At 69.7% G+C, this 55451-nt stretch carries 56 protein-coding genes, 1 tRNA gene and 4 pseudogenes (1 of these 61 running past the window's edge); 21 read left to right on the top strand and 40 right to left on the bottom strand.

Features of this window, described 5'->3' with window-relative positions:
- Positions 1 to 2531: the 3' portion of a transcriptional regulator gene (locus AB0383_RS08900; RefSeq protein WP_366186171.1), read on the top strand. It extends 256 nt beyond the left edge of the window; 2531 of the gene's 2787 nt are visible here — the last part of the coding sequence; the start codon falls outside the window, past its left edge; its stop codon occupies positions 2529 to 2531.
- A gap of 4 nt (positions 2532 to 2535) precedes the next feature.
- On the opposite strand, the gene AB0383_RS08895 is transcribed toward AB0383_RS08900, so the two are convergent.
- Positions 2536 to 3123, bottom strand: coding sequence for an ABATE domain-containing protein (locus AB0383_RS08895; RefSeq protein ID WP_364183714.1), 588 nt, complete (start codon positions 3121 to 3123; stop codon positions 2536 to 2538).
- A 120-nt stretch (positions 3124 to 3243) separates the two neighbouring features.
- On the opposite strand from AB0383_RS08895, the gene AB0383_RS08890 reads away from it, so the two are divergent.
- Positions 3244 to 3792: a carboxymuconolactone decarboxylase family protein gene (locus AB0383_RS08890; RefSeq protein WP_366186169.1), complete on the top strand. Its 549-nt coding sequence runs from the start codon at positions 3244 to 3246 to the stop codon at positions 3790 to 3792.
- Positions 3793 to 3848: 56 nt separating this feature from the next.
- On the opposite strand, the pseudogene AB0383_RS08885 reads toward AB0383_RS08890, so the two are convergent.
- A pseudogene (locus AB0383_RS08885) lies at positions 3849 to 4109 on the bottom strand (cupin domain-containing protein); the annotation flags it as partial.
- Between the two features lie 665 nt (positions 4110 to 4774).
- On the opposite strand from AB0383_RS08885, the gene AB0383_RS08880 reads away from it, so the two are divergent.
- Entirely contained in the window at positions 4775 to 5260 is a 486-nt protein-coding gene (locus AB0383_RS08880; RefSeq protein ID WP_366186167.1) for a helix-turn-helix domain-containing protein, read from the top strand.
- Between the two features lie 120 nt (positions 5261 to 5380).
- Here AB0383_RS08880 and AB0383_RS08875 read toward each other — a convergent pair whose 3' ends face one another.
- Both AB0383_RS08875 and AB0383_RS08870 read right to left on the bottom strand, forming a co-directional pair.
- Complete coding sequence (locus AB0383_RS08875; RefSeq protein ID WP_364183705.1) at positions 5381 to 5572, bottom strand: hypothetical protein; 192 nt, start codon at positions 5570 to 5572, stop codon at positions 5381 to 5383.
- Positions 5569 to 5775 carry a hypothetical protein gene (locus tag AB0383_RS08870; protein ID WP_354870400.1) on the bottom strand — a complete coding sequence of 69 codons (207 nt, stop codon included), beginning with the start codon at positions 5773 to 5775 and terminating at the stop codon, positions 5569 to 5571. Before AB0383_RS08870 ends, AB0383_RS08875 begins: the two co-directional genes overlap by 4 nt.
- A gap of 387 nt (positions 5776 to 6162) precedes the next feature.
- Between AB0383_RS08870 and AB0383_RS08865 the strand changes: the two genes are divergently transcribed.
- Positions 6163 to 7668, top strand: a complete 1506-nt coding sequence (locus tag AB0383_RS08865; RefSeq protein WP_366186164.1) for a DUF4118 domain-containing protein — start codon at positions 6163 to 6165, stop codon at positions 7666 to 7668.
- Positions 7669 to 8044: 376 nt separating this feature from the next.
- Positions 8045 to 8407 carry a response regulator transcription factor gene (locus tag AB0383_RS08860; protein ID WP_364183697.1) on the top strand — a complete coding sequence of 121 codons (363 nt, stop codon included), beginning with the start codon at positions 8045 to 8047 and terminating at the stop codon, positions 8405 to 8407.
- Here AB0383_RS08860 and AB0383_RS08855 read toward each other — a convergent pair.
- The 13 genes from AB0383_RS08855 to AB0383_RS08795 form a co-directional block, all read right to left on the bottom strand.
- Entirely contained in the window at positions 8404 to 9057 is a 654-nt protein-coding gene (locus AB0383_RS08855) for a response regulator transcription factor (protein ID WP_364183694.1), read from the bottom strand. The genes AB0383_RS08860 and AB0383_RS08855 overlap by 4 nt on opposite strands.
- A gap of 120 nt (positions 9058 to 9177) precedes the next feature.
- Positions 9178 to 9759: an LUD domain-containing protein gene (locus AB0383_RS08850; protein WP_366186161.1), complete on the bottom strand. Its 582-nt coding sequence runs from the start codon at positions 9757 to 9759 to the stop codon at positions 9178 to 9180.
- Positions 9756 to 11207 carry a lactate utilization protein B gene (locus AB0383_RS08845; protein WP_366186527.1) on the bottom strand — a complete coding sequence of 484 codons (1452 nt, stop codon included), beginning with the start codon at positions 11205 to 11207 and terminating at the stop codon, positions 9756 to 9758. Before AB0383_RS08845 ends, AB0383_RS08850 begins: the two co-directional genes overlap by 4 nt.
- Before the next feature lie 17 nt (positions 11208 to 11224).
- Complete coding sequence (locus AB0383_RS08840) at positions 11225 to 11950, bottom strand: (Fe-S)-binding protein (protein ID WP_364183689.1); 726 nt, start codon at positions 11948 to 11950, stop codon at positions 11225 to 11227.
- Positions 11947 to 13407, bottom strand: a complete 1461-nt coding sequence (locus AB0383_RS08835; RefSeq protein WP_366186525.1) for a rhamnulokinase family protein — start codon at positions 13405 to 13407, stop codon at positions 11947 to 11949. Before AB0383_RS08835 ends, AB0383_RS08840 begins: the two co-directional genes overlap by 4 nt.
- Positions 13408 to 13421: 14 nt before the next feature.
- Complete coding sequence (locus AB0383_RS08830; RefSeq protein ID WP_366186159.1) at positions 13422 to 14873, bottom strand: L-fucose/L-arabinose isomerase family protein; 1452 nt, start codon at positions 14871 to 14873, stop codon at positions 13422 to 13424.
- Positions 14874 to 14884: 11 nt separating this feature from the next.
- On the bottom strand, positions 14885 to 16915 hold the full coding sequence (locus tag AB0383_RS08825) for a bifunctional aldolase/short-chain dehydrogenase (RefSeq protein ID WP_366186157.1): 2031 nt from the start codon (positions 16913 to 16915) through the stop codon (positions 14885 to 14887).
- 2 nt (positions 16916 to 16917) lie between these two features.
- Entirely contained in the window at positions 16918 to 18093 is a 1176-nt protein-coding gene (gene rhaI / locus AB0383_RS08820) for an L-rhamnose isomerase (RefSeq protein ID WP_364183680.1), read from the bottom strand.
- A gap of 12 nt (positions 18094 to 18105) precedes the next feature.
- Positions 18106 to 18444, bottom strand: coding sequence for an L-rhamnose mutarotase (locus AB0383_RS08815; RefSeq protein ID WP_366186154.1), 339 nt, complete (start codon positions 18442 to 18444; stop codon positions 18106 to 18108).
- A 72-nt stretch (positions 18445 to 18516) separates the two neighbouring features.
- On the bottom strand, positions 18517 to 19590 hold the full coding sequence (gene rhaS, locus AB0383_RS08810; protein ID WP_364183675.1) for a rhamnose ABC transporter substrate-binding protein: 1074 nt from the start codon (positions 19588 to 19590) through the stop codon (positions 18517 to 18519).
- A gap of 18 nt (positions 19591 to 19608) precedes the next feature.
- Positions 19609 to 20661, bottom strand: a complete 1053-nt coding sequence (locus AB0383_RS08805; RefSeq protein WP_364183673.1) for an ABC transporter permease — start codon at positions 20659 to 20661, stop codon at positions 19609 to 19611.
- A complete protein-coding gene (locus tag AB0383_RS08800; RefSeq protein WP_366186152.1) occupies positions 20654 to 21697 on the bottom strand; it encodes an ABC transporter permease in 1044 nt (347 codons plus the stop codon). The genes AB0383_RS08805 and AB0383_RS08800 overlap by 8 nt, the downstream gene beginning before the upstream one ends.
- 55 nt (positions 21698 to 21752) lie before the next feature.
- Positions 21753 to 23270, bottom strand: a complete 1518-nt coding sequence (locus AB0383_RS08795; RefSeq protein WP_364183669.1) for a sugar ABC transporter ATP-binding protein — start codon at positions 23268 to 23270, stop codon at positions 21753 to 21755.
- 222 nt (positions 23271 to 23492) lie between these two features.
- On the opposite strand from AB0383_RS08795, the gene AB0383_RS08790 reads away from it, so the two are divergent.
- A complete protein-coding gene (locus AB0383_RS08790; protein WP_364183943.1) occupies positions 23493 to 24494 on the top strand; it encodes a LacI family DNA-binding transcriptional regulator in 1002 nt (333 codons plus the stop codon).
- Positions 24495 to 24545: 51 nt separating this feature from the next.
- On the opposite strand, the gene AB0383_RS08785 is transcribed toward AB0383_RS08790, so the two are convergent.
- A complete protein-coding gene (locus AB0383_RS08785; RefSeq protein WP_364183666.1) occupies positions 24546 to 25283 on the bottom strand; it encodes an SDR family oxidoreductase in 738 nt (245 codons plus the stop codon).
- Between the two features lie 116 nt (positions 25284 to 25399).
- On the opposite strand from AB0383_RS08785, the gene AB0383_RS08780 reads away from it, so the two are divergent.
- Together AB0383_RS08780 and AB0383_RS08775 are read left to right on the top strand one after the other, a co-directional pair.
- On the top strand, positions 25400 to 26236 hold the full coding sequence (locus AB0383_RS08780) for a transporter substrate-binding domain-containing protein (RefSeq protein WP_364183663.1): 837 nt from the start codon (positions 25400 to 25402) through the stop codon (positions 26234 to 26236).
- Between the two features lie 8 nt (positions 26237 to 26244).
- Positions 26245 to 27099: a transporter substrate-binding domain-containing protein gene (locus tag AB0383_RS08775; protein WP_364183660.1), complete on the top strand. Its 855-nt coding sequence runs from the start codon at positions 26245 to 26247 to the stop codon at positions 27097 to 27099.
- Positions 27100 to 27144: 45 nt separating this feature from the next.
- Here the strand turns inward: AB0383_RS08775 and nadE are convergent, their stop codons facing one another.
- A complete protein-coding gene (gene nadE / locus AB0383_RS08770) occupies positions 27145 to 27987 on the bottom strand; it encodes an ammonia-dependent NAD(+) synthetase (RefSeq protein ID WP_364183657.1) in 843 nt (280 codons plus the stop codon).
- Positions 27988 to 28077: 90 nt separating this feature from the next.
- On the opposite strand from nadE, the gene AB0383_RS08765 reads away from it, so the two are divergent.
- Positions 28078 to 28455, top strand: a complete 378-nt coding sequence (locus AB0383_RS08765) for a hypothetical protein (RefSeq protein WP_366186148.1) — start codon at positions 28078 to 28080, stop codon at positions 28453 to 28455.
- Positions 28456 to 28490: 35 nt separating this feature from the next.
- Here AB0383_RS08765 and AB0383_RS08760 read toward each other — a convergent pair whose 3' ends face one another.
- Both AB0383_RS08760 and AB0383_RS08755 read right to left on the bottom strand, forming a co-directional pair.
- Complete coding sequence (locus AB0383_RS08760; RefSeq protein WP_366186146.1) at positions 28491 to 29051, bottom strand: TetR family transcriptional regulator; 561 nt, start codon at positions 29049 to 29051, stop codon at positions 28491 to 28493.
- A gap of 61 nt (positions 29052 to 29112) precedes the next feature.
- Complete coding sequence (locus AB0383_RS08755; RefSeq protein ID WP_366186144.1) at positions 29113 to 29994, bottom strand: patatin-like phospholipase family protein; 882 nt, start codon at positions 29992 to 29994, stop codon at positions 29113 to 29115.
- A gap of 341 nt (positions 29995 to 30335) precedes the next feature.
- Between AB0383_RS08755 and AB0383_RS08750 the strand changes: the two genes are divergently transcribed.
- The 3 genes from AB0383_RS08750 (at position 30336) to AB0383_RS08740 (ending at position 31813) form a co-directional block, all read left to right on the top strand.
- Positions 30336 to 30764, top strand: a complete 429-nt coding sequence (locus tag AB0383_RS08750) for a GFA family protein (RefSeq protein WP_366186142.1) — start codon at positions 30336 to 30338, stop codon at positions 30762 to 30764.
- Between the two features lie 50 nt (positions 30765 to 30814).
- Positions 30815 to 31375: a carboxymuconolactone decarboxylase family protein gene (locus AB0383_RS08745; protein WP_366186140.1), complete on the top strand. Its 561-nt coding sequence runs from the start codon at positions 30815 to 30817 to the stop codon at positions 31373 to 31375.
- Between the two features lie 303 nt (positions 31376 to 31678).
- Positions 31679 to 31813, top strand: a complete 135-nt coding sequence (locus tag AB0383_RS08740; protein WP_255637990.1) for a hypothetical protein — start codon at positions 31679 to 31681, stop codon at positions 31811 to 31813.
- 10 nt (positions 31814 to 31823) lie between these two features.
- On the opposite strand, the gene AB0383_RS08735 is transcribed toward AB0383_RS08740, so the two are convergent.
- The 3 genes from AB0383_RS08735 to AB0383_RS08725 form a co-directional block, all read right to left on the bottom strand.
- Positions 31824 to 32084 (bottom strand): hypothetical protein, encoded by a 261-nt coding sequence (locus AB0383_RS08735; RefSeq protein WP_366186138.1) that lies wholly within the window; start codon positions 32082 to 32084, stop codon positions 31824 to 31826.
- A 21-nt stretch (positions 32085 to 32105) separates the two neighbouring features.
- A complete protein-coding gene (locus AB0383_RS08730) occupies positions 32106 to 34061 on the bottom strand; it encodes a KUP/HAK/KT family potassium transporter (protein WP_366186136.1) in 1956 nt (651 codons plus the stop codon).
- A gap of 213 nt (positions 34062 to 34274) precedes the next feature.
- Positions 34275 to 34922: a hypothetical protein gene (locus tag AB0383_RS08725; RefSeq protein ID WP_366186134.1), complete on the bottom strand. Its 648-nt coding sequence runs from the start codon at positions 34920 to 34922 to the stop codon at positions 34275 to 34277.
- A 410-nt stretch (positions 34923 to 35332) separates the two neighbouring features.
- Between AB0383_RS08725 and AB0383_RS08720 the strand changes: the two genes are divergently transcribed.
- The 3 genes from AB0383_RS08720 to AB0383_RS08710 are packed head-to-tail and all read left to right on the top strand — an operon-like array spanning position 35333 to position 36631.
- A complete protein-coding gene (locus AB0383_RS08720; protein WP_364183634.1) occupies positions 35333 to 35752 on the top strand; it encodes a RidA family protein in 420 nt (139 codons plus the stop codon).
- Positions 35753 to 35780: 28 nt separating this feature from the next.
- On the top strand, positions 35781 to 35996 hold the full coding sequence (locus AB0383_RS08715) for a hypothetical protein (RefSeq protein WP_366186132.1): 216 nt from the start codon (positions 35781 to 35783) through the stop codon (positions 35994 to 35996).
- Positions 35981 to 36631, top strand: a complete 651-nt coding sequence (locus AB0383_RS08710) for a TIGR03619 family F420-dependent LLM class oxidoreductase (RefSeq protein WP_366186523.1) — start codon at positions 35981 to 35983, stop codon at positions 36629 to 36631. Before AB0383_RS08715 ends, AB0383_RS08710 begins: the two co-directional genes overlap by 16 nt.
- Positions 36632 to 36692: 61 nt before the next feature.
- Here AB0383_RS08710 and AB0383_RS08705 read toward each other — a convergent pair whose 3' ends face one another.
- On the bottom strand, positions 36693 to 37145 hold the full coding sequence (locus AB0383_RS08705; protein WP_364183631.1) for a MarR family transcriptional regulator: 453 nt from the start codon (positions 37143 to 37145) through the stop codon (positions 36693 to 36695).
- Between the two features lie 86 nt (positions 37146 to 37231).
- Positions 37232 to 37480, bottom strand: coding sequence for a hypothetical protein (locus AB0383_RS08700; RefSeq protein ID WP_366186130.1), 249 nt, complete (start codon positions 37478 to 37480; stop codon positions 37232 to 37234).
- A 163-nt stretch (positions 37481 to 37643) separates the two neighbouring features.
- On the opposite strand from AB0383_RS08700, the gene AB0383_RS08695 reads away from it, so the two are divergent.
- A complete protein-coding gene (locus tag AB0383_RS08695) occupies positions 37644 to 38891 on the top strand; it encodes a hypothetical protein (protein ID WP_366186128.1) in 1248 nt (415 codons plus the stop codon).
- A gap of 71 nt (positions 38892 to 38962) precedes the next feature.
- On the opposite strand, the gene AB0383_RS08690 is transcribed toward AB0383_RS08695, so the two are convergent.
- A complete protein-coding gene (locus AB0383_RS08690; protein WP_366186126.1) occupies positions 38963 to 39148 on the bottom strand; it encodes a hypothetical protein in 186 nt (61 codons plus the stop codon).
- A gap of 639 nt (positions 39149 to 39787) precedes the next feature.
- A complete protein-coding gene (locus tag AB0383_RS08685; protein WP_366186124.1) occupies positions 39788 to 40027 on the bottom strand; it encodes a hypothetical protein in 240 nt (79 codons plus the stop codon).
- Positions 40028 to 40898: 871 nt separating this feature from the next.
- On the opposite strand from AB0383_RS08685, the gene AB0383_RS08680 reads away from it, so the two are divergent.
- Positions 40899 to 40982, top strand: a tRNA-Leu gene (locus AB0383_RS08680).
- On the opposite strand, the gene AB0383_RS08675 is transcribed toward AB0383_RS08680, so the two are convergent.
- The 7 genes and pseudogenes from AB0383_RS08675 to AB0383_RS08645 all read right to left on the bottom strand — a co-directional run bounded on the left by AB0383_RS08675 (position 40964) and on the right by AB0383_RS08645 (position 46502).
- The gene (locus AB0383_RS08675; protein WP_366186122.1) at positions 40964 to 42715 is read right to left on the bottom strand and encodes a recombinase family protein; all 1752 of its coding nucleotides are present in this window, start codon (positions 42713 to 42715) and stop codon (positions 40964 to 40966) included. The genes AB0383_RS08680 and AB0383_RS08675 overlap by 19 nt on opposite strands.
- Entirely contained in the window at positions 42705 to 42869 is a 165-nt protein-coding gene (locus tag AB0383_RS08670; protein ID WP_366186120.1) for a hypothetical protein, read from the bottom strand. The genes AB0383_RS08675 and AB0383_RS08670 overlap by 11 nt, the downstream gene beginning before the upstream one ends.
- Positions 42866 to 44989 (bottom strand): cell division protein FtsK, encoded by a 2124-nt coding sequence (locus AB0383_RS08665; RefSeq protein WP_366186118.1) that lies wholly within the window; start codon positions 44987 to 44989, stop codon positions 42866 to 42868. The genes AB0383_RS08670 and AB0383_RS08665 overlap by 4 nt, the downstream gene beginning before the upstream one ends.
- Positions 44982 to 45677 (bottom strand): annotated as a pseudogene (locus tag AB0383_RS08660) (hypothetical protein). Before AB0383_RS08660 ends, AB0383_RS08665 begins: the two are co-directional and overlap by 8 nt.
- Positions 45674 to 46003 (bottom strand): hypothetical protein, encoded by a 330-nt coding sequence (locus AB0383_RS08655; protein WP_366186117.1) that lies wholly within the window; start codon positions 46001 to 46003, stop codon positions 45674 to 45676. The pseudogene AB0383_RS08660 and the gene AB0383_RS08655 overlap by 4 nt, the downstream one beginning before the upstream one ends.
- Positions 46000 to 46326, bottom strand: a complete 327-nt coding sequence (locus tag AB0383_RS08650; protein WP_366186115.1) for a WhiB family transcriptional regulator — start codon at positions 46324 to 46326, stop codon at positions 46000 to 46002. Before AB0383_RS08650 ends, AB0383_RS08655 begins: the two co-directional genes overlap by 4 nt.
- A complete protein-coding gene (locus AB0383_RS08645) occupies positions 46308 to 46502 on the bottom strand; it encodes a helix-turn-helix domain-containing protein (protein WP_366186113.1) in 195 nt (64 codons plus the stop codon). Before AB0383_RS08645 ends, AB0383_RS08650 begins: the two co-directional genes overlap by 19 nt.
- 155 nt (positions 46503 to 46657) lie before the next feature.
- Between AB0383_RS08645 and AB0383_RS08640 the strand changes: the two genes are divergently transcribed.
- Together AB0383_RS08640 and AB0383_RS08635 are read left to right on the top strand one after the other, a co-directional pair.
- Positions 46658 to 47038: a helix-turn-helix transcriptional regulator gene (locus tag AB0383_RS08640; RefSeq protein ID WP_204089414.1), complete on the top strand. Its 381-nt coding sequence runs from the start codon at positions 46658 to 46660 to the stop codon at positions 47036 to 47038.
- A 111-nt stretch (positions 47039 to 47149) separates the two neighbouring features.
- Positions 47150 to 48046: a helix-turn-helix domain-containing protein gene (locus AB0383_RS08635; RefSeq protein ID WP_366186110.1), complete on the top strand. Its 897-nt coding sequence runs from the start codon at positions 47150 to 47152 to the stop codon at positions 48044 to 48046.
- Here the strand turns inward: AB0383_RS08635 and AB0383_RS08630 are convergent.
- Positions 47941 to 48951: a helix-turn-helix domain-containing protein gene (locus AB0383_RS08630; RefSeq protein ID WP_366186108.1), complete on the bottom strand. Its 1011-nt coding sequence runs from the start codon at positions 48949 to 48951 to the stop codon at positions 47941 to 47943. The genes AB0383_RS08635 and AB0383_RS08630 overlap by 106 nt on opposite strands.
- Positions 48952 to 49112: 161 nt before the next feature.
- On the opposite strand from AB0383_RS08630, the gene AB0383_RS08625 reads away from it, so the two are divergent.
- Entirely contained in the window at positions 49113 to 49559 is a 447-nt protein-coding gene (locus tag AB0383_RS08625; RefSeq protein WP_360595219.1) for a hypothetical protein, read from the top strand.
- Positions 49560 to 50467: 908 nt separating this feature from the next.
- Here the strand turns inward: AB0383_RS08625 and AB0383_RS08620 are convergent.
- Positions 50468 to 51232, bottom strand: a complete 765-nt coding sequence (locus AB0383_RS08620; RefSeq protein ID WP_366186106.1) for an ESX secretion-associated protein EspG — start codon at positions 51230 to 51232, stop codon at positions 50468 to 50470.
- Positions 51233 to 51241: 9 nt separating this feature from the next.
- The gene (locus AB0383_RS08615; RefSeq protein WP_366186104.1) at positions 51242 to 52399 is read right to left on the bottom strand and encodes a hypothetical protein; all 1158 of its coding nucleotides are present in this window, start codon (positions 52397 to 52399) and stop codon (positions 51242 to 51244) included.
- On the opposite strand from AB0383_RS08615, the pseudogene AB0383_RS08610 reads away from it, so the two are divergent.
- Positions 52383 to 52682, top strand: a pseudogene (locus AB0383_RS08610) (transposase); the annotation flags it as partial. The gene AB0383_RS08615 and the pseudogene AB0383_RS08610 sit on opposite strands and share 17 nt — an antisense overlap.
- Before the next feature lie 512 nt (positions 52683 to 53194).
- Here AB0383_RS08610 and AB0383_RS08605 read toward each other — a convergent pair.
- Both AB0383_RS08605 and AB0383_RS08600 read right to left on the bottom strand, forming a co-directional pair.
- Positions 53195 to 53686, bottom strand: a pseudogene (locus tag AB0383_RS08605) (transposase family protein); the annotation flags it as partial.
- Positions 53687 to 53785: 99 nt separating this feature from the next.
- Positions 53786 to 55183, bottom strand: a complete 1398-nt coding sequence (locus AB0383_RS08600) for a M1 family metallopeptidase (RefSeq protein WP_366186102.1) — start codon at positions 55181 to 55183, stop codon at positions 53786 to 53788.
- Between the last annotated feature and the right edge of the window lie 268 nt (positions 55184 to 55451).

The raw sequence follows: 55451 nt of genomic DNA, 5'->3' as shown, positions 1-55451 counted from the left end.
CCGTGCTGCGCCAGGCGCGCCAGGCACTCGAAGCACACGAAACCCCGCCCCAGCAGGCGGCCGGGCAGCCCGACCCGCGCGACAAGGCCGCCCACGCGCTGCTGGGTTCCGCACTGTGGCTGGGTGTCCTGGTGCCGGTCGTCGTCTGGCAGCTGCTCCAGACCCCGCTGAGCCCGACCGCGCACTTCTGGGTGTCGGCCGCCGTCGTGGTCGCGGGATTCGCCCTGCTCCGGCCGGCGTACCTCGCCGTCGCGCGGGCGGGTCGGCGGCTGACCGGCGAACCGGCCCTCGGCGGTGCGGGCTGGCCGTTCCTGACCGGCTTCGCCACGACGTACCTGCTGCTGATCCTGCGGCTGTGGCCGTCTTCGCGCGAGAGCATGGGCCCGTTCTGGGCAGTGATCGTCTGGGTTGCCCTCGGCCTCGTCACCGCGTTCCTGCTGTTCATGGTGATGGCGATCGCGTTCTTGAAGCTCAAGGACGAGCCGCCGGGCCGGCGCGTCCCGAGTCCGGTCGTCTGGCGGGAACTGCTCGTCACGGTGGCGGCGGCCGCGATCCTCAGCCCGGTGTTCACCGCGGCGAGCGGGGACTGGGCTGCGTGGCTGGTGGCCGACCTGCTGTGTTCGCTGATCGCGGTCTTCGGCGGTCCGCTCCTGCTCAGCTCCGTGCCCGCGCGGCTCTCGCGGGATCCCGCCCGGTTCGGCAGTCCCGCGTGGACCCGCCGCCACGACCAGCTGGAGCTGGCCCGCGAAACGGCGAGCCAGGAGTGGACGAAAGCCGCTGTGGCGCAGGTCGAGCAGAGCGTGCGGCTGCACCTCGCCGCGGTACTCGACCCGCCGTTCAGCACCGAGCTGCCCGAGCTCGATCGCGGTGCGCTCGGCCAGATGCGCCCCGGTGAGCAGGTCTTCCTGGACACCGACGCGGCCAGGCGGCTGCGGTCCTTGCTCTCGGGCATCCGCGGCGGCGCGGTCGGGATGGCGGGCCCGCGCGGCGTGGGCAAGTCGACGCTGCTGGAGGCGTACCAGGCGGGCCGGTTCCTGGACCCGAACCGCGTGCACATCGCCTTGCTGGAAAGCGTCCCGGTGCGCTACGACGCGCGCGAGTTCGTGCTGCACCTCTACGCGCGGGTGTGCGAAGCGGTGATCAAGTTCTGTGAGTCCGAGGGCGCCGAGGCGGCGGATCGGCCGAGCCGGTGGGCGGCGGTGTGGCCCGTGCTGCGTCGGGCGTGGCCGTTCGCCGCTGTGGTGGTCGCGTGGGTCATGGTCGGTGTCCTCGGGTCGCTGACGTTGCGCAGTCCGCAGGCCGATCTACGAACCTGGCTCACGGCCAACTGGTGGACGCTCGTGACGCTGCTGGGCGTGGCCGGTGTCGCGACTCTGGCGCGGCGCCGCCGCCGCGTCTCGCCACCGGAGCCGGCGGAGGTGCACGAGCAACCCCGGCTCGAACCCGGTGACGTGCGGGGGCTGAAGGCGGTCGCGGAGGGCAACCTCGGCCGGATCCGTTATCAGCAGAAGCACACGTCGGGCTGGTCGGGCAAAGTCGGCCTGCCGGTCGGTGCCGAAGCCGGCGTGAGCGGCTCTCGGGAGACCACCCGGCAGCCGCTGACGTATCCGCAGATCGTGCACCAGTTCAGCGCTTTCCTCGGCCTGACCGTCGACTGCGTCCGCGGGTTGCCGCAGATGGCCACGCCGTCCGTGGTCGTCATCCTCGACGAGCTGGACAAGATCGTCTCGGCGGAGGCGGCTCAGGATTTCGTCAACGAGATCAAGGCGGTGCTGACGTTCGACGTTCCCGGGTTCCTGCTACTGGTCTCGGTGTCGGAGGACGCGCTGGCGTCGTTCGAACGGCGCGGCCTGCCGGTGCGCGACGCCTTCGACAGCACGTTCGACAGCATCTTCCGGCTCGAATACCTGCGGCTCGACGACGCGCGGCAGCTGCTGAACCGGCGGGTGCTGGGGCTGCCCGAACCGTTCGTGTGCCTGGCGCACTGCCTCTCCGGTGGGCTGCCGCGCGAGCTGATCCGCGTGACGCGGCAGGTGCTCGGCTCGGCCGGGCAGCTGGCCGACGTGGCGCGCCGGCTCGTCGGGGAGGAACTGCGGGACAAGCGGGCGGCCCTGCGCACGGTCGTGGGCCGCGACACCTTCGACGACATCGCCGTGAGCGAGCTGGTCCGGCACGTCGACGCCCATGCCGTGGCTGAGGGCGCTTCGCTGCTGACGGCCGCGGCTCAGCCGCCGGTCACCGCTGCGGTGACGACCGAAACCGTCGCACTGCACCGGCTTCAGCTCGAAACGCTCGGGCACCTGTACTACCTCGGCACCGTCCTCGAAGTGTTCGGCCCGGCGTTCGGCCCGGCGGATCTCGAACGCGGACGCGGCGAGGGAGACTCGTCGTTCGACACCCTCACATCGGTCCGGCAGCTCTTCCCGGTCAACGCCCGACTGGCGTGGCTGACCATCAGCGCGTTCCGCCGGGCGTGGGACCTGCCGGTCGTCAACCCGCCGGACGCCGCTCGGAGTGACAACGGCGCGTAGCCCGTCAGCTCTTGGCGTGGTGACGCTGGTAATGCCGCTGAACGCGCGCCCTGTTTCCACACCCGGCCGAGCACCACTCACGCCGGGAGTGGTCCTTCACGAAAAACAGCAGGCAGTTGGGCGCCAGACAGGCGCGCAGCTTCTGCCGCTGGTCGCTGCCGAGCAGGTCGATGCCTTGGTGCGCCAGGAATGCCACAGCGCGTTCGGCCGGGGTGCCGCCCGAACGCAGCACGCGCGCGGGCTCGCCGTCCTCGGGCCAGACGAGCTCGGCGCGGGTCTGGGCCAGGTCGTTGAGCGTGGCCAGCGCCTCGGCCCGGGCCACCTCGACCGCGACCGGGCGAGGGTCGTCCGTGGCTTCGGCGGCGAGCGCGCGCAGGGCGTCGCGCAAGCGTCGAAGCCGGTCGGCGACGGGCGCTGAGTCGCCGTCGAGCGCCACGCCGGCCTCGGTCTCGAGACGAGGGGCGACCGCCGCCAGCCAACCGGCGACGTCGGCCTCGTCCGTCAGCGCGTCGGTCACGCCGTCGCGGCCCGCGTTCACGGTGTTCATCAGCTCCACCGGGAGTGGTTCGCCGAGCAGGGCAGCGGTCGTCATGGCACCCACACTACCACTCCCTAATGGAAGTCTGAGTCACAACCATTTGACAGCGCCAGCCGGCTCATGCCACCTTGGCCTAACGGTTACACAAGTTTCAAACATTAGAGAGGTTCCGAGATGTCGACGCTGCCCCAGATCGAGCTCGAACACGCCACCGGCCAGGCCGCGGTCCTGCTCACCGAGACGAAGAAGAACATGGGCGCGATTCCGAACATGGCGAAGACCATGGCGAGCAGCCCCGCGCTCCTGAAGGGCTATCTCGGCCTGTCCGGCGCGCTCGCCGGCGGCGTGCTGCCCGCCGCGGTCCGCGAACGCCTCGCGCTCGCCACCGCCGAATACAACCAGTGCACCTACTGCCTGTCGGCGCACACGATGCTCGGCAAGAAGGTCGCCAAGCTCGACGCCGACGAGATCGAGCGCGCCCGCCACGCCGACTCGGCCGACGAGCACGTCGCCGCCCTGCTCACCCTGTCCGACGCCATCGCCCGCGGCCGCGGCACGATCGACGAGACCGTCCTCAAGACCGTGCGCGAAGCCGGCGTCACCAACGCCGAGATCGGCGAGGTCATCGCCAACCTGGCGCTCAACATCCTCACGAACTACTTCAACATCGTCGCCGACACCGACAACGAGTTCCCCGTCGTGCAGCCCCACCAGCACGACTGAGTTCGCGAGCGGGGTTCGAGCCGAACCAGGCTCGAACTCCGCTCAGCGCACAGATTTCAGTCGGCCACCGGACCGCCACCGGGGAACCCGCCCTGCGACAGCACAGTGATCACCTCCGCCGCGACATCTCCGCGGTTCGCGAAGCGGTGCCGCCGGCCCGTGCGCAGATAGACGCTGTCGCCGGGTTCGAGGTCCACTTCGGACTCCCCGCCGTCGAGCGTGAGCTGCACCGCGCCGCGCACGACGTGGACCCATTCTTTACCGTCGTGCACGGCTCCAGCAGGGCGATGCCCGACAGCAGCGTGCGACTCGTATCGGGAGAAGCCAGGTAGACGCTCATGCCGTCGGCCGGCCTGTAGACGCGCCGGCGCTCGGCGGCGGAAGCGTCGTGACGTCGCCGGTCAGCCGGCTATCGCAGCCCTTCGCCGGGGAGGTCCTCGACGGCCAGCCGCAGCCAGTCGCGGTCAAGGAGAAAGTGCAGGTCCGGCCCGCGCCCGACGACGCGGGTCGCGGCGGGCAGGTCCGGTCCGTCCGCCTGGACCAGGCTCGCCCCGGCGCGTCGCGGCCACGTGCTCGATGCCGTCGCCCAGGGTCTTTCCGATCACCGGCCTTCCGTCGGCGTCGTGGACGATCGCGTTGCGGGCCGCGACCGCCTGGGGCGCCAACGGATCGGGAAACGTGGCCCAGCCCGGCTGGGTGGTCGTCGGCCGCTGCCCAGAGAGCCACGGCCTCGCCGGAGGGACCGAAGTCGCGCGCGCACACCGCGTTGAGCTCCGGGTCGTATTTCTCGATGCGCGCGATCGCCGACTCCGTCAGCTCGACCGCGCTCACCTTGCCCGCGCGCAGAGCAGCGGACAGTTCGCCGGCCGCCGCGTAAGTCCAGTCCGCCTGCATCGGTGATCCCCCTGCTGGGTTCGAATCGTCGAAGTCAGACTCTACGCAGCTGACTTCGGCGATCGCAACTCAGGGGTAGACTCACCGCATGGCGATGACTCTGGAGGGCGCGGTCACCGACCGGCGCGGATGGCTGACCGAGAACTGCTCGATCACCAAGGCGATCGACGTCGTGGGCGCCCGCGCGACCGTGCTCGTGCTGCGTGAGGCCTTCTACGGCACGACGCGCTTCGACGAGTTCGTCGACCGCACGGACCTCTCCCCCAGCGTCGCGGCCGCCCGGCTAAAGCAGCTCGTGGAGCTCGGCGCGCTCGAGAAGCAGCCCTACCGCGAGCCTGGCTCACGTCCGCGCGACGAATACGTGCTCACCCCGATGGGCCGCGATCTCTTCCCGGTCGTGCTCGCGCTGATGCAGTGGGCCGACAAGCACCTGCAGCCCGACGGCGGTCCGGCCCGGATCGTCGAGCGCGGCTCCGGAAAACCCGTCAGCGTCGCGCCCCACACCGACTCCGGTGAGCCGCTCGACCTCGAAGCCCTCGCCGTCGTGCCTAACGAGACCTGGGTGCGGCCGTGATGTCCGCCCGTGCGGGAACCCGCATCGCCACTCGCGAATTGGGAACCCGGCCGACGTCGCGGGGCGGGGGACACACGACCTCGGCCGGGTAGCTGCGGGGACGGCGGTCCGTCCCGGTTTTCACTGTCCGCCAGGGATTGCCTGGCAATCGGCGCGCTGTGGCGCACCTTCACCCGAGCCGCGCTCGGCCCGGTCGAGCAGCCAGCCGGTCGGCAGTCCGAGCCGCGCCGCCTGGCCGCGCAGGTCGAAGTCGTCCCAGCCCAGCAGCCGATCACTCGACCACCAGTTCGGCCGTCCCACGTATTCGGTCACGCCGCACTCATTCCTCGCGAGACGACCGGCGCCGAGACGTCTTCGTCGGTCTGCGGGTTCGGCAGCCGGCACAGCGGCCCGCCGCCGGGGTGCGAGACGACGCGGCTGTCGGCGAGGAACCACAGGCGCTCGGCCGGGCGGCCGCACACGGAGCACGGGCAGCCGAACAGCTGCAAACCCCAGCGGGAGAACTGCTCAGGCATGGATCGTCCTCTCCGCGTTCGTGAGGCGCCGAGCGACGAGCACGGTCGTGGGGCAGCTGCGCGGCAGCCGGCCCGACCGCGTCCGCTGCCGAGGTCCGGCCGTGACGCGGCGGGCGGCGACCGCGCGTCCCCGGTCGGGCAAGCCGTGCTGACGCATCACGCTTCCACCTTCCGATCCGGAGCAGATCTCGGGGGCGGGCGACATCTTCACGTCCCGGTGCCGGCTACCGCCATGGCTTTCGAGTCCTCACAGGATTGCCGGGACCGGCTCCAGTCCGCATTCCTGCCACCTGGAGTCCCCCGCCCCCGCTACCCGGACTTTCGCCCGCGGGCCGGGGGCTGGCTGTGCGCGCGGGCGGCGCCTATCCTCAGGATGGGTGTTGCGGCGTGTCCAACGAAACGATGGTGCAGCGCCGCCGAACCGGAGAGCTCATGCGGCGGCGCTCCAGCGGCGCGCTCGCCGCAGTGGTCGCCGTCGCCGCCGTCACGGGTATCGCGCTGCTGCTCGAACCGCACGTGGACTCGGTGTCCCTGCTGATGCTGTACCTGGTCGTGGTGCTGCCGGTCGCCGTGATCTGGGGAACCGCCCTGGCGGTGGGCACCTCGTTGCTGAGCGTCGTCGTCTACGCGACCTTGTTCGCCCCGCCGCCCTCCGGCCTGCAGCTCATCGACGCCCAGAACGCGGTCGCGCTGGGCGTTTTCCTCATCACCGCGGTCGTAGTGGGGACCCTCGCGTCACGACTACAGCGCACGGCCCTGATCTCCGAACGCCTGACCGACGAGCAGTCGGCCCTGCGCCGCGTCGCGACGCTCGTCGCCCAATCGGTCTCGCCGCCGGAGGTCTTCGAAGCCGTGACGCGTGAGGTCGGCCTGCTCTGCGACGCCGACCTGGCCCGCATGGAACGGTACGAAGTGGACGGCACCGTCACCGGCGTCGCCGCCTGGACCCGGGTGCCCGTGCACCTGGCTGTCGGGACGAAGATCGAGCTCGACGGGCTCAGTGTCGCGCGCGAAGTGCGCGTCACGGGCGCACCGGTACGACTCGCGAGCTTCGCCGGCGAGACGGGCGCGATCGCGCGCGAGGCCCGCAGCCTGGGCATCCGCTCGTCCGTCGGCTGCCCGATCGTGGCGTCCGGCCGGCTGTGGGGCGTGATCGCCGCGTCGACGAAGAGCGCCGAACGCTTCCCGGACAACACCGAGGCGCAGATCGCCAGCTTCACCGAGCTCGTCGCCACCGCGATCGAAAACGCCGAGGCCCGCGCCGAGCTCCAGGCCTCCCGAGCGCGCATCGTCGCCACCGCCGACCGGACCCGCCGGCGCATCGAGCGCGACCTGCACGACGGCGCCCAGCAGCAGCTCGTCTCGCTCTCCCTGCAGGTGCGCGCGGTCCAGGCGCTGATCCCCGACGAGTCCCTCGAGGCGCGCGGGGAGCTCGACCGCATCGCCGACGGGCTGTCCGACGCGCTGGACGAGCTGCGCGAGATGGCTCGCGGCATCCACCCCGCGCTGCTGGCCGAGCTCGGCCTCGTGCCCGCGCTCAAGGCCCTCGCGCGCCGCTCGCCGCAGACCATCAACCTCGACGTCCGCGCCGACGGCCGGCTCCCCGAGCCGATCGAGGTCGGCGCGTACTACGTCGTCGCCGAGGCGCTCACGAACGCGGCCAAGCACGCGCAGGCCACCGCCATCACCGTCGTCGTGGAGACCGGCGCCGACGTGCTGCGCATCGTCGTGCACGACGATGGCGCGGGCGGCGCCGACTTCGCCCGCGGCACCGGGCTGGCCGGGCTGAAGGACCGCGTGGAAGCGCTGGGCGGGCGGATCTTCCTCCACAGCCCACCCGCCGACGGCACGACGCTGCGCGCCGAGTTCCCGCTGGTCAGGCAGGCAAGCTGAGCGGCCGTACCGGCCAGCCGGTAGGTGAGCTACCCCGCTGGCCGGGCCCGGGGATTCCCGCTCGCCGTGACGACGGCGAGCCCCTCGAGGCACCACACTGGGTGACCAGACGGAGGCAACAAGGGTTCCTCGGGAAGAAGTCCGGTCATGACAGTCCACCACCACGCAAACAACAGGTACTGCACCCGGTGCGGGCGCTGGCACAGCCACTGCGACGCCTGCGGCTGGTTCTGGTACGGCGCCTGCACTTTCGCGGAGTCGCTGCGGCGCATCCGGTTGCATCAGCTCGACGAGGTGTACGCGGACGGGGTGACCGGTCGTGGCCGTACCGGTTAGCGGGAATGCGCGTACTGCGCGGTTCTGGGAGGGTGAATACGTGCGGTGCCTGATCGTCGACGACAGTCCGGGTTTCCTGGCCGCGGCTCGTCGGCTGCTGGAGCGTGAGGGAGTCACGGTCGCGGGGGTGGCCCGGGGCGGAGCGGAAGCGTTGCGGTCCGTCGACGAGCTACGCCCCGACGTCGTGCTGGTCGACATCGACCTGGGCGGCGAGAGCGGTCTCGACCTGGTCGGGCGCCTGGCGCGCACGGATGCCGGCGGCTCGTCGCGCATCATCGTGATCTCGACCCACGAGGAAGAGGACTACCGCGACGTGATCGCCGAGGGTCCCGCGGTCGGGTTCCTGCCCAAGGCCATCCTGTCGGCGCGAGCCATCCACGGCCTGCTCGGCACGACCGGCTAACGGTTGTCGAGGTAGGCCAGCACCGCCAGCACGCGGCGGTGGTCGTCCGTGGTCTCCGGCAGGTCCAGCTTGGCCAGCACGCTGCGTACGTGCTTCTCCACGGTCCCTTCCGTGACCCAGAGCCGGCGCGCGATCCCGGCGTTGGAGCGGCCCTCGGCCATCAGGCCCAGCACCTCGCGTTCACGGGCGCTCAGCGCGGCCAGCGGGTCGTTGCGGTGGCGGGCCTCGACGAGCTCCCGCACCAGCGCCGGCTCGACGACCGAGCCGCCCTTGGCGATTCGCCGGAGCGTGTCGAGGAACTCCCCCACGTCGGCGACCCGGCTCTTGAGCAGGTACCCGATGCCGCGGCCGCCGGCCAGCAGCTCCATCGCGTGGTCGACGTCGGCGTGGGCCGAGAGCACCAGGATGCCGATCTCGGGCAGCTCCTCACGGATGGTCCGCGCGGCCTCGAGCCCCTCGACGGTGTGGGTCGGGGGCATGCGGACGTCGACCAGGACCAGATCGGGCCGGTGCTCCCGCACGAGGTCGAGCAGCGCGGCCGCGTCGCCCGCCTGACCGGCCACGGCGAACCCCGAGCGGTCGAGCAGGCTGGCCAGGCCCTCGCGCAGCAGCACGTCGTCCTCGGCCAGGACCACTCGTGGCACCGTCATCGCCACCACCGCTTTCGCCGCGGTGCTGCCCGGATGCCGCGGAAGTCAAGTGGACAAATCGTCCCATAGCGCTTCAGCCGTCACCAACTCGCGCGGCGTGTCACCAACTCGCGCGGCGTGTCACGAACCGACGAGCACCACGTGCAGGGTCCGCGGCCCGTGCACGCCTTCGACGCGGTTCAGCTCGATGTCGCTCGTGGCGCTGGGCCCGCTGATCCACGTCTGCGGCCGGTCCGGGTCCAGCAGCGCGACCGCCTCGGGCACGCCCGGCACGATCTGGTCCTCACGGACGACGCACACGTGCACATCGGGAACCAGGCTGAGCGCGCGGCGGCCCTGGCCCGCGCCGTGGTCGAGCACGAGCGTGCCGGTGCGCGCGATCCCGACGGCCGCGGTGGTGACCACTGCGTCGCAGGAGTCGAGGTCGTCGGCGTCGGCCGCTCCGCCGAGGCCGACCGGGAAGCCGTCGGGAACCAGGATGTTTTCAGCCGCACCCAGCGCGGCGCGGACGGTGTCGGCCAGGTCGGCCGGCGTGCACCGGCTGAGGGTGGCGCGGTAGTCGACCACGCGTTCGGCGAAGAGGGAAAGCACGTCCGCGGGCGGTGGTGCGCCGCGGTAACCCCTCGGCACGGGCGCCTCGGCGTGGTCGGCGTCCCGCAGCGCGCCGCGGACGGCCGCGAGGATCTCGTCGCGCGCGCTCATCGGCGGCCCGTCCGGCGCCACCACGCGCGGAAGGACTCCGCCGGCGGCGCGGGCAGGTCGCGGGCGCCGGTCCACAGCGAGGCGGGCCAGGGCAGCCGCCGCAACGCCCGTCGGCCACCGGGCAGAACCGCGCGGCCGAAGCGGTTCAACGCCTTGCCCGCCGCACCCATCCCGCGTTCGGCGAGGGTGAGCCGCCGCGCGTCGGACAGGACCCAGGACGCGGATTTCATCGCCACCGCTTCGGGTTTCGGCGCCCCGCCGCGGTGCGCGTCCACGACCTGGGAGCGCAGGTGGACCAGCACTTCGGGGATGTCGATGCGGACCGGGCACGCTTCGAAGCAGGCGCCGCACAGGCTGGAGGCATACGGCAGCGAGTCGGTCTGCTCGTCGACGCCGACGCCCTTGAGCAGCGGGTTGAGGATCGCGCCGATCGGGCCGGGGTACACCGAGCCGTAGGCGTGGCCGCCGGTGCGTTCGTAGACCGGGCACACGTTCAGGCACGCCGAGCAGCGGATGCACCGCAACGCCTGCCGCCCCACCTCGTCGGCCAGCGCACGGGTGCGGCCGTTGTCCAGCAGCACCACGTGCATCTCCTGCGGCCCGTCTCCGGGTGTGATCCCCGACCACGTGGAGGTATAGGGGTTCATCCGCTCCCCCGTGCTGGACCGCGGCAGCAGCTGCAGGAACACGTCCAGATCGGACCAGGTCGGCACCACCTTCTCGATGCCCACCACGGAAACCAGCACCTCGGGCAGCGTCAGGCACATGCGGCCGTTGCCCTCGGACTCGACCACGACCAGCGTCCCGCTGTCGGCGACCGCGAAGTTCGCACCCGACACCGCCATCTTGGCGCGCAGGAACTTCTCGCGCAGGTGCAGCCGCGCGGCGGCCGCGAGCTCGGCCGGTTCGTCGGTCAGGTCCTCGGGCGCGGGACGGCCGGCGGCGGCCATCCGGCGGCGGAAGATCTCGCGGATCTCCGCACGGTTGCGGTGGATCGCCGGCACGAGGATGTGGCTGGGCAGGTCGTCGCCGAGCTGCACGATCAGCTCGGCGAGGTCGGTCTCCCACGCGGTGATGCCCTGGGCGGCGAGCGCCTCGTTGAGGCCGATCTCCTGCGTGGCCATCGACTTGACCTTCACGACCTCGCCGACGCCGTGGCCGTGGGCGATCCGCGCGACGATGTCGCACGCTTCGGCCGCGTCCCGGGCCCAGTGCACGGTCGCGCCGCGGGACTGCAACGCCGCTTCCAGCGTCAGCAGGTGCTCATCGAGGTGCCGCAGCGTGTTGTCCTTGATCGCGGCGCCCGCGAGGCGCAGCTCCTCCCATTCGTCCACCTCCCCGACGACGGCCGCGCGTTTGGCGCGGATCGTGCCGGTGGCGTGGGCGAGGTTGCGGCGCAGCTGGCTGTCGGCCAGCGCCTCGCGCGCGGCCGTCGGAAACGCGGGCATCCCGACGAACGTGGCGCTCACGCGTCCTCCTCGGTCGAGGCCAGTACGTCGGCGAGATGCAGCACGCGGACGCCGGAGCGCTCGCGCGAGAGCAGGCCGCCGATGTGCAGCAGGCAAGAGTTGTCGCCCGCGACGAGCACCTCCGCGCCGGTGTCGCGGACGTGGCGGGCCTTGTCCGCGCCCATGGCGGTGGACGTCTCGGCGTTTTTCACCGCGAACGTCCCGCCGAACCCGCAGCACTCTTCAGCGGCAGGGAGCTCCACCAGGTCGAGCCCGCGCACGTTGCGCAGCAGCTGCAAGGGTTTGTCGCCGACGCCGAGCATGCGCAGCGAGTGGCACGTCGGGTGATAGGTCACGCGGTGCGGGAAGTAGGCGTCGACGTCGGTCACGCCGAGCACGTCGACCAGGAACTCGCTGAGCTCGTAGACCTTCGGCCCGGTCTCCGCCAGCCGCGGATCACCCGCACGCCGGGCGACCAACCCATGCTGGTGGCGTGCCGAACCTGCACAGGATCCGGACGGGGTGACGACGTAGTCGTACCCGGCGAACGCGTCGGTGAAGGCGCGCACCACGGGCACAGCCTCGTCGAGGTAGCCGGTGTTGACCATGGGCTGGCCGCAGCAGGTCTGCGCCTCCGGGAAGTCCGCGTCGACGCCGAGGCGCCGCAGCAGCCGGAACACCGCCTTGCCGGTGTCGGGGAACATCGTGTCGTTGATGCACGTCACGAGCACGGCGACCTTCACGCCACCACCCCCGCCCCGCTCAGCCGCGCCTCGGCGGCAGTCCAGTTCCCGCCGCCCGGCTGGTATCGCCGCAGCGGCTGGGTTTCGCGGATCAGCCTACGCATGGCGGCGAGGTCCGGCAGGCCGGCGCCGAGGGCCCGCGCCTGCACGAGGACGTTGCCCAGCGCCGCCGCCTCCACCGGCCCGGCCAGCACCGGCACGCCGCACGCGTCGGCTGTCAGGCGGCACAGCAGCTCGTTGCGAGCACCGCCGCCGACGAGGTGCACCACGTCGACCCTCCGGCCCGTGACCTGGGCGGCCTGCCGGACCGCACGCCGGTACGCGAGCGCCAGACTGTCCACAATGCACCGCACCAGCTCGCCCCGGCTTTCCGGCGGCCGCTGCCCGGTTCTGCGGCAGGCAGCGGCGATGCGCGCGGGCATGTCGCCGGGCGGGAGGAACTCGGGGGCGTCGATGTCCACGACGGCCGCCAGCGCGGGTGCGGCGGCCGCCTCCGCGAGCACCGTCGCCAGGTCCGCGGGCTCGCCGTGCGCGGCCCAGGTCCGCAGGGTTTCGGTCAGCACCCACAGACCCATCACGTTGCGCAGGAAGCGGATCTTGCCGTCGACGCCGGTCTCATTGGTGAAGTTCGCCGCCAGCGCCGAGGCGCCGAGCTGCGGTTCGTCGAGCTCCAGCCCGACCAGCGACCACGTGCCGGAGGAGATGTAGGCGAAGTTCGTGCCGGGCTCGGCAGGCACCGCCACGACCGCCGACGCCGTGTCGTGCGAACCGACGGCGACCACTGGCAGCTCCGGTTTCCCGAGCTCTTCGGCCAGCTCCGACAGCAGCGTCCCGATCCGCTCCCCCGGCTCGCGCAGCGGAGGCAGCAGCCGCGCCGGAATGCCGGCCCGCTCGGCGAGGTCGTCCGCCCAGGTCCGCTCGCGCACGTCGTAGAGCTGCGTGGTCGACGCGTTGGTGCGCTCCGCGCCGACGCTCCCGGTCAGCCAGTAGCCGAGCAGGTCCGGGATCAGCAGCACCCTTTCGGCCGCCGCGAGCCGGTCACCTTCGGACACCAGCTGGTAGAGCGTGTTGAACGGCAGCTCCTGCAGCCCGGTGACGGCGAACAGCTCCGGCGCGGGGATCGTCCGGTGCACGAACTCCGCCACGCCGTCGGTGCGGGAGTCGCGGTAGTGCACGGGGTTGCCGAGCAGCCGGCCGTCGGCGTCGAGCAGCCCGTAGTCGACGGCCCACGCGTCGATGCCGACACCCGCCACGTCGCCGGCGTCGCCGAGCCCGGCCAGCACCTCGCGGTACAGCCCGAGCACGTCCCAGTGCAGCGTGGAGCCCGTGGCGCTCGCGACCCGGACGCCGCCGTTCGGAAAGCGGCGCACCTCTTCCAGTTCGAGCCGCCCGGGCCCGACCGTCCCGGCCATCACCCGGCCGCTGGTGGCACCGAGGTCGACGGCGGCCACGCGCATCACCCGGACACCCATCAGCCGGACACCACGGTCAGCTCGAGTCCCAGCAGGTCCGCCACCGCCTTCAGCTCGGCGACGCGGTGACCGGTCCCCAGGGCCCAGTGGTGGTTCACCCCGGTGGCCGACCACGCGTCGGTCCACTCACCGGGGTCGCAGCCGAAGTCCACCCGCGAGGTCGTGTTCCCGATCTGCAGCAGCGGCCCAGGCACGACCTCGCCTTCCGACGCGACGAGCACGAACGTGCCGTCGCGCAGCTGGCCGAGGCCGCACAGCGTCACCGGGCCGTGCTGCACGTCGAACTCGACGGACACGCCCCAGCCTCGCTTGCCGTGGTAGACGCCGAGTCCGCGCAGCAGCGGCTTGCGCGCGCTGATCGCCAGGTGCGCCGGGCCGTCGTGGCCCATCTCCACCACGTTGTCACGGAAGTTCAGCGCCTGCAGCTCGGTGAACGAACCGCCGGCACCGAGCCGGTCCAGCAGCAGCATCGCCAGTGACGCCCGCAGCTCGTACTCGCCGACCGTGGGCACTCCGCGGGCCGTGAGCAGCGACGCGCCAAGGATGAACCCGGCCCCGACGCGCTCGTGGGTCTCGCCGTCGAGCCCTCGGTGGTAGTACGCGAGCGAGTCCAGCCCGAAGTCCCCGACCAGGCGGTCCAGCGCCACCGAAACCTTGGCTCCCCAGGCGAAATCCTCGTCGACGACCGAATCGTCCACAGTGAACACTTCGCGTGCGAGCGCCATCCGGGCCGCCGTCTCGGCGTCGGTGACCTGCTCCACGCGCACGCGCAGGTCGTCGACCTCCAGGATCTCGACGTGCCCGCCGAGCTGAGCCGACACCAGCGTCGGATCGGTGGCCACGTCCATCATCCCCGGGTACAGGTGCCCGAGCAGGCCGTGGCGGCCGTGCCGGAACGCCGCGCGCACGCCGGCCGCCTTGATCCACCGCGCGATCTTCACCCAGGCCCGCTCGTCCTCCAGGTACCCGGACACCGAGCGGAACTCGACGCCGACGCGGCGGAACGCGTTCGCCATCTCCGGCAGCGGGCAGGCCCCGCAGTAGGCCAGCCACGCGCCCGTGTCGAAGGACGCGTGGTCCATCGCCTGGGTGGGCTGCAAGTTCAGCAGCAGCACCGGCGAGCCCGAGCGCTGCGCGATCGGCACCAGCATGCTCGACGTCAGGTACGTGGTCAGGAAGCCGATGATCAGGTCGCAGTCGGCCACCCGCAGCTTCTCCGCGGCGGCCGCGCCTTCGGCCGCGTCGGAGATGAACCCGGCGTCGACCACTTCGCAGTCCAGTCCCGACAGCCGCTCGGCGACCCGGCGCGCCGAGTCCTGCAGCTGCGGCAGCAAGTCGGGGAACTGCGGCCAGTACGCGCCGAGCCCGCCGGCGACGAGGCCGACGCGGGTGCGGCGCGGGGTGATGCGGTCCAGGCCCGGGGGTCCGGGCCGCGCGAGCGTGTCGGTCATGGAGTTCGTTCCTAACGCAGGAAGGCCGCGGCCACCCCGGCGTCGACCGGGATGTGCAGGCCGGTGGTGTGGGTGAGGTCGCCGCCGGTCAGCGCGAACACCGCGGCGGCGACGTGCGCGGGCAGCACCTCGCGCTTGAGGATCGTGCGCTGGGCGTAGAACTCGCCCAGCTTCTCCTCTGGCACGCCGTAGACGGCCGCGCGCTGCGCACCCCAGCCGCCGGCGAAGATGCCGGAGCCGCGCACCACGCCGTCGGGGTTGATGCCGTTCACGCGGATGCCGTGCTCGCCGAGTTCGGCCGCGAGCAGCCGCACCTGGTGGGCCTGGTCGGCTTTCGCCGCGCCGTAGGCGACGTTGTTGGGGCCGGCGAACACCGCGTTCTTCGAGGAGATGTACACGACATCGCCGCCCATCCCCTGGGGGATCATCGCCTTGGCCGCGGCCTGGGAGACCAGGAACGAGCCCTTGGCCATCACGTCGTGCTGCAGGTCCCAGTCTCGTTCGGTGGTCTCCAGCAGCGGCTTCGAGATGGACAGCCCGGCGTTGTTCACGACCAGGTCGAGCCCGCCGAACGCCAGCACGGTCGCGTCGACCGCCGCCGCCACGCCCGCCGCGTCGGTCACGTTCGCCGTCACGGCGATGGCCTTGTCCGCACCGCCGATGCCGGTCGCGACCTCTTCGGCCGCCTCGGTGTTCAGATCGGCGACGGCCACGCAGGCGCCCTCGGCCGCGAGCCGTTCGGCAATCGCCCGCCCGATGCCCGAGCCGGCACCCGTGACCAGCGCGATCCGGCCGGCCAGTGGCTTCGGCTTCGGCAGGCGCTTGAGCTTGGCCTCCTCCAGCGCCCAGTACTCGATGCGGAACTTCTCGCTCTCCGCGATCGGCGCGTACGTCGACACGGCTTCCGCGCCGCGCATCACGTTGATCGCGTTGACGTAGAACTCCCCCGCCACGCGCGCGGTCTGCTTGTCCTTGCCGAAAGAGAACATGCCGACGCCGGGCACCAGCACGATGGCCGGGTCGGCACCGCGCATGGCCGGCGAATCGGGCGTCGCATAACGCTCGTAGTAGGCGCGGTAGGACTCGCGGTACTCGGCGTGCAGCTCCTTCAGCCGCGCGACGACGTCTTCCAGCGGCGCGGTCGCGGGCAGGTCGACCACCAGCGGCCGGACCTTGGTGCGCAGGAAGTGGTCCGGGCACGACGTGCCCAGCGCGGCGAGCCGCCCGAGCTTCTCCCGTGAGAGGAACTCCAGCACCACGTCGGCATCGGTGTAATGGCCGACCTGCCGCTGATCCGTGGACGCGAGCCCACGGATCAGCGGCGCCAGCGCCGCGGCCCGCGCGCGGCGCTCGTCCTCCGGCAACCCCTCGAAACCGGGGACGACCACGCCGAACGGCTCGGCTTTGCCGCGTTCGGCGAGAAACCTCTCCGCAGTGCGGATGATCTCCAGTGAATTACGCCGGCACTCCTCGGAAGTCGCGCCCCACGCGGTGATCCCGTGCCCGCCGAGGATCACGCCGATCGCCTGCGGGTTGGCCTCCTTCACCGCCGCGATGTCCAGGCCGAGCTGGAACCCGGGCCGGCGCCAGTCCACCCACGCGACGCGGTCGCCGAAACACTCCTTCGTCAACGCGGCCCCGTCGGCCGCCGTGGCCAGGGCGATGCCCGAGTCCGGGTGCAGGTGGTCCACGTGCGCCGCCTCGACGAGACCGTGCATCGCGGTGTCGATCGACGGCGCGGCCCCGCCGCGCCCGTGCAGGCAGTAGTCGAACGCGGCGACCATCTCGTCCTCGCGCTCGACACCGGGGTAGACGTCGACGAGCGCCCGCAGCCGGTCCAGCCGCAGCACGGCGAGTCCGGCTTCGGTCAAGGTGCCCAGGTCACCGCCGGAACCCTTGACCCACAACAGGTCGACGGGCTTGGCGGTGACCGGGTCGAGCACCTCGCCCTTCGCGGAGGTGTTGCCGCCGGCGTAGTTCGTGTTCCGCGGATCGGCGCCCAGCGCGTTGCTGCGGGCGATGAGCTCCTCGGGCACGGTCATGCTCATGCTCCCCATCCGGCCTGCTGCCCGTCGGCGCGCTCGGCCTCGATCTTCTGCTGGTAGCCGCTGCGGTGGTAGGCGGCGACCGGATCCGGGGCCAGCCCCGCGTCCTCGCGCAGCTCGGCCAGAATCGGCCGCACGTCGGTGTTGTAGGCGTCCATCAGCACAGCGTTGGCGCCGAGCACATCGCCCGACTGCTGGGCCGCGCGCAGGGCGTCGCGGTCGACCAGCAGCGCTTTGGCCGTGGCCTCCTGCACGTTCATCACCGAGCGGATGATCGCCGGGATCTTCGCCTCGATGTTGTGACACTGGTCGAGCATGAAGTTGATGCCGTAAGCCGGATCCAGCGCGTCACCGCGCACGATCTCGTACAGGATCCGGAACAATTGGAACGGGTCCGCGGCGCCGGCCATCAGGTCGTCGTCGGCGTAGAAGCGCGAGTTGAAGTCGAACGCACCGAGCTTCCCGGCCCGTAGCAGGAACGCGACAATGAACTCGATGTTCGTGCCCGGCGCGTGGTGGCCGGTGTCGATGCACACCGTCGCCTTTTCACCCAGCTCGATGCAGTGCGCGTACGAGGTGCCCCAGTCCGGCACGTCCGTGGCGTAGAAGGCGGGCTCGAAGAACTTGTACTCCAGCAGCATCCGCTGGTTCTCGCCCAGGCGGTCATACGCCTCGCGCAACGCGGCGGCCAGGCGGTCCTGACGGTCGCGCAGGTCGTCCTGGCCCGGGTAGTTGAGGCCGTCGGAGAACCACAGCTTCAGGTCGCGCGAGCCCGTGGCGTCCATGATGGAGATCGCCTCGAGCAGGTGGTCGGTCGCCTTGCGCCGGATGCCCGGGTCGGGGTTGGTGACCGAGCCGAGCTTGTAGTCGTTGTCCTGGAACACGTTGGTGTTGATCGCACCGATCCCCACACCCAGGTCCTCGGCATAGGCACGCAATGCCTTGAAATCCTCGACACGGTCCCACGGGATGTGCAACGCGACACTCGGCGCGACCCCGGTGAAGCGGTGCACGGTGGCCGCGTCGGCGATCTTCTCCTCGGGCGTGCGGGGAACCCCGGCCTGGGTGAAGACCTTGAACCGGGTGCCGGAGTTGGCGAACGCCCACGAGGGGGTCTCGATCCGCTGCGCCCGCAGAGCGGATTTCACGGCTGTCCGGTCGGGCAAGTCGATCACGTCTTTTCCTTCTCACGCGCTCGCGCGCTCGTCGTCCAGATGAAAAACCTCGGTGAGCAGGGCGAACCCCTCGTCGGGCCCGCGGCCGTCGAGGCCGGTGAAGAACTGCGCCATCTCGGCCTGCCACCGGGCGTTGACCTCGGTCTCGGCCATCGCGGCCTGCGCCGCGGCGAGGTCGTCGGCCTCGACGTAACCGATCAGCAGGCCGTCCTCACGCAGGAAAAGCGAGTAGTTGCGCCAGCCGGTGTCGCGCAGGGCCGCCTGCATCTCCGGCCACACGGCGCGGTGGCGCTCGGCGTACTCGGCCATCCGCTCGGACCGGACCTGGAGCTGGAAGCAGTATCGCGCCACGGTCTCCGTCCTCAGTGGACTCGATGGGTCCAGCGGTCCGGCCGGGCCGAGCAGGCCCGGCCGGAGCTCCGCTCAGAAGTTGAACTTGTCGATGTTGTCGGCGTTGAACACGGTCGGCGGGCCGAGCACGATCTCGCCGTCGGCGCCGATCGTGTACTCACCGAGCTTGCCGGCCTTGAACTTCTGGCCCTGCGCGCCGGTGATCTGCCCGGAGCTCAGCGCCACACCCGCGTAGGCGGCGAGGTAGCCGATGTCGGCCGGGTTCCACAGCGCGAACTCCTTGACCGTGCCGTCCTTGACGAACGCGCGCATCTGGTTCGGCGTGCCCAGCCCCGTGATCGCGACCTTGCCCTTGTAGCTCGACGAGCTCACGTAGCGCGCCGCGGCCGCGATGCCAACGGTGGTCGGCGACACGATCACCTTGAGGTTCGGGAACGACTGCAGCAGGCCCTGGGCCTCCTGGAACGACTTCTGGTCGTCGTCGTTGCCGTAGGCGATCTTGTCGAGCTTCAGCTTCGAGTACTCGGGCTTCTTGAGCTCGTTCTGCAGCACGGCGATCCACGCGTTCTGGTTGGTCGCGTTGGGCGTCGCCGAGAGGATCGCGATCTCACCGTCGCCACCGGCCAGCTCGTTCGCCATCTTCGCGAGCTGCTCGCCGATGCCCTGGGTGCTGGCCTGGTTGATGAACACGTCGCGGCAGCTCTTCGCCGCGTCGGAGTCGAACGCGACGACCTTGATGCCGGCGCTGCGGGCCTGGTTGAGCGACGGGCACACCGCGTTCGGGTCGTTGGCGGCGATGCCGATCACGTCCTGCTGCTGCTGGATCAGCGTATTGATGTAGCTGACCTGCGAGGACGCGCTGGCGTCGTTCGGCCCGACGAGCTTGTAGGTGCCCTTGAGCTCGTCCAGCGCTGTCTTGCCGCCGCCGACCTCGATGTCGCTGTAGGGGTTGTTGAGCTGCTTGGGCAGGAACGCCATCTTCACGCCCTGCTTGCTCGCCGCGTTCGGGTCCGCGGACGCGGTGGACGCGGCCGGGCCGGACGCCGTGCTGTCGTTCTTCGTGGTGCCACCGCACGCGGTGAGGCTCAGGACCAGGCCTGCCGCACTCACCACCGACACGACGCCGGTCAGGATTCGTCGGGACATCTTCGTCACCTTTCTGGGTTACTGCTCGGCGCCGGCGAGAGCTCCGGCTTTCGGGGACGGGGATCGTCGCCTGCGCCGCTGCAGCGCGGCGCGGGAGGAGGAGAGGATGTTGGGCAGCAGCACCGAGATGATCAGCAGCACGCCGGTCACGATGTTGAGCGCCTCGTTCGACACGTCCTGCAGCCGCAACGCGTTCTGCAGCGCCGAAAGCAGCACCACACCACCGAGTACGCCCGGCAGCGTGCCCTTGCCGCCGAAGATCGAGACGCCACCCAGCAGCACGGCCGCCACCACGGCGAGTTCGAGACCGAACCCGTTGTCGGCTCGGGCACTGGAGTAGCGCAGCGTCCACAGCACCCCGGCCAGCCCGGCGACCGCGCCGCTCACGACGTAGAGCCAGAACTTCGTGCGCCCGGTGCGGATGCCGGCGAACCGGGCCGCGGTGTCGCTGGCTCCGGCCGCGAACACGCCGCGCCCGATCGGGGTGGCGTGCAGCACCACGCCGAACACGATCGCCAGCACGATGAGCGGGATGAGGACGTTGGGGATCGAGCTGCCGCCGAGCGTCCCGGTCACCCACGCGGTGTAGGACTGCGGGAAGTCGGCCACCGCGCTGTCACCGAGCACCACGAACGCGAGGCCGCGGTAGAGCGCCATGGTGCCGATGGTGACGGCCAGCGAAGGCAGCTTCAGGACCGTGATGAAGAAGCCGTTCACCGCGCCGAGGATCGCGCCCAGCACGATGCACAGCGGGATGATCGTCTCGATCGTCAGCCCGGAGTTCCACAGCGAACCCATGACCGCGGACGTGAGCCCGAGTGTGCTCGCCACCGACAGGTCGATCTCGCCGGTGACGATGATGAACGTCATCGGCAGCGCCATCAGCGCGATCGGCAGGAGGTCCAGCAGCAGGAACGTGTAGTTGCGGCCGGTGCCGAAGTTGTCGATGGTGCCCGACGCGACGAGCAGCACCACGATCGCGATCGCGATGACGGCGACGTCCCAGCTCGCGAGCCGGGCCAGCCAGGCGGGCCGCCGGGCTGTGTCCGTCGTGGTGGTGAGGTCAGACATGGGAGTCCCTCTTCTTCAGTGCCTTGGCGACGCGCACGGCGACCAGCCGGTCGGCGCCGATGGCCAGCAGGATCAGGGCGCCGACGATCGCCTGCTGCCAGAACTGGTCGATGTCCAGCACGGCCAGCGCGCTGCCGATCACCGTCAGCAGCAGCGCGCCGAGGCTCGCGCCCCACACCGAACCGCTGCCGCCGAACACGGCGACCCCGCCGACGACCGCGGCGGCCACGACGTTGAGTTCGTACCCGGTGCCGGCCGCGGCGTCGACCGTGCCGAAGCGGGCCGCGAACAGCACGCCCGCGAGGCCGGCCAGCGCTCCGCTGACGAGGAACGCGATGGTGGTGTTGCGCCCGACCTTGATGCCGGCCAGCTGCGCGGCCTGGGGGCTCGAGCCCATGGCGTACAGCTCACGGCCGCCGCGGTAGTTGCGCAGCACCACGCCGGCGATCACCATCACGAGCACTGCGATCAGCACCAGCCACGGCACCCCGAGCACCGACGCGTCACCGAAGTCGAGGAACGAGCGCGGGAGCTTGTCGGCATTGATCTGCTGCCCGCCGGCCCAGAAGTAGACCGCGCCGCGGAACGCGTACAAGGTGCCGAGGGTGACGACCAGCGCCGGGACGCGCCCGAACCGGACGACCGCGCCGTTGATCAGGCCGCACGCGGCCCCGACGACCAGGCCGGCGAGCAAGGCCACGATCACCGGCAGGCCGGGGTTGTCGCGCAGCATCGTGCCGACGGCGAAGGCCGACAGCCCGAGCACCGAGCCCACGGACAGGTCGATGTTGCGCGTGATCATCACCACGGCCTGCCCGACGGCCAGCACCGCGAGGATCGCCGTGCCGAGCAGGATGTCGCGGATGCTCTGGCCCGAAAGGAACCGGGAGTTCTGCGTCGCGGTGAACACCACGAGCACGATCAGCGCCAGCACGATGCCCGACTCGCGGGCCTTGAACACGGTTCCGAACACCGATCGCCGCTCCCCCGGGCTCGCCTGGCGGGGTGGCGGGGCCGCCACCTTGGTCGCGTTCACGCGGCCTCCTTTTCGGACGTTCGGGTCGTGGTCGCCGAGGCGGTCCTGCGAGTCCTCATGCCACCGCCCCCTGTCCCATCGCCGCGAACATCACCGAGTTCTCGTCGGCCTCGGCGCGCGGGATCTCCGCGACGATCCGGCCTTCGCGCATCACCAGCACGCGGTCGGCCATGCCGAGCACCTCGGGCAGCTCCGAGGACACCATCACCACCGCGACGCCTTCGGCCGCCAGAGAGGACATCAGCCGGTGCACCTCGGCCTTGGTGCCGACGTCGATGCCGCGCGTCGGCTCGTCCACGATCAGCACGCGCGGCGCCATCGCGAGCCACTTGGCCAGCACCACTTTCTGCTGGTTGCCGCCCGAGAGCGTGCCGACCGCGTCGCCGAGGCGGCCGTATTTGGTGCGCAGGCGTTCGGTCCAGCGCAACGCTTCCCGGCGTTCGCCCGGGCCGAGGAGCAGACCGAGCTTCGACAGCGCTCTCGCCCGTGGCAGCGTGACGTTGCGCTCGATCGAGAGGTCCATCACCAGTCCTTGCTGCCGCCGGTCCTCCGGCACCAGTGCCATGCCCGCCGCCATCGACGCGCGCGGCGAGTGGGGCTTGAGCTTCTTCCCGTTGAGCCGCACGACTCCGGCGTCGCGTTCGTCCACTCCGAACACCGCCTGGACCACTTCGGACCGACCGGCTCCGACGAGCCCGGCGAACGCGACGATCTCGCCCGCCCGCACGGAGAACGACACGTCGCGGAACACGCCTTCGCGCGTCAGGCCGTCCACTTCGAGCACCACGGCGCCGGGTTCCACGTCCTGCTTGGGGAACAGCGCGTCGAGGTCGCGTCCGACCATGCGGCGCACCATCTCGTCCACGGTCACGTCTGCCACCTCATCGGTGGAGACGTGGCGGCCGTCGCGCATGATCGTCACCCGCTGGCACAGGTCGACGATCTCCTCGAAGCGGTGCGAGATGAACATGATCGCCGCGCCCTCGTCGCGCAGCGCCCGGGCGACGGAGAACAGGCGCTCGACCTCGACCAGGCTCAGCGCGGCGGTGGGCTCGTCCATGATGAGCACGCGCGCGTCGGCGCTGAGCGCCTTGGCGATCTCCACGATCTGCTGGTCGGCGATCGACAGGCCGCGCGCCGGGCGGTTCGGGTCGATGCGCACGCCGAGGCGGGCGAAGAGCCGTTCGGCCTCGGCGCGGATCGCCGCGCGGTCGATCATCCCCAGCCGGCCCCGCGGGTGGCGGCCCATCACGATGTTCTCGGCGACTGTGAGGTCGGGGAACAACGTCGGTTCCTGGTAGATCACCGCGATGCCCGCGGCCTTCGCGTCAGCGGGTGAGGAGAACTCGGCTTCCCGGCCGTCCAGCAGCAGCTCGCCCTGGTCGGGGCGGTGCACGCCGGCCAGCATCTTGACGATCGTGGACTTGCCCGCGCCGTTCTCGCCGACCAGCGCGTGGGCCTCGCCGGCGTAGAGGGGAAAGGAAACGCCCGCGACCGCCGCGACAGCGCCGAACGACTTCGTGACCCCGCGGACCTCGAGCAGTGGCACTCGGTCGCGCTCCTGCCGCGTCATCGCGACCTCCGGATTGAAAGGTTTCACAAACCTGGCGCGGTGACGCTACTATGCGTCCGAACGGGAAGTCAACGAAAAACGCTGCCAGGCACATCTCGAGGTAGTCGCGGTTTTTCAGGCAGCAACCCGTGATTGTCACGTTTCAACACGGCGGTTCGAACACAGGGGGTGGCGGTGGAAGATTCGAACGGGGTCGCGGCCCCCGCACCGCGCGCGGCGGGGATCAAGGACGTGGCCGCCGCCGCGGGCGTCTCGCTCGGCACGGTGTCCAACGTGCTCAACCGGCCCGAGCGCGTGAGCCCGAAGACGCGGACCAAGGTGGAGGCCGCGATGGCCGCGCTGGGCTTCGTCCGCAACGAGTCGGCGCGCCAGCTGCGCGCCGGCCACAGCAGCGTGCTCGCCTACGTGATGCTCGACGGGCGCAACCCGTTCTTCACCGACGTCGCCGCCGGCATGGAGGACGCGGCGGCCGCGGACGACCTGTCACTGTTCGTGTGCAACAGCGCCAACCTCGCCGAACGCGAGGCCGCCTACCTCCGCCGCCTCGAACAGCAACGCGTGCAGGGCGTCCTCATCACCCCGGTCGACCCAGACTCCCCCGCGCTGGCCGAACTCGCGCGCCGCGGCACGCCGGTCGTCATCGTCGACCGCAAACGTCCCGGCACCGACCACTGCTCCGTCGCCGTCGACGACGTCCGCGGCGGCGAGCTCGCCGCCCGCCACCTGCTCGACCAGGGCCACACCCGCATCGCCTTCGTCGGCGGACCGCTCACCCTCGGCCAGGTCCGCGACCGTCGCGAGGGCGCCCTGCGGGCCCTGCTCGCGGCCGGCCTGGGCCCCGACCACCTGGTCGACCTCGCCACCCCCCAGCTCACCGTCGAGGGCGGCAGCAACGCGGGCCAGCGCCTGGCCGGCCTGCCCTCGGCCACCCGCCCGACCGCCGCGTTCTGCGCCAACGACCTGCTCGCCCTGGGGCTCCTGCGCAGCTGCGCCGCCCTGGGCATCTCCGTCCCGGCCGACCTCGCCATCGTCGGCTACGACGACATCGACTTCGCCGCGGCCGCCACCGTGCCCCTCACTTCCGTCCGCCAGCCCCGCCACCGCCTCGGCCGCACGGCCGCGGAGCTGCTCATCCAGGAGACGTCGGACCCGGAGCACGAGCACCAGCAGGTGACGTACATTCCGGAGCTGGTGGTGCGGGCGTCGACTTTGCGGACGAAGTAGGTCCGCTGTGGACGGTCTTGGCTGTCCATCCACAGTGGACGTGCTTCGAAATCATTCAGGCGCGCGGGTGAGCTCCGGCTGTTCCACCCCGTGCGGAATATCGAACGACTCCTCCCCCGTGCGCAGCAGCCGCAAGATCACACCGGCCACGTAGTCCGGACTCTGCACCACCATCCCGGGGATCGGCGACGCGCCGAGCGTGAACCGGCCGTCCGCGAACTCCGTCGCGGTGATCGACGGCAGCAGGAGCGACACCGCGATCCCGTCGGCCGCGAGTTCCTGCGTGAGCACCGCGCTGAGCATGTTCACGGCCGATTTGCTCGCCGCGTAGGCGCCCACACCGACCGCGACGCGGCGGGTGGTGCCGGAACTGATGTTGACGATGCGGCCGAAACCCTGGCGCCGCATGGCGGGCAGGACGGCCTGCGTCACGGCGAGCAGGGCGACCAGGTTGAGCTGCAGCGTCGCGCCGAAAGCCGCGGGGTCGACCTCGTCGAGAGGCCCGTGAAGGCCGGCACCGGCGTTGTTGACCAAGCCGTCGACGCGGCCGTGGCGTTCCAGGGTGGTCGCGACGAGAGCGGCCACCTGCGCGGGGGCGGTCACGTCGGTGGGGACGGCGAGAGCGCCGCCGAGTTCGTCGCTGAGCGTGGCCAGGCGCTCGGCGCGGCGGGCCGCGAGCACGGGGTGGGCGCCGGCCGCGTGGAGGCGCCGGGCGGTCGACGCGCCGATTCCCGAGGAGGCGCCCGTGACGATGACCGTTTTGCCGGCCAGGTCGATGAGGTCTGTCATGCCACGACGTCTACCAGACGCGAGCGCGAGCCCGGCAGTTGACAACCTGGTCTTATGAGCCTAAGAAATACCAGACCACCGAGCCCGCGCCCGCGAGCCGGTGCCTGGAGGGAGCTATGACAGCTCTGCGGATCCGGCGGATCCTGATCGCGACCACCGCGCTCGTCTCGCTCGCCGCGTGCGGGTCGGGCGGCCAACCCGACGGCTACGGACTGGCCGAACCCGGCACTATCACCGCGGGCGTCACGGCGGGCGACGCGCCGTTCGTCTCCCCCGACGCGACGGGCAAGCCGGTGGGCCTGCTGGTCGACCTCAACGACGTGATCGCCCAGCGGATGGGTCTCAAGATCACCTACCGGATGACCACCGTCAGCGCCGGGTTGCCGCTGGTCACGGCCGGGCAGCTCGACATGCTCGCGATCGGCATGCTGCCGACCGCGGAGCGCAAGAAGAGCGTCGACTTCACCAAGCCCTTCTACCTGGCCTCTGACGACGTCGTGGTCCGCACCGACTCGGCCGCCAAGGCAGCCGGCGACCTCGTGGGCAAACGCGTCGGCGCCGGGCTGGGCAGCGCGCAGGCCGAGTTCGTCACCGCGAAGATCCCCGGCGCCACCCTCATCTCGCAGCCCACCAACAGCGCGGGCGTGACCCAGCTCCTCAACGGCAACCTCGACGCGATGGTGCTGGCCTCCACCGAGGTCCCGACCGTGCTCGAGGAGAACCCCGGCCGGGTCAAGATCGCCTATTCCGCGCCGCACGAGCAAGCGTCGGCGATGCCGGTCAACCGCAAGCTCACCGCCTTCGAGAAGGCCTACGGCGACCAGCTCAAGACCACGATGGACGACGGCACTTTCCTTCGCCTGTACGACAAGTACTTTCCGGGCGAGCCCTACCCGTCGCAGATGTTCACCTATTGGCCCCAGCTCCGAGACCAGATCCAGAAGGGCAGATGAAGCCAGAAATGCGCCGACGATTCCGGACCGCTTTCGCCGCACTCGCGGCAGCCGGGCTGCTGACCGTTTCCGCCTGCGGCGGCAGCGACTCCGCGAGCACAGACCCCTACGGCCTCGCGGTACCCGGCACCATCACCGCCGGTGTGCCGCAAGGCGACGCGCCGTTCGTGTCACCCGACGCGAGCGGCAAGCCGGCCGGGATGCTGATCGACCTCAACGACGTCATCGCGAAGCGCATGGGCCTCAAGATCACCTACAAGCTCTCCACCGTCGGCGCGGGTCTGCCGCTGGTCACCGCCGGCCAGTACGACATGATGATCGCCGACCTCACGATGTCCGAGGAACGCAAGCGCAACGTCGCCTTCACCACGCCGTTCTACGTCGACGCCAACGACGTGCTGGTCCGCTCCGATTCGCCGGTCAAGACCGTCGCGGACCTGAACGGCAAGCGCGTGGGCGTCGGCATCGGCAGCGCACAGGCCGACTTCGCCGCGAAGACGTTGCCCCAGGCCAGCGTCGTGAGCGTCCAGACGAACGCCACCGGCATCGACCAGCTCCTCAACGGCAACCTCGACGGCTTCGTCGTCAGCTCCGTGCAGGCCATTACGGTCTTCGCCCAGCACCCGGGGCGACTGAAGGTCGGCGTCTCGGTGCAAAACCCGCTGCCCGAGGCGATGGCCGTCCGAAAAGGACTCGACAAGTTCCTCGCCGACTACAACAAGCAGCTCGCCGCCGTGGTCGACGACGGCACGTTCCTCAAGCTGTACCACCAGTACTTCCCCGGGCAGGAGTACCCGAGCTCGCTGTTCCAGTACTGGCCCTCGCTGCAGGCGCAGGTCCAGAAGGACCCGGCGGCCAAGTGACGACCGCGGCCGGGTTCGCCGACCCGGCCGCCGTCGTCAGGCGAGTCAGCTCCGCCACCAGTCCTCGAGCGGGCTGATCGGCACGGTCCGCTTGTGGCGCGTCTTGAGGAAGATCGACTCCACCTTCTCCGCGACCTGCGGGGTCACGTCGAGGCCTTCGAGGTAGTCGTCGAGCTCGGAGTACTTGAGGCCCAGGGCCACCTCGTCGGGCAGGGCCGGCCGGTCGTCCTCGAGGTCGGCGGTCGGCACCTTCTGCCAAACGCTCGGCGGCGCGCCCAGCTCCTGCAGCAGTGCGGCGCCCTGGCGCTTGGTCAGCCCGGTCAGGGGTGTGATGTCGACACCGCCGTCGCCGTACTTGGTGAAGAACCCGGTGACGGCCTCTGCCGCGTGGTCGGTGCCCACGACCAGCAGGTTCAACTGCCCGGCGATCGAGTACTGGATCACCATGCGCTCGCGGGCCTTGATGTTGCCGCGCACGAAGTCGCGCAGGCCGGACGCCTCGCCCAGCAGCTCGCTCATCCCGAGCGCGGACTCCGCCGCGACGGCGTCCGCGCTGGGCTTCACGTTCACCGTGACCGAATGGTCCGGCTTGATGAACTCCAGCGCGATCTGCGCGTCTTTCTCGTCGGCCTGCACGCCGTAGGGCAGCCGCACCGCGACGAACGTGGCGTCGTGCCCCTCCGCGCGCAGCTCCTCGCCGGCGAGCTGGCACAGCCGGCCGGTCAGCGAGCTGTCCTGGCCGCCGCTGATGCCGAGCACGAAGCCCTTGGCCGGCGTCGAGCGCAGGTAGTCCTTGAGGAAGTCGACCCGCTGGCGGATCTCGGCTTTCGGCGTGATGACCGGCTTGACGCCCAGCTCGGCGAGAATCTGCTGCCGTAGGTTCTCCATTCGCCGTACCTTACTGGCGCCAGCTGCCCGTCCGAGCACCGCGCCGCTAGCCTCGAGATGGCCTCCTCCACCCGAAAGGGGACCCGCCCCGTGGCCATCCTCTCGCTCGGCCTGCACCCCGGTGCCCTCGACTACAGCCGCCACCCCGGCCTCGACGAGGCCACCCTCACCGCCCGCATCACCGCCGGCGAGACCGCCGTGCGCGACGCGGGCTTCGACCTCGTGCCCTGCCACGTCCCCGCCGACCCCGACGCGGCGGAGCAGCAGGTCCGCGACTGCCTGGCCGCGAACCCGGTCACCGCGGCGATGATCGGCGCGGGCGTCCGCATGGCCGCCGAGCACACCCTGCTGTTCGAACGTCTCGTCAACGTCGTGGTCGAGCTGGTCCCGGGCATCAGGTTCTGCTTCAACACCTCCCCGGAATCCACCCTCGACGCACTGCGCCGGGTGACGAGCCCGAGTTCCTGAGCGCTGCCCTTTCAGGACCCGGCGCGGCTCAGGTCTCACTCGGTGCCGAGGATCTCCTGCAACAGGGTCAGCACCTCGTCGGTGCCGGCGTCCGCCAGGTGCTCCAACGTTCCCGCGTGCCGGCCGAGGATCACGCCGATCAACGCGGCCGACAGGACTTCGGCGCGCAGCTCCGGGTTCGCCACGCCCTCGCACACGAACCGCTCGCGCAGCGGGGTCAGGACGCGGTGGTCCAGCTCGGCCAGCGCGGCTTCCTGGGCCTCGGGGTTGTCGTACGGGCGGATCGCGGCCTGCAGGATCGGGCCGGGCCCGCGCGTGCCGGTGCGCTCGATCAGCCCCCTCAGCCGGACCGGCTCCAGGACGTCGGGAAGCCGCTCGCCCGGTTCGCTCTCGGCGCGCAGCACGGCGATGAACAGCTGCGCCTTGCCGCCGAAGTAGCGCGCGATCATCGTCGGGTCGACACCGGCGCGTTCGCCGATGTCCCGGGCCGTCGTCTGGTCGTAGCCGCGTTCGGCGAACAGCTCGCCGGCCGCGGCCAGCAGCCGGTCGCGGCTGGCCGCGGCGTCGCGCCGACGTGGAGACGAAGAGTCGGGCATTCCGAGATCCTTGTGCCGTGAGGTGATCGTTCCGGTGGACCTTACTGGAACCGGGAGCTGGTCAGATCGCCTCTTTCCACCACTTCAGCAGGTCCTCGGCCAGATCGTCCGCCTGCCGGGCGCCGGCCTCGGCCCCGACGTCGACGAACCGCGGGTCGAGCAGGTCGTGGGGCTTCTCGTAGAACGGGTCCGCCGTGATCACCCGCACGCGGTATCCGCGCTCGATGAGGAAAGCCTCTTCCCGCGCGAGATTCGCGGACCGCATCGGCGCCACTACAAGCACCCGGCCCGGATCCACGGCACCGCCGTCGTGCCACTGTGTATCGACGGCCAGGTCGGCGTTGGTGCCCGAGCGCACTCCCCCGTCGATCCAGGTCGAGCCGGCCACGCTCACCGGCGGCGCGACGCCCGGCGCCGCCGACGAACAGGCCACCGCGACCCCGACGGAGATCCCGTCCGCCGGCGACCACCCGCGGGCGAGGCCGGTGTCCGTGCTCACCGCGGTGATCCGGAGCCGGCGCGGCCACTCCCCGGCCGGCAACGCCCAAGACCACAGCTCGTCGGCCTGAGCCTCCGAAATCGGTGGCACCGCGGCGATCGCGGCCTGACCGATCCGCCGCGCCCGCTCGGATCCGTCCGAGGTGTCCTGGGCCAGGCTCTGGAAAAGCGTCCGGTCGCCGCGCCCGGCGGCAGCGTTCCCGGCGTGCCAGGCCGCGCGCTCCCGCATCTTCGCCGGCACCCTCGTCAGCCCGGCCGGCTCCATCGTGAGCCACGCACCGACGATCGACCCGGCCGACGTGCCCACCACCACCCCGGACTCGGACAGCGGCAGGCCCGCGGCCTCCAGCCGGTGCACCAGGGCCGACGTCCAGGCGGCGCCGACGGGACCACCGCCGCCGAGGACGAGCGCCGTCAGCGGGAGGATCTCCCGAGGTCGGGGCATGGCACGTTCTCCTTCGCTGTGGCCGAAACCGGCGCACGAAACACTCGACTCACGGGTTTCCGTGTACCGTGGCTCGCCAGTCTACACATGATGTCTACAGTCAATGTCTACGAGCGATGACTTGCGGCGTGCACGGCTTCCCTGCGGGCCCGGGAGTACGTTCGACCATCCCTCCAGGTCGCCGCGCGAGCCTGTCTCCGGCGGTGGTACGCACACCATCCGCTGTTCAGCCGGGGCAGGTTCGGACGTTCTTCCGTTGCAATACTTGAGACACAGCCACCCGGGACTGTCCACATGCGACTCCTGCCTCGGCTGCCCAACCGGAAGAAGGAGATCGCGCCATGACCGTCCCAGTCGTCACCGCTTCACGAACAGGCCACTGCCTCTGCGGCGCCATCAGCTACCGGTTCGACGCCCGGCCCGACGGTGTCGTCCTGTGTCACTGTGACGACTGCCAGCGCCACACGGGCTCGGCGTTCTCGGAGAACGTCCTGGTGGCGCGGGACGCGGTGCAGATCGAGGGCACACCCAAGGTCCACCACACCACCGGGACCGAGAACGGCCACCTGCGCGACCGTCTGTTCTGCGGCGAGTGCGGCACCCCGATCTTCACGATCCTCCACGAACGCCCCGAAACCCTCATCGTCAAGGGCGGCACCCTCGACGACCGCACGGGCCTCGCGCCCTTCGCCGACGTGTGGTGGCGCCGGGCGCAGGACTGGCTCGCGCCGCACCCCACCCGCGCGCGCTTCGACGGCGACGCGCGGTAGTTCGCGCCGAGAAGGCCCACGACGGACGTGATTTCACTAGGATTCCCCGCATGAGCCGGATTCCCCGCATCTCCCCCGCCGCGCTGACCGACGAACAGCGGGGCCTCTACGAGTCCATCACGGCCGGGCCGCGGGCACGGAATCCGTTCGGCATCGTGCACCCCGACGGGACGCTCGCGGGGCCGTTCAACGCCATGCTGCTCACCCCGCCGGTCGGCGACGCGCTGCAGCGGCTCGGCGCGGCGCTGCGCCACGGCGGAGAACTGTCCGACCGGGCCCGGGAACTGGCCATTCTGATGGTCGCCGCTTCGCGCGAGAGCGGCTACGAGCAGTTCGCCCACGAGCACGTCGGCCGGCAGCTCGAGTTGACCGACGACGAGATCACCGCCCTGCGCGAGGGCCGGGAGCCGGAACTCGCCGATCCCGAGGAGCAGGCGATCGTCGCGACCACCCGTCGGCTGGTCGACAACGGCAAGCTCACCGACGAGGACTACGCCGACGCCGTCTCGAAGCTCGGCGCGGCCAAGCTGTTCGAGCTGTCCACTGTGGTCGGCTACTACCAGCTCATCGCGATGCAGCTGCACGTCTTCGGCGTCGACCGGCCACAGTGAAAAGCGGGCGACCCCGGCCGGGGTCGCCCGCTCGTAGCGAAACACAGTGCGCTAGGCCACGGGAACCTTCCGCGACATCGGGGCCGCGTCGTTGCCGAGCTCGTACCACGAGGGCAGCCACGCGCACAGCTCGAGGTCGTTTCCGAAGCTCGGAGTCACGACCCGCGCCCAGCTCGCCCGCCTCGATCTGCCGTCGCGCGAATCGGACTGACGGCGGCAAAACGCCGTCAACGAGCGCTTCACGGGCGTCAAGGTTCCGTCGGCCCCGAGGACACGACCGGCCCGCAGCCGCACGCTGGAGCCATGACCGACCTGACGTTCACCCTGGTCGCGATCGGCGGGTTCGTGCTGGTGGCGCTGCTGCTCCGCCTCGCCGGCGCGTGGCTCGACTCCCACGACGACGACCCCTTCGCGCGCCACATCCCGCCCCCGCAGTGAACCTGCCGGGCTAGTCGCTTTCCAGCTCCGCCAGCACTTCCGCGGCCGTGGTGTTGCCGCCCAGAGCCAGGCGCCGCAGCTCGTCGTGGTCCTCGCGTTCCGTTGCCAGCTCGACGAGCAGGTCCGCGGCATCGGAACTGCCCTCGGCCGCCCACTGGCGCAGCTCGGCCGCGTCGCCGCGTTCGGCGGCCAGCTCGATCAGCTGGTCGACGGCGTCGGAGTCTCCTCGCGCGGCCGCTGTGCGCAAGGCTTCCAGATCGGGGTCGGTCATCGTCGGCACCTTCCTGACGCGTTACACGTCGATGTGCGAACCCATGATCACGGTCCGTTCGCGGGGCAGCGCGAAGTACTCGGCCGCGTCTGCGGTGATGTAAGAGGTGGCGATGAACAGGCGCTTGCGCCACGCCGCCATGGTGGGTTCGTCGCCGCGGCGCAGCTCGATCTTCGACAGGAAGTAGGACGCGTCGTCGACCTGCAGCCGGCCTTCGGCGTCGGCCGGGTCGACGAGCGCGAGCGTGCGCGGCACGTCGGGGGTTTCCATGTAGCCGAAGCGGGCCGTGACGTGGGTGATGCCGTCGTCGGCGTAGCCGAGGTCGTCGACGGAGATCCGTTCGGTGTCCGGGATCCGCGGCACGGGCTCGGTTTCGAGCGACATGATCACCACGTGCTCGTGACGCACGTGGTTGTGTTCCACGTTGGCGCGCATGGCCAGCGGCGCGCTGTCGTTGCCGCGGTTGAGGAACACAGCCGTGCCGGGCACCGTCTGCGTCGGCGACTCGCCGTTGCGCAGCTTGTCGACGAACTCGCGCAGCGACCCCTCGTGCCGATTGCGTTCGGCCGTCACGATCTGGCGGCCGCGTTGCCAAGTGGTCATGACCGTGAACGCGGTGAGGCCGATGAGCAGCGGCAGCCACGCGCCGTGGACGAGCTTGGTGAGGTTGGCCGCGACGAACAGCAGGTCCACCACCAGCAGCACTCCCCCGCCGACCCAGAGCAGCCACGGCGGCGTGCTCCACTTCGACCGGGCGATGTAGAAGAACAGGAGGGTGGTGATGGTGATCGTCGCGGTCACCGCCATGCCGAACGCGTAGGCCAGCGCCGACGAGCTGCGGAAGGCGAACACGAGCGTCAGGACGGAAACCATCAGCAGCCAGTTGATCCACGGCACGTAGATCTGGCCGCGCTCGGTCTCCGACGTGTGCGCGATCCGCAGCCGCGGCAGGTATCCGAGCTGCGCGGCCTGCGAGGCGACCGAGTACGCGCCGGTGATCACGGCCTGCGACGCGATCACGGTCGCCGCCGTGGCCAGCAGGACCAGCGGCAGCCGGGCCCAGCCGGGGACCAGGAGGAAGAACGGACTGCTCAGGTTGGCCTGGTCTTCGAGGATCAGCGCGCCCTGGCCGAAGTAGTTGAGCACGCACGCCGGGAACACCAGGAACAGCCACCCGCGCGTGATGGCGCGGCGGCCGAAGTGGCCCATGTCCGCGTACAGCGCTTCGGCGCCGGTGACCGACAGCACGACCGCGGCCAGCGCGAAGAAGGCGATGTCGAAGTGGCCGACCATGAAGTCGAGCGCGTAGGTGGGCGAGAGCGCTTCGAGGATCGCCGGGTGCTTGACGATGCCCGTCACGCCGGTCAGGCCGATCACGGTGAACCACGTGATCATCACCGGCCCGAACACCCGCCCCACCGCGGCCGTGCCCCGGCGTTGCACCAGGAACAGCACCACGATGATCACCGCAGTGATCGGCACGACCCAGCTCTCGAACGAGTCGTCGACGACCTTGAGCCCCTCCACCGCCGACAGCACCGAGATCGCCGGGGTGATCATGCTGTCGCCGAAGAACAGCGACGCGCCGAAGATGCCCAGCCCCGCCAGCACCACGGCCACCCGCCGCCGCCCCTGCCCGCCGCGGCGGCGCAACAGGGTGATCAGGGCCATGATGCCGCCCTCGCCGTCGTTGTCCGCGCGCATCGCCAGCAGCACGTACGTGACGGTCACGATGATCGTCACGGACCAGAAGATCAGCGACACGACGCCGAACACGTTCTGCGCGCTCACCGGCACCGGGTGCGGGTCGCTCGGGCTGAACACAGTCTGCAGCGTGTAGATCGGGCTCGTCCCGATGTCGCCGAACACGACCCCCAGCGCCCCGACCACCACCGCCAGCTTCACGGAGTCCCGCGCGAGCCGCGCCCGGCCGGCGGGCCCGTCCTCCGTTGTGGTCGTCTCACGGCCCTCGGTCACGGTCTTCCTCCTCGGCGCGAGCGGGCACAGCCCCGGCATCGGGGGGAACCCTACCGGTCCGAGGTGGACGGCATCGGAAGATCAACGGTCGCGTCGGATCGTGGCTCTCTTCGGGTCGTCTGTCCACGGAGGCGATCCGGGCTGCCGGCCGTTGAAAAGCGTCTCCTCGACTCGTGACCGGGGGTAATGGTCGTCCGGAGGGCTTTGTCCCTGTCAGAAGCCCGGATGCGTGCCGGTGCGGCGATCACGGTCAACCGGCCCCGGCTCCTCGGCCGCCTGGGCTGTGGCGATCCGGGCGAGTGCCGTGGTCATCGCCGCACGGACCTGTGCCCGGCCGCCATCGCGATCGGCGGTCTCGACGACCACGCAGCGGGCGGTCGTCGAGAGGTCCCTCAGCAGCCGGCGGATCCGCCGGTCCCAGGTGTCCGCTGTCGGCGATGGCTCGTCGGGGCTGTGGTCGAGCAGGATGGTGAAGTCCAGACGGAGAAGGCCGGCAAGCCACTCTGCGAGGCCCACCAGCTCCTCGGGGTCGAGTCCCGTTCCGCCCTGTTCCAGCTCCGAGTCGATCAGACGCTCGATCACCACGATGGCGCCGGACTCGAGCGCCGGCCGGACCTCGCGCTCGACGACGTCGGCCCGCACCGCGGCGGCGGCCAGCACCCGGGCTCGCGCGGTGGTCACCGCGGCGCTGGACAGCAGCGCCTGCAGCGGCGGGTCGCCCCAACCCGGGTCGGCGGCCGGCGCCACCGTGCCGGTGCGCGATCGCCGGAGCCAGTCCGCGAGGTGGGCAGCGGTGTCGGCCGACGGGCTGCCTTCGACGGGGACGACGAACCCAGTCGCCCGCACCGGCCGACGCCGCACCGCGGAGAACATCCGGCCGGCTCGCCGACCGTTTATCTGCCGATAGGCCTCGGCACCCCCCAGCCACGCGCCGAGCGACCTCGTCGCGGCGTGGCCGAAAACCGGCGCGAGCCCGCAAGTCCGCAGCTTCGTCCGCATCGCCGCGGACAGCGGGCGGGACCAGAGCCGGCGTGGGCCAGACCGCGGCCACCGGCGAGCACGCGCACCCCCACGTCCGTGTCGACTTCGGACAGTCCACTTCAGATGCCCCTCGCGACTGCCTGTCCGATGTTTCGGAGTGTTCCGGGAAATCACCAACCGGGTCGAGGTGATCGTCTCCGTGACAAGGTTGTCTGCGCCACGGTTGACACCCGTTCACGAGCCGCCGCACACTCGGAATCCACCCACCTCCGAGGCACCGGGAGGCCTCGATGACCGTCGACCATCTCAACCCCGAGACTCTGTCCCCACCCGTGATGGATCTCTACTCGCAAGTGACCGTCGGCCCGCCCGGCGCGCGGCTGGTGGCGATCGCCGGACAGGTGGCCTTGGACCGCGACGAGGTGCTGGTCGGCCCCGGCGACCATTCCGCGCAGGCCGAGCAGGTGTTCCTCAACCTGCGCGCGGCACTCGCGGCCGCCGGTTGCACGCCGGCCGACCTGGTCAAGTACACGATCCACGTCGTCGACTCCTCGCCGGCGCTCATCGAGCCCATTTTCGCCGCCGCCCAGCGCGTGTTCGGCGACGAGTTCCCGAAGGTCGCGAGCACGTGGCTGGGCGTGTCGTCCCTCGGCCTCCCGGAGTGGCTCATCGAGGTCGACGCGCTGGCCGTCACCACCCCACCGGCCTGAACCGCGGTCACCCAGAAGCGGAGGCACCGTGGCCATGCAACTCGGCCTGCACGCACTGGGCATCGGCTCCGGCGCTCGCCGCGCCGTGATCGACGTGGTCGCCGTGGTGGCCGAGGCGTGCGGCTTCGCGACGCTGTGGTCGGGCGAGCACGTCGTGATGGTCGACCGCGCGTCCTCGCGCTACCCGTACTCGCCCGACGGCCGCATCGCCGTGCCCGCAGCAGCGGACTGGCTCGACCCCTGATCGGCCTCAGTTTCGCCGCCGCGGCCACGTCGACCATCCGCGTCGCCACAGGTGTCCTGCTCCTGCCCGAACACAACCCGATCGTCGTCGCCAAGCAGGCCGCGAGCCTCGACGTCCTGTCCGGCGGCCGCCTCACCCTCGGCGTGGGCGTCGGCTGGTCGCGCGAGGAGTTCGACGCGCTCGGCGTGCCCTTCGCCCGGCGGACGGCGCGGACCGAGGAGTACGTGGCCGCGATGCGCGCGTTGTGGCGCTCGGACGTCGCGTCGTTCACGGGCGACTTCGTCCAGTTCTCATCCATCCGCGTCAATCCCAAACCTTGCGGAGCCACCATCCCGATCATCTTCGGCGGCAACAGCGACTCGGCGCTTCGCCGCGCCGCCACTCTGGGCGACGGCTGGTACGGCTTCAACCTCGACGGCGTTCCCGAGCTCGCCGATCGCCTGGACTTCCTCGCGGCACAAGGCCGCGATCTCGCCGAGCTGCGGATCGCCGTCGCTCTGCGCAACCCCGCCCGTCGCGACATCGCGGACCTGGCTTCACTGGGCGTCGACGAACTGGTGATCGTCGACAGTCCACCCGACGATCCAGGGTCGGCGACGGAATGGGTCTCAGCTCTGGCCGACCGCTGGCTCTGAACCCGCGCCACCCCACCGAATGCGGTTCCTGCGCCGGCAGCATCCACAACGGACTGTCCAATCAGTCCGGATACGTGAACCGTGTCAGCAAATCCATCAACTTCGCCGGCTCACCAGGCCGCAGGTGCGCCACCAACTCCCGCGCCGGCCCCACCGCGTCATCGTGCGCCGCGTCAAACGCCGTCAACCCGGCTTCGGTGATCTCGACCTCACGCACGCGCCGGTCCCCCGGCACGGACTTGCGGACCGCGTACCCCTTCTCCTCCAGATCGTCGACGACCCGCATGATCCCGGCCTTGTCCGAGCCCGTCGCCTCGACCAGGTCCCGCTGCGTGGTCGGCCCACGATCCACCAGGATGATCAGCACGGCGAAATGCCGCAGGTCCAGCCCGTGCGACCGCATGGCGGCCGTCATGGTGCTCGCCACCCGCGCGTGCGCCCGGCGCAGCAACAACCCCAGCGCGAACGGCGAGTCATCCCCCGGCCGATCAGTCGCCCGCGACTTCCCACTCATGCCCGCACTCTACCTCGCCTGATACGGTTTCATCCGATACAGACGGCGCGTGTTCAGCCTCTGAGTCACACTCCGCCAGGCGGAGCTCACCGCCGCCCTGCCCGGCGACGACCTCGTCCCCCCACGCCGACGTCGTCATGGACAGCGCGTTCACCCTGCCCGCCCCACCCGAGCACCAGCTTCTCGTGCTCCGGCAACGACCGGAACTCCACGTCGACGATCGGCTCGATCCGGTCGACCACGGCCTCGGCGAAGTTGTCCAGCACCCGCTTGAGCCGACGCCGGTCCCGCTCCTTCGTGAGCTGCCCCGACAGCAGCGCGGTTTCGACGGGCATGGCCTTCATCCGATCCCATCTGCGCGCCGCCGGACACGGGTTTCGCCTGAAAGCGCCAATACGACCCCAGCCTATTCCTACCGAAGAATTGTACAAGAATCGTACAAACTCGGTTCACGCGACGGTTTGACACTTTCCCGAATCGCGTGCAGAAATGGTTCTCATGCGAATTCCCCGAGTGCTCCTCCTCGTGCTCGCCGTCGCCGTCGGCGCGCTCGCGATCCCCGGCACCGCCGGCGCCGCCTACAGCGATCCGCTGACCACCACGACCCAACAGAGCCTGGTCTGGCACGCCACCCCGACCGCCGCGTTGACGGCGCTCGACAACGCGTTGCCCAACGTCAGCCTCAACACCGTCGTCAACGACCCCAGCTACCCCACCACCGGCTGCACCTCCGCCGAAAAAGCCGCGCTCCCCAAGGCGCCGGTGGCCACCACGTCCTTCTGCTGGGACACCGACCGCGCGAACAGCGCCACCTGGGTCCCCCAGGGCATCACCACCTCCGGCGACGCCGACGACGACGGCATGTGGGGCGCCGACAAGATCATCCTGTCCGGCTGGCACAGCGGCGACGCCCTCGGCCGCTACGACGACGCCCGCATCATGGCCGTCAACTACGACCAGCCGGCCGCGCCCACCAACCGCATGGTGTACCTCGCGGTCCCCAACAGCACCGGCTCGAGTTTCACCGCCGCCAAAGCCCACATGGGCGGCATGGCCTGGTACGGCGACAAGATCTACGTCACGGCCGTCGGCAACACCTCCACCGCCATCCGCGTCTTCAGCACCAAACACATCCTGCAGATGACCGACACGACGTCCAATTCGATCGGCAAGACGTCCGCCGGATACGCCGCCTACACCTACAAGTACGCCCTGATGCAAATCGGCTACTACACCTACGCCGGCGGCACCTGCAGCATGCAGTCCGACACCGGCGTCCCCTGCTTCTCCTCGATGTCCCTGGACCGCACCACCTCGCCCGCCACCATCGTCACCACGGAATACTTCGCCGACCAATCCCTCCACGGCCGCCTCTACCGCTACCCCACCGGCGCCGACTACCTCCTGGCGAGCACGGGCACCACCCCGGCCACCGAGGCCTTCCGCAGCTCCGTCGGCAACATGCAGGGCGTCCTCTCCCACAACGGCAAGTGGTACGTCTCCCACAGCTCCGCCACACTCAACGGCCAGCTCTGGACCCAGACGACCACTGCGAGCAACTCTTCGACCTGCAGCTCCCCCGCCACGACGGCCTGCTGGGCAGTGCATCCGGAAGCCCTGACCTACGACTGGTCCACCGGCCTGGTCTGGTCCCAGTCCGAATGGTCGACGACGGATTGCTCCACACAGGGCCAGACGTGTGGCCGCTCGGTGTTCGCCGTACCGCTGTCCTCGCTCCCGGTCTGACGGGTTCCCGGCCGGGCGCCGCTACGCCCGGCACCCTCTGGCACGAGATACCCGTCCTGCGTCCGCGTTTGTCAGTCGCGGTCTGCGGCTTCGGGGTACACGAAGTGACCATCATCATTGTCACCGACAGCGAACAGCCGCCAGCTCTCGACCTTCGGCCCCGAACTCACGGGAATGACTTCAATCCGTATCGAGTCCGAGCCGGTGACGGCCTCGACGATCAACTGGCCCCCAGTACCGATCTCCGCACCGGCCACTCGGAAAATCGGCTTTCGCGAAGCTTGAGGTCAGGGAAGCTGCCCGCACGTCGTACATCGTGGTGAAACTGTCGAACGCCTCGCCGCGGTCAGCACCACGCACCTCGGGCCAGTCCATGTCCCGCGAACCGAGCAAGATCACATCGCCGTGCACGACCCGAAACGGACACTGCGCGTGGATCGCGTGCTCCACCCGCCATCGGGCCGGAACACAACAACCACCATGTTCACGATCCGCCTGATCTCGACCAGGCGCATGCCCGCCAACATCCGGACCTGTTCATCAATGTGGGTCATTCACCGCATCCGAACAACGAAGTCCCTTTCGCAGGATCTCCTGCCAGCGGCCTCCCGACATCGTCGTTGCCGCTGCACCAAGCTCATCGCTGACCGTCTTTGCTCGTGATCTACCCAAGCGCGATCAGCTGCCGCACCCGCCGGCAGCCGGTCTGCCAACCTCTCGCAACTCTACTGAGCTTGCGGCTTGCCTTTCGTTGCGCAACTGCCGGTCACCTGCGTGTTTCCCGTTGACGTCGACGACCTTGGAACGCGGGTCCGCGTCCCGCACCGCCGAACCAGCGGACGGACCCGATAAGCGCACCGGCTACGACCCCAACGCAGCCGGGCCTCTCGCATGTCCTACGCCTTGCGGAGCCCGCTCGCTCCCATCGCGGCGACGATCTTCATAGCCACCGTGGACACGTCGAAACTGGACGCTCGGCGGTGACGCCAGCTCAACGACATGCTCAGGACGCAGGGGAAGCGGCCGAGATACGGGCGCGACGTCGTGGCGTTGTGAATCGAGCGCGTGCGCTGGCAGGTCGGCTGGATGTGCTGCTCGCGCCGCCGGTCATGCAGTCCGCCCACCGTCCGTGTCACGGACGCCGCGTTCGAGCTGATCCGCACGTTCTACATACCGTGCGAAGACGGGATCGAACAGGTGCCGCCTTCATGTCGAAGACGGAAGGGCGATCGCGGCCGCAGGGGCGTGACCGACCACCTCGCCGACGTCGCCGAAGTCCTGCGCAGCGAACAGCGAGTGCGGAACGCAGGACATGCTCGCGCGACTCGCCGACCGCACGCCGCCGAATACGAAGAGTGGACACCCAGCCGGCCGGCCGGCACCCCCCGCCGAGCACGGCGTCCGCCCAGCCAGGTCGCACGGCTTGATGGTCAACCGCGACGAGGACGTCGCTCAGGCCCTGGCGATCTACGAGACTGAGTGATCGGAGCGGCGGGGAATCTTCCGGCAGGTACGCAACTGCCGAGCAGCCCCCGGCAACCACTAATCCTCTGATTACCTGCTGAAACACCTACTCGGAGGCACCGGAGGGATCGCTCATGAACAGGCGCCACCCGGGTTGCCGTGTCCTTGGCTGCCCGCACTCCTTCCCCAGCGACAGCGGCTACTACCGGTCACTGAATCGCCTGACGCCCACACCGCGGTCAAGCGGCTCCGCCTCGCAAGGTGGCCTTACCCGCGGGCAAGCACCGGGAGGCCTCGAACCGAACGCGCTCCGGGCAGCCCGCGATAACCACCTCGCCCGTCCTCGATACCGACACCCAACGTCAGCAGCGACGAACCTTCAAGCCAGCAGCGCCGTCCACCGAAAGGGCTCCTGACCTGGTAATACTCTAGGTGTCCAATATCATGGGCAAAACACATGATCATCCCATCCGCCCCTTGAGCCGCAGGCGATACCCCCCTGAAAACAGGCCTCCGCGCGTCGTATACTCTCTTCATCAGCAAGTCCGAGTGGCGGAATGGCAGACGCGCTAGCTTGAGGTGCTAGTGCCCTTAATGGGCGTGGGGGTTCAAGTCCCCCCTCGGACACACACGTTAACCACACGGGGAGAGGCGGTCACCACGACCGCCTCTTTTTTGTTGTTGTAGACGACTTGCAGGCCCAGGTCTCGGTAGACCTGCATGATCCGGTCCGGGTTCCGCGAGTTCAGGTGCCGGGCGACGTCGCCGAGCGAGTCGAGCATCGCGTACACCTCAGCCACGTCGAGCGTGTGCGCTTCTGGTAGGTGCTGGAGCTCTTCCTTGGCGGCTTGTCGCTCGGCGTGAGCGATGTTCATCGCGTCGACCAGCGCCGCCGGGTCAACCCCTGCTTCGATCGCTGCCTGGTGCCTGCGCAGCCGTGCTTCCGCGTCCTTTAGCCGCTTCTCCACGGCCTCGCGGCCTGTACTCGACTGGCTGCCCTGCGCGCCGACCAGCGCGGCCACCGTCTCGTCACGGTTGGCCGGATCGAACACCTGACACAGCCACGCGTTGATCGGCGGAGTCACGACGTCCTCGCGAAGGTTCACCGTCTTGGGGTGGTCGGCGAGCGCGGCCGAGCCCGGAGCCAGCGTTCGCGCGATGCACCGGTAGTAGACACCATTCCGAATCGCCGCGCCCTGCATCTTCCGCGTGCAGATCTCGCAGCGCACCAACCCTTTCAGCAGATAGGTGTGCTTAGTGGCGCTGCGTTCTCGATCGAGCTTCGCGATGCCGCGCATTCCGCCGGCCGCGCGTGATCGGCGTACCAGCTGCGCCTGCGTGAAGGTCTCCACCGAGACAATTTCTGGATGCGCGGGCCGCCGCGACCGAACAACACGTTCCGGCTCCGCGCGGCGGAATCGCACGACGTGCCCCGCGCTCACGTCATCTGGGTTCAGCAAGGTTTCGTGCTTGGTCCAGCGTCCGAAGATCGCGTATCCGGTGTAGCGCGGATTCTCCAAAATGGATCGAACGGTGCTTCCTTGCCAGCCATCGCCGAGTCGGTGGCGGTTCTGGTCGCGTCGACGTTCCGAAGGGCAGGGCACTCCATCCTGATTCAAGCCTTTCGCGATCGCGCGGTCGCCAACGCCTTCCAGGTACTCAGCGAAGATCCGCCGGACAACGTCGGCCGCCTCGGCATCGATCGCCAGTACGCGCAGCCGGAACCCCTCAGCAGCCTTCCGCGGGTTCGGGTGCGGCCCGCCATCGACCACGACGTACCCGTACGGCGCCCGGCCGCCCTGGTGACGGCCCTCGTTCACGACCTGAGCGTCCATCGCTGCGCGAACGCGTGCTTGGACGTGCTGGCGCTCCGATTCGCTCATCCCGCCCAGCACGCTCATGAGCATCTTGTGCGACGGGTTCCGGGCGTCGAACTTCCCGCCCAGTTCGGGCACCCACAGGTCCACCCCGTACGCCGCGAACCGTGGCGCGATCAGCGAGAACTGGTTGCCGAACCAACACCGGGTTCCCTCGCCGACCACTACGGCATTCCACGTGCGTCGCGGGTTCTTCAGCTCGGCGAGCAGCCGCGCGGCTTCGGTACGTCGGTCCCAAGGCACCGAGCGGGACTGCCCAATGTCGAAGAACTCGGCCACGACCCGGCCGCCGAGCGGCTCGACGAACTTTCGTGCGTTCCCGAACTGCCAGCCGCGCGAAGTCTCGGGGTCCTGGTTGTCCTCGGTAGAGCACCGGCCGTAGACGGCCAGCTCTCCGATCCCGTCGTCGACCGGATCGGCAACTTCGAGACCCAAGATGTCGTCCAGCGTCGACCACGGGTCATTGCTGATTTCAGCCGTCACGGTCCACCTCCTCCGCCGGTCCGTCCAGTACCGGCACCTCGGTAAGCTCGATCAGGATGGCCAGCAAGCCGCGTGCGACAGCAGGCGTCAGGTTTGGCAATCCCGCAGGTAGGATAACTCGGATCGGTCGATCCTCGGAGTGATCGGTAATCATGGCTGATCTTCTTCGACGTCCGGCCCTTCGCCGCTGGTCGCGCGGCTGATGGCACTCCTGATTTCAGCCGTCAGGTATCCGCGCACCTGCTTAACCTCGCCGTCGTCGCCGGTCACGCGGTCCCGGGTCGGCCGACATCCGAGGTCGGTCATTTCCTGGGCGAACGTCCGCCGGTCCATCTCCAGCGCGTCGAGCAGTTCGGCCGTCGGTACGAAGTCCCGGCCGTCCTCGCTGAGATCGTCGCCCAGGTAGTCGACGATCGACGCGAGCAGCGCGGGCATCTCAACCGCGTCGACGGGCTGGCCTGCGCTGATTGCCATCATCGCCGCGGCGTGGTCGAGCAGCGGCATGGTGTCCTGCCCGGCCGCGTGCCCGGTCAACGTCCCGGCCGCTTCGCGCAGCGCGCGGCCTTGCTCGCAGATGGTCCGCCAGTCCTCGTTCGGCATGTAGTAGGTCCGGACCGTCATGGCCAGGACGTCGGCGCCTGCCGCGGTGTCGCCGTCCGGCCGCAGGATGCCGACGCCCTTGTGCGAGGGCAGTAGCCGCGACGAGTCGAATCCTCGCGTGTTCATCTGCTCGCCGAGCACGATGTTCGAGTCGCGCCAGTCCATCACCCGCAAGGCGAACCTGGAGCCGAGCACCGCGCGCAGCCCTGACGGGATCGTCTTCGAGTCCGGCCGCTGCGTCGCGAGGACGAGCACGATCCCGGCGGCCGGTCCCTTCTTCGCCAGCCACGTCAGCAGCTCACCGACGTACTCACCGGCCGGTAGCTTCTTTCCTTGTACGTCAACGGGTGTGCGGTCCTCCAAAGGAACCTGGACCTCATCGATGAAGATCGCTGTGATCGGCATGTTCAACGCCTTGTCACGGGACATCTCCGGCGTGACCTTCGACTCCGGGCAGGTGAGGTCGTCCAGGTCGCGCATCCGCCGGAATCGCGTCTGCACCTCGCCGACCAGCTCGATCAGCCAGTCGACCAAGGCCAGCACGTGTTCGGGCTCGTCGCCGGACATGAACCGGTGCGCTACCATGCCGGCCGCGTCCCAGTCCTTCCCGGCCTTGAAGTCGGCCACGTACAGCCGGACCCACGCGTCCAGGATGAGCCCGGCCGCGGCGAGCCGGGCGGAAAACGTCTTGCCCTGCCGCGGAATCGCGCCGACGAGCAGTGACGTCCACACCAGCGGAAGGTCGATCTGCCGATCCCGCGCGTCGCGTCCGAACGGAATTGGCCGCCACGCGTCCCATTGGGTCACGCCGAGCAGCGGTGTCCGCAACGGTGGTGACGCGTACGGGTCTTCATCAGCCACCCACATCGCCACGCGACCGGCATGCCCGCCGTTGCCGCGCACTCGCTCGACGATCAACTGGACTTCGTCGACCGCGAGCGCCGACGCGAGTGCGTCCCGGTTCTTCACGACGTCGGCCGCTTTGCGCGTGGCAGGAAGGTCGACAATGACCGCCCAGCCGTCACCGACGCGCGTCGCGCGCTCGACGAGCCGCAACGTCTCGTCCTTGCCGATCAGTTTCGCGTCCCGGAACGCGTCCACCAGGACCTGCGGGTCCATCGTCCAGGTCAGTGTCCGCGGTCCGGCGAGCGCCGGCTTACGCCCGGGACTGCCGTCCTTCCTGCGTCCGAGAACCGCGAGCGCCACCGACGCAGTGGCCCCACCGATCCACAGTGGATCGTCCCCATACACCAGGTCGACGACGGTCCCCGCAATGGCGACAACGACCACGACGGCACCGCTGACCGTCCACCGGAACAACGTCAGCGCCCGGATTTCGATGAACTTGTCCGCCAGCTTCTCCGACTCCTCGGCGGCCGTCCGATAATCCCGGACGGTCACCCACCTGCGCCACCACCGCGCACCGACGACGACACCGCGCACAACCGCACCGAGGAACCGCAACGGCGACAGAACCAGCCACACCAACGCATCCTTGAGCGCCTGGACCGCCTGCGGCTTGCTCTTGAGCCACAACGGCACCCGTGGCGAGTGCAACCACCACAGCACGAGACGGTTCCGACGTCGCTCACGCCGACGTGGCTGCGGCAACGTGTCGTCGACCAGTTCGCCGTCGAGCACGGGATCAGCCTTGACCGGCAACGAGTCAGCCATTGGCCACCTCCGCGCGCAGCGCCCGCGCCAGCCGGGGTGACAGCCCGCGCGAACAGCCGGTCGCCCGCCGCACCCACGCCGCGTGATCTCAATGTCCGGCGTCCAGCTTTCCCGAGCGATCGCGAGGTAGTCGCCGAACAGGACGCGCCTACCGGCGTTCACGGGTTCCTCGTGAACAGGCCGCCGTTCAGCAGCCACGAGCACGGCGTCCGTGAGCTTGTCCCGAAGATCGGTGATCGCCTCGACCGCGGCGAACACGACCAGCGGCGGCACCGAGTGCAGGACGATCGCCGCGGGCTCGCCGGCCGCGAACGACGTCCAAGTGTTCATGGCATACGTGGCCGCGAGGGTGAACCACTTCGCCCGCCGCACCCACGGACCCGTCCGGACCTGGTATCGCGCGGTCACTTGCTCTGCGCAGGATCGCGAGCAGGACCAGTGAGACGGTCGGGTCCAGTACCCACGCCGCCAGCCACGGCAGCGAGCCCGGCTGTGTTCCGGCAGACGCGAAGCCCTGGACGTTGGTCATCGTGAACGCCAGTCCGAGCACGATCCCGGTCCAGCACATCCAGTCGACCTGCCGCCGGACCCGCTCGATCCGCAGCGCGACGACGTCCGGATCGGTCTGGTAGGCGCGCACCTCCGCGGCTTCGGCCGCGTCCTGCGCGAGCCGTTGACCACGGTTCATCGGCGACCACTCCGCTTCCGCGTGTCGACGGTGGTCACGGTCATAGCGCGAGTCAGCGCGTGCGACGCGAACAGCGCCGGCAGGCCGAGCACGGCGACCAGCAGCCACGGGCTACCCGGGTGCGCAATCACCACCCACTGGACGGCGACGATCAAGCCAGCGTTGAAGAGCACCCGCCCGACCAGCGATACGAGCCGCGCCCCGCTCCGAGCGGCTTCGGCAGCAGCCTTCGCCCGGCGGGAACCGGCCCGCCAGACCCAAAACAGCACGAGCAGCACGCCGGCACCGGCGAGGATCTGCGTGGGCGTCACCGTGAGTCCGTTCATCGCGCACCCCGATCGATCCGCTCGCCGCGGCGCCGCCAGTGCGGGTACAGCGCACGCCGGTCGTCGTCGGTCATCGCGCCCCAGACACCGACCGTCTCGGCGCCGGCCGTCCGAAGCTCCAGTTCGAGACACTCGTTCTGGACCGGGCAGCCACCGCACACGCGCTTGGCGAACTCTCGATCATCACGAGCGTCCGGCGGCCCGCCCGCCGCCGGGGTCATGCAGGCTCCATCGCTGGTCACGATGTCGGTCAGGACGTCGGTGGGCACCCATCGCAAGCGATCCAGCCGCCACGCGATGCCGATCAGATGGAGGTCGTCCATGCCGCACCTCCGTCCTGAAGCGCCTTGGCCAGCTCAGCGGAGGAGACGCGCAGGCCGGTCCGGCATCGGGTGGCGCGCAGGGCGCCGGTCCGGATCGCCCTGCTGACCGTGTTGCGGGAGACGCCGAGAATCCACGCGGACTCGGGAATGGTGTGAGAGGTCGTTTTGGTGTTCATGAGAGAACCATTCTGTTTATTTCAAGACTATGTTGTTTATTTCAGCTGTTACGCGGACGTGTTTGCCCGCGCGCCGCGGCAACACGCACCCGCGGCGCTAATGGACGGCTGAAAAGCCGCTAATCTCGGCGCTGAGGCGGAGCGCGGAGGAATACGTGACGGAGGACTGGGCGGCGGTCGCGAAGGCGATCGACATGCGCGTGCGGGAACTGGGCTGGCGGCAACGCGAGCTGGCCGAGCGGTCGCACGTGTCGCAAGCGACCGTGCGCGAGCTTCAGCACCACGTCGTCGAGCGGCGCCGCAGTGCTAGGACGCTTGAAGCGCTGTCGACGACGTTGGGCTGGCACCCGCGGCATCTGCTGGCCGTGCTGCAGAACCGCACGCCGCCGCACCCTGACGAGCCGGCCGACGACGGCCACGAGCTCGCGTCCCGATTGGACGCGCTCGAACAGCGGCTGGCCGAGATCACCGACCGGCTCGAAGACGTTCAAACAAGCCTGGCGACCGTGGTCGAGCACATCCGGCCGAAGCGTTAGCGAGGTCTTTTCCATGCCTTCAATTCAAGGCTGGAACGGCCTCGCAACCCATGCACAAACACCGCAGGACCACCGCACAACCACCGCAGATCACCGACATTCGGGAGCGCAATGAATCCGGCCGGGGGATGGACGGGACGCACGGCGACGGCATTGCAGTCGGCATTACGGCTGAGTCAAGAGCGCTTCGCCGAACGCCTGGGAATCAGCGCGCGCACGGTCGGGTCGTGGCACAAGAAACCGAATCTTCGACCGCAGTCAGACATGCAACAGGTCTTGGACACGGCGTTGGCGCAGGCGTCGGACGCCGAGCGCGACCGGTTCGGCGCCTTGACCGGCGACGCACCGGCCAGCGCCTCGCCGGCCGCGTCGAGCGAGGCCGATGAACGCCTGGACGCCGACCCTCACATCGGCGCCGCACTGGAGTGGCTCGACCGTCACGCGCACTGGACGCCGGGTACCGCGCGTCGCGCTGTTGCCGATCGTCTCGCCCGCATCGACGCCCAAGAGCTTCAAGACCGTGGGACGCGGCGTGGTTGGGTCAGCCAACGCGACGTCGCGGCCGCGCTGACCACTTACTACGGCAGCCGGCTCGACGATCACGGCCTGTACACGGCGCAATGCGGTGATCTCGCCATGAACACCAGCGTTCTGACCTGCGCAGACTGGCTCGACCTGGATTGCGAGCTTCGTCCGCCGTATGACCGGCTCCAGGTGCCGAGCGCACAGCCGGAAGCCGACCTAGACCTGGACGACCGCGCCGCCGACCGCGCTGTTCAGCGACTCGCCGAGACGCTGTCCATGAACACCCGGCTCACGGACAGCCCGATCTACCGGCTCACGAGCACGGACATCCGTGAACACCAGCTTCGCGGCACGTTCGGCGTGTCCCAGTTCGTGCACTACGCGCTGACGGCCGACCTTCTCGAAGGTGAACTGGTCGACGCGGTGGCCGCGGGCTCGGCAGCCATGCCGCTCAGGGACCGCTCCTGCACCAGCAAGAGGTAGTCCGCTTCACCGCGGAACGGATCGGCGGGCCGTGCGATCGCCGTCAACGCGAGCACGCCACCAGCGCAAAGCCGTCCCGGAAGGTCGAGCACGGCCTGAAGATCCGGCAGGTAGCGATCCCGGAGCGGCATCCGACCCGGTTGTACCGCGCGGCTGTCGTGTAGCTCCCGTTCGAGAAGATCCATGGTCAGGGCGTACTCGACGAACGGCACCACCTGGACGTCGCCGCTGACCATTTCCGGTCGGATCTGCACGTCCGTGAGCCGATACAGCGGCACGTCCGCGATGCGTACGTCGTCGGCCGCGGCTTCGGCCAGCCGCCGAACCGCCCCGACTTCGTCGACCGGCTCACGTGCCGCATTCTCGTCGGCAGACAGCACAATCCGGTCGTTCTTGGCCGTCAACGGGCAAGCAAGGTCCAGCCAGTCCGGCCGGGTCAGGACGCTGGTCGCGACCTCAACCTGTCCGCAGCGCGCGGCATACAGCACATGCCCGGGAACCGAGTCGCTGTAATAGTTCGCCAAGGCGGCTGCAACACGACTCCGACCGGCCGGCGCGTCGGAATGCGGCTTCACCGACGCGGCGGTTGCCACGCGTCCGCGTGCAGTGCCGGGAGACCAGCCGGCGTGTCGGTCCAGCCAGCCGAATGCAGGCTCAAGCGCCGAGCCAAGCTCCGCCGTCCCGTTCAGCGGATGCAGGCCGATCAGTTCGCGCAGCTCGTCTGCGGTGCGGCCGAGAACCTTGGCCAGCTTCGGCCACTGGTACGGCAGGGGCGCGTAGTCGCCAGCTTCCCACCGGATGACCGTCGTGCGGTCGACGCCCATCACCTCGGCAAGGTTCTCCTGAGTCAGCCCGGCCGCCTTACGCGCTGAAACAAGCTCCTTGCGTCGACGAACGCTGACCACTCGACCACCTCATCCCGGTTGACGCGATCAGAGCGTATCAGCTGTCATTGCAGGTAAAGGCTCCAAGTGCCACATCCCCGCCGCAAAACATCAACGTTTCCGCTCTGGGCCACGCCCAACTCTCCGGATTGGATGATTTCAACAGATCCAAAGACCAGGGGGTGGATGTGACCAGCGGCGAACACGGCTCGCGCTTGTACGTGACCTGGCACCGTTGCGTGGCAGACAACCTGGACCACGCCGTCACCGACGAGGCTCTGGCCGATGGCATCGCGCGTCAGGAAGGCCGTTACCACACGCTCTGCGGCCGCAATGTGCTGTTTCACTCCTGCCTGACGCCTCCTGGCCGGCCGTGCGCTACCTGCAAGTCGCTGGTCTGGCTCCGCACGGCCCCGCCGTCGGCCGAACCCGCGTCCCATCGCAAGCCGTCGTGCTGGCGTCGCGTCTTCGGCCGTCTCCAGACTCCGGCTGTCCTGCTGCCGCGCCCGCCTCAACGCGTGCGGCTCATTCCCGAGCAGGACAGCCGGACCACCACGTCGGCGGGGACGGGCAGCACCCCGAGCGCGCCCGTTCCCGCCGACCACCATCACCGGCGGCCGACCCGATGACGGTCTTCATAGCGCGCCCGCTGTCCGGCACGGTCGGCGAATCCCGCCGCGTCGTCCACGTCTTCCCGCTCCCAGCAGGGGGTTCGGCGCCTGAACGGCTGACGGCGTATTGCGGCGTGACGTTCGGCCGGAGCGAGCTTGAGTTGTTGGAACGCCCGGTCGGGATGCCGTGCGTGACCTGCCTCCGCCTCGCACCCACCTCCAGCGACGCCGACCGGGAGGCGATCGAGCGATGACGCCGAGCCCGCCGATCGCGCCGGCGTTTCAACGTGAGCTGGACCCGCTGCTGCTCCTGCCGGCGCGGCTGTTCGTACTGTGCCAACTGGTGGACATGCGCTGGCGCAGGGCTGTCGTGGCCGGGACCGCTCTGGGCGTGGATGGGCGGAGTCTCGCGCCCCACCTGATGACCTTGCGCGCCGCCGGATACGTGGAGACCCGGTTCGAGAGAGGAAGCCTGGTGCTCCGTTTGACACCGCGCGGACTCGACGGGCTGACCGAGCACGTGACTGCGCTGCGCTCTGTCGCGAACACAGCCGCCGAACTCGTCACTGCGCGACGCGCTCCGCCCATCCGGTGTGCTGTGACGGGTGTGGCCCGATGCGCTAAACCGTCTGAAGGCGGCTGTTCGTGACGACTGTGACGGGACCCCAGCCGAGCTGTCACAGCCGTCACGCGAGCGTTCTCGCAGGTCAACCGGCATTCGTTGCCGTCACAAGCCGTGTGACGGCCGTGACGGCTATCTCGGACTGCGATAGCCAAGATCGCACGGGACGGGAGACCGCCACTACGGCCCGGTGACGGGCGCTGAGTCTTGGCTGTTCCGGCGTCGCACCCCTCGCGACCATCCGAGCGGAACGGCCGAGTCGGCCCGGCCGGCGCAGGTTGACTGCGCCGGCCGGATGCTGGCTTTACCGGGCTGCGGCGAGGCCGTCGTGGGTGAGGTTGAGCGCGTCGATCAGGTTGGCACGGCTGCCCGCACACATGTTGGCTTCCAGCTCACCGTCGTTCGTGTCGCTGGTGAAAGCCAGGACTCGGCCTGTGTGGGCGAGGTCGTACACGGTCAACGGTGTGCTGCGGACCCTATCGCCGTCCTCGTCGTGGGTCGCGGCGTAGAGCTTGTGCACCGCTACGCGCTCGGTGCGCATCAGGTGCCGCATCAGATCGGCCACTCCGGACAGCTCCGACATCGGATCCGCATCTACGCCTTCGAGGTAGGCCGTCGGCACCCTCAGCTGCTGGATGCGGGCGGGCGCGCACCCCGGCAAGGTGTCCACCAGGCTGGCCGCCATGCCACGCGGCTGGATCGGGTCGAGCTGGATCGACCGGTTGTCGGTGATCAGCCGCACCGCGTCGTGGCCGGCCGTGGCCACGAAGACGGCGCCGTTGTCGTCCGAGTGGCTTCCGAACGCGGTCCACGAGTAGAACTCCCGCTCGGGCACGGCCAGCAGGCTGAGCGTCGCGCGGAACTCCGAGGTGAGCCGACCGTCATCTGTGGCCAGGCGCAGTGCGGTGAACCGGGACAACGAGCGCCTGGTGAGTTCCTTGGCGAACTCAGCAGTCGAGTAACTGTCGTCCGGGTCGACCACAGCCGGGAGATCGCCCAGCTCGGCCAGCTTCCACGCGACGAAGAACGCCGATCGCGGCATCCGGACCGGCTTGTCGATGATCGTCATCGTCGTGCCTCAGCCGCCGATTGTCGGTGGGGTCGGCGGCAGCCCGGTCCACGGGTCACGCAGCCGTCCGTCCTCGTCATCGACGATGTCGAACGCGGAATCGTCCTCCACCACGTACTTGCGCTGATGCTCCTTGTCCTCCTCACCCTTGCCGCCCTTACCGGCACCACCCATGGCGCCCATCCCGGACGAACCCCGAGCGCCGGCGGCACCGCGCGCCCCCGCACCGGCCCCTCCACGCCCCACCGATTCCTCAGCACCTGCACCGGCTCCGCGACCGGCGCCCAGCGGGCCGGCAGAGCCGCCCGCGCGGCCACCACCGCTCACGCCGCCCGATTCACCACCGAAACCGCCGCCACCAAACCCGCTGGTCGGGCCGAACCCGCCGATGCCACCCGGCGACCACGAGTTGCCGCCGCTGCCGCCACCAGGCGGCAACGACGGCGGCGGACTCCAGGTCGAGCCGCCGGTCGGATTCGTGGACGGTGGAGTCCACCCCGAGGTCGTCGTCCCGTCACCCGGCCCGCTGTCGGGCTGGAAACCAACGGGCGTGGTCACGCCAGGCCCGTGGGCTACCGGGACCGTCGAACCCTGCCCCGGCGTGAATGTCGGCGACCCCCCGCCGTTGCCCCGGCCACTGCCAGTCTCTCTGCGGGCGCCAATCTCGGCCTGCTTGCTGGTGACAGGCTGGCCCGAGCCGATCGTGACCTTGCCACCGTCGAAGGCGGCAAGCTGGCCGTAATCGATCTTCAGCCTCTGGCCGCTGGCCTGCGCGTGCGTCGCATACCCCTGGTACTTCTGGAGGTTCTGCTGCCCGACGTTGTTGTAGTCCTGGATCTGTTTCTCAGTGTCGGTCTGCCACCAAGCCGCTTCGTCGAAAAAGTTCTTGTGCGGCGGAGCCGGTGGCATCGGCTGCAGCGACTGTTTCATCTCGTCGAACCCGTGCGCCAGGTCGCTGACGTTCTGCGAATTGGATGTGAACGTCTCCGACGCCGATTGAGACACGTCCGCGAGCGGTCTGATCCGACCCTGCGCCGCATCTGCTCCGCCGCCGGTCCACACCGACTCCAGATTCGAACTCAGCTGCTGTACGCGCCCGCTGATCTGGCTGTGTTCTGAGGCGAGGTCAGCTGCATCAGAACTGCCCGTTGTGCCAGTCAGGCGCACCTTTGCAGAGAAGTACAGCGACGAGCTGCGTGAGCGGGCGACGCGGATGGCGTTGGACGCGATCGCGGCCGAGGGTCAGCGGATGGCGGCGATCCGCCGGGTCGCGGGTCAGTTGGACGTGCATCCGGAGGCGTTGCGGACGTGGGTCAAGCGCGCCGAGATCGACGCCGGCACGGCGCCCGGCCGCACCAGCGATGATGCCGCGCGGATCGCCGAGCTGGAACGCGAGGTGCGTGAGTTGCGGCGGGCGAACGAGATCCTGAAGACGGCCTCGGCGTTTTTCGCCGCCGCGGAGCTCGACCGCAAAATCAAGTAGCGCCTGACGATTCCGCGCCTGGCCGGCGATCCGGGCGAACGCGGGAATCGGGGTGGAGATCGAGGTTCTTGGGCGTGTTCTCGGCCAGGCCGAGAACATCACGTCCCCCGTCGGCGGATGTTCGGGTGCAGCGGAGCCCGCGCCGCCCAGGAGGTACACGGTCTCGCCGGTGCGCAGCGGGGCCTCCGCTGGGCCCTTCACGTGCGGGTTTGCGCCAATGCCCGCGAACGGTCCACCGGGACCTGGTAGCTGCGTTCGGCGTGCTGCTCGTGCTGTGGGGTGTCGGCGCGATCGTGGATCCGCACGACGCGCACGGCGTGGCGGTTGTAGCCCTCGCGCTCGGCCCGGCGGCGGAAGGTGCGCGGCAGCGGTTGCTCGTCGGCGGCGGTGACGCCGGGGTGGGTGATCAGCAGCCACGTCCCGCGCACGGCTGGCCCCAGGCGACGGTGGTGTTCTTGATCTGTTCCCAGCCGACGTCGGTCGTGGTAGGCGGTGCAGTCGTTGCGGCTGCCCGGTTGCGGATTGCCGGTGGCGATCACCAATCTGGTCTCGGCGTCGATGGCGACCTGCACATTGCTCGAGTAGCGGTAGTTCTTCGACGGGGTGGTCAGCCGGTGATCCCGGGTCGGAACCAGAGTGCTGTCCACGATCGCGACTGCATCGATCCGGCGTTTGCGGACCGGGGCCAGCGCCAGCAGCGGGCCGATCGTGTCGCTTCCCCCGGTGCGCGGCGGAGTGCGATGCCCCGAACAGCGGGCCGATCTGGCGCATGGTCAGGTTCTTCCGCCACTAGGTCGCGACCAGTAGAACCCGGTCTGCCAGGGGCAATGCCCACTGCCGGCCCGGCCGTCCGTCCACGGTCTTGTTTCCCCCCGCTTGGCAACCAGCCGTATCGGCTTGCGGAGCTGACCCGGTTCCCGCCCGGTGAACGGGGCAATCCACTCCGGCCGCGACGCTGTGATCACCTGCACCACACCGACAGGATCAACTACCGACCCAGCCAGCCCGACACCGGGTTACGAGACATCCCTTAGGAGAGCGTGACGCGGTCGGTGCAGTCCATGACGTGGTCAGAGTGCCGGCTTGCCCGCTTGGTAGAGCCAGGCGTGGAAGAACGAGTCGAGGTTGCGGTGGGTCAGTCGCTCGACGAACTGGATGAATTGCCGCGTCGAGACGTTGCCGTATCGGTGAGCGGTCGGCCACTGCGTGAGCACTTCGAAGAAGGCGCGGTCGCCGATCTTCATGCGCAGCGCCTGCAGTACCATCGCGCCGCGGTTGTAGACCAGGTCGTCGAAGATGTGATCACGTCCGGGGTCGGCGACTTCGCCGCTCCAGTCCTTCTCGTCGGCGTAGGCCTTCGCGAAGGTCTGTTGCACGGGGACGTTGTTGAATTTCTCCTGGTAGAGCCACTCGGAGTAGGTCGCGAAGCCTTCGTTGAGCCAGATGTCGGACCAGTGCACGGGAGTGAGGCTGTCGCCGAACCACTGGTGGCCGAGTTCGTGGGCGAGCAGGTCGCCGTCGACATCACTGGTGCTCTGGTCGTAGACCGGCCGGCTCTGCGTCTCGAGGGCGTAGTCGACGCCGACGTCGGCGAGGATCCCGCCGGTCGAGTCGAACGGGTACCGCCCGTACATCGAGGATTCCCATTGGATGACCTGCGCCGTGGTCTGGTTGAACACCTTGCCCTGACCGGGCTTGGTGTCGATCGACTTGCCGATCGCGGTGATGTTCGGCAGGCCGCCGGCCACCACGCCGCGGGTGACGTCGTAGTTGCCGATCGCGAGCATGCTCAGCTCGCTGGCCATCGGCCGGTTCATGGTCCAGCGGAAGGTGGTCTGGTGATCGTGCGTGGTGGTGGGCCCGGGTTCGCCGTTGGCCAGCACCGTGAGTCCGGTGGGGACGGTGATGGTCTGGGTGTAGGTCGCTTTGTCGTCGGTGGTGTCGTTCACCGGGTAGTAGGTCGCCGCACCGATCGGCTGGTTGAGCGCGACCGCGCCGTCCTTGGTGGCGACCCAGCCGGAGACGCCCAGCGCGGGGTCGTCGATCTTCTGCGGGATGCCGGCGTAGCTCACCGAGACGACGAACGAACTACCCTTCCGTAGACCGTGCGGCGGGGTGATCGCCAACTCCTGGGCACCGCTGCGGCTGTAGGTGGTGTTTCGGCCGTCCACCGAGAGTCTGCTGATCTTCAGCGGTCCCTGGAAGTCCAGGTCGAAGCGGGAGAGATCCTGTGTGGCCGTGGCGAGGATCGTCGTGGTCGCGTTGATTGCTTTGGTTTCGGGGTTGAACGCCAGCCGGATGTCGTAGTGACTGACGTCGTAGCCGCCGTTGCCCATGTCGGGGAAATACGGATCCCCGGCGCCTGGAGCACCAGGCGAGTACAGCGGTTCTCGTGCCGGCGCCGCATCCGCTGCCGGGCTCGTCGCGGCCAGCAGACCGGCGGCCAGTGCGCCGGAGATGATCAACAAGTGGCCACGGCTACGGTTGGCGCCTCGCATTGGTTTGGTCCTCCTCGACAGTCGTCGACGCTGAAGAGTAGGACCGATCCGACACGCGGATCAAGTCTGTTGCGGGCGGCTTCGAACGTTCGGTTCGGGCGGCTCCCGGGCCGGTCGTGCTGCTGAGGTTTCCGGGGCAATCGCTTGAGGACCTTCCGTCGGAGGTCGCGCGCAACATCCGATGGAAGAGCACGCCCGTCCGACCACCGTTGGTGAAGGGTCACCACCGCGAAACCCC

The sequence above is a fragment of the Amycolatopsis sp. NPDC051373 genome, from assembly GCF_040689465.1.
In the GTDB taxonomy this organism is placed as follows: domain Bacteria; phylum Actinomycetota; class Actinomycetes; order Mycobacteriales; family Pseudonocardiaceae; genus Amycolatopsis.
This window is presented reverse-complemented; position numbering and strand designations above follow the sequence as displayed.

Bases quoted from the DNA above. Each gene is read 5' to 3' on its own strand.
- AB0383_RS08895 (WP_364183714.1), bottom strand. From the start codon at position 3,123: ATGACGACCGCTGCCCTGCTCGGCGAACCACTCCCGGTGGAGCTGATG.
- AB0383_RS08890 (WP_366186169.1), top strand. From the start codon at position 3,244: ATGTCGACGCTGCCCCAGATCGAGCTCGAACACGCCACCGGCCAGGCC.
- AB0383_RS08880 (WP_366186167.1), top strand. From the start codon at position 4,775: ATGGCGATGACTCTGGAGGGCGCGGTCACCGACCGGCGCGGATGGCTG.
- AB0383_RS08870 (WP_354870400.1), bottom strand. From the start codon at position 5,775: ATGCCTGAGCAGTTCTCCCGCTGGGGTTTGCAGCTGTTCGGCTGCCCG.
- AB0383_RS08855 (WP_364183694.1), bottom strand. From the start codon at position 9,057: ATGACGGTGCCACGAGTGGTCCTGGCCGAGGACGACGTGCTGCTGCGC.
- AB0383_RS08850 (WP_366186161.1), bottom strand. From the start codon at position 9,759: ATGAGCGCGCGCGACGAGATCCTCGCGGCCGTCCGCGGCGCGCTGCGG.
- AB0383_RS08845 (WP_366186527.1), bottom strand. From the start codon at position 11,207: ATGCCCGCGTTTCCGACGGCCGCGCGCGAGGCGCTGGCCGACAGCCAG.
- AB0383_RS08835 (WP_366186525.1), bottom strand. From the start codon at position 13,407: ATGCGCGTGGCCGCCGTCGACCTCGGTGCCACCAGCGGCCGGGTGATG.
- AB0383_RS08830 (WP_366186159.1), bottom strand. From the start codon at position 14,873: ATGACCGACACGCTCGCGCGGCCCGGACCCCCGGGCCTGGACCGCATC.
- AB0383_RS08825 (WP_366186157.1), bottom strand. From the start codon at position 16,915: ATGACCGTGCCCGAGGAGCTCATCGCCCGCAGCAACGCGCTGGGCGCC.
- rhaS (WP_364183675.1), bottom strand. From the start codon at position 19,590: ATGTCCCGACGAATCCTGACCGGCGTCGTGTCGGTGGTGAGTGCGGCA.
- AB0383_RS08805 (WP_364183673.1), bottom strand. From the start codon at position 20,661: ATGTCTGACCTCACCACCACGACGGACACAGCCCGGCGGCCCGCCTGG.
- AB0383_RS08795 (WP_364183669.1), bottom strand. From the start codon at position 23,270: ATGACGCGGCAGGAGCGCGACCGAGTGCCACTGCTCGAGGTCCGCGGG.
- AB0383_RS08785 (WP_364183666.1), bottom strand. From the start codon at position 25,283: ATGACAGACCTCATCGACCTGGCCGGCAAAACGGTCATCGTCACGGGC.
- AB0383_RS08780 (WP_364183663.1), top strand. From the start codon at position 25,400: ATGACAGCTCTGCGGATCCGGCGGATCCTGATCGCGACCACCGCGCTC.
- AB0383_RS08775 (WP_364183660.1), top strand. From the start codon at position 26,245: ATGCGCCGACGATTCCGGACCGCTTTCGCCGCACTCGCGGCAGCCGGG.
- nadE (WP_364183657.1), bottom strand. From the start codon at position 27,987: ATGGAGAACCTACGGCAGCAGATTCTCGCCGAGCTGGGCGTCAAGCCG.
- AB0383_RS08760 (WP_366186146.1), bottom strand. From the start codon at position 29,051: ATGCCCGACTCTTCGTCTCCACGTCGGCGCGACGCCGCGGCCAGCCGC.
- AB0383_RS08755 (WP_366186144.1), bottom strand. From the start codon at position 29,994: ATGCCCCGACCTCGGGAGATCCTCCCGCTGACGGCGCTCGTCCTCGGC.
- AB0383_RS08750 (WP_366186142.1), top strand. From the start codon at position 30,336: ATGACCGTCCCAGTCGTCACCGCTTCACGAACAGGCCACTGCCTCTGC.
- AB0383_RS08745 (WP_366186140.1), top strand. From the start codon at position 30,815: ATGAGCCGGATTCCCCGCATCTCCCCCGCCGCGCTGACCGACGAACAG.
- AB0383_RS08740 (WP_255637990.1), top strand. From the start codon at position 31,679: ATGACCGACCTGACGTTCACCCTGGTCGCGATCGGCGGGTTCGTGCTG.
- AB0383_RS08735 (WP_366186138.1), bottom strand. From the start codon at position 32,084: ATGACCGACCCCGATCTGGAAGCCTTGCGCACAGCGGCCGCGCGAGGA.
- AB0383_RS08720 (WP_364183634.1), top strand. From the start codon at position 35,333: ATGACCGTCGACCATCTCAACCCCGAGACTCTGTCCCCACCCGTGATG.
- AB0383_RS08705 (WP_364183631.1), bottom strand. From the start codon at position 37,145: ATGAGTGGGAAGTCGCGGGCGACTGATCGGCCGGGGGATGACTCGCCG.
- AB0383_RS08700 (WP_366186130.1), bottom strand. From the start codon at position 37,480: ATGCCCGTCGAAACCGCGCTGCTGTCGGGGCAGCTCACGAAGGAGCGG.
- AB0383_RS08695 (WP_366186128.1), top strand. From the start codon at position 37,644: ATGCGAATTCCCCGAGTGCTCCTCCTCGTGCTCGCCGTCGCCGTCGGC.
- AB0383_RS08670 (WP_366186120.1), bottom strand. From the start codon at position 42,869: ATGATTACCGATCACTCCGAGGATCGACCGATCCGAGTTATCCTACCT.
- AB0383_RS08665 (WP_366186118.1), bottom strand. From the start codon at position 44,989: ATGGCTGACTCGTTGCCGGTCAAGGCTGATCCCGTGCTCGACGGCGAA.
- AB0383_RS08655 (WP_366186117.1), bottom strand. From the start codon at position 46,003: ATGAACGGACTCACGGTGACGCCCACGCAGATCCTCGCCGGTGCCGGC.
- AB0383_RS08650 (WP_366186115.1), bottom strand. From the start codon at position 46,326: ATGGACGACCTCCATCTGATCGGCATCGCGTGGCGGCTGGATCGCTTG.
- AB0383_RS08645 (WP_366186113.1), bottom strand. From the start codon at position 46,502: ATGAACACCAAAACGACCTCTCACACCATTCCCGAGTCCGCGTGGATT.
- AB0383_RS08635 (WP_366186110.1), top strand. From the start codon at position 47,150: ATGAATCCGGCCGGGGGATGGACGGGACGCACGGCGACGGCATTGCAG.
- AB0383_RS08620 (WP_366186106.1), bottom strand. From the start codon at position 51,232: ATGACGATCATCGACAAGCCGGTCCGGATGCCGCGATCGGCGTTCTTC.